Annotated in this window: 33 protein-coding genes (2 of these 33 running past the window's edge); 21 read left to right on the top strand and 12 right to left on the bottom strand. The window is 48.3% G+C overall.

Annotated elements, in window-relative coordinates; translation table 11 throughout:
• Both QGP82_RS34615 and QGP82_RS34610 read left to right on the top strand, forming a co-directional pair.
• On the top strand, positions 1 to 2,142 hold the 3' portion of the coding sequence (locus QGP82_RS34615; protein WP_499062323.1) for a cyclic nucleotide-binding domain-containing protein. The gene continues 1,107 nt to the left of window position 1, outside the view; only the last 2,142 of its 3,249 coding nucleotides appear in the window; its start codon lies beyond the left edge, outside the window; the stop codon is at positions 2,140 to 2,142.
• Between the two features lie 740 nt (positions 2,143 to 2,882).
• Positions 2,883 to 4,676: an asparagine synthetase B family protein gene (locus QGP82_RS34610; protein WP_163664879.1), complete on the top strand. Its 1,794-nt coding sequence runs from the start codon at positions 2,883 to 2,885 to the stop codon at positions 4,674 to 4,676.
• A gap of 81 nt (positions 4,677 to 4,757) precedes the next feature.
• Here QGP82_RS34610 and QGP82_RS34605 read toward each other — a convergent pair whose 3' ends face one another.
• Positions 4,758 to 6,917 (bottom strand): protein kinase domain-containing protein, encoded by a 2,160-nt coding sequence (locus QGP82_RS34605; protein WP_499062322.1) that lies wholly within the window; start codon positions 6,915 to 6,917, stop codon positions 4,758 to 4,760.
• 154 nt (positions 6,918 to 7,071) lie between these two features.
• Between QGP82_RS34605 and QGP82_RS34600 the strand changes: the two genes are divergently transcribed.
• The 7 genes from QGP82_RS34600 (at position 7,072) to QGP82_RS34570 (ending at position 21,780) form a co-directional block, all read left to right on the top strand.
• Entirely contained in the window at positions 7,072 to 8,523 is a 1,452-nt protein-coding gene (locus QGP82_RS34600) for an alpha-amylase family protein (RefSeq protein WP_163699240.1), read from the top strand.
• 26 nt (positions 8,524 to 8,549) lie between these two features.
• The gene (locus tag QGP82_RS34595; protein WP_499062321.1) at positions 8,550 to 8,924 is read left to right on the top strand and encodes a RidA family protein; all 375 of its coding nucleotides are present in this window, start codon (positions 8,550 to 8,552) and stop codon (positions 8,922 to 8,924) included.
• Positions 8,925 to 9,217: 293 nt separating this feature from the next.
• Positions 9,218 to 10,975 (top strand): ShlB/FhaC/HecB family hemolysin secretion/activation protein, encoded by a 1,758-nt coding sequence (locus tag QGP82_RS34590; RefSeq protein ID WP_499062320.1) that lies wholly within the window; start codon positions 9,218 to 9,220, stop codon positions 10,973 to 10,975.
• Positions 10,976 to 11,804: 829 nt separating this feature from the next.
• Positions 11,805 to 12,593, top strand: coding sequence for a PEP-CTERM sorting domain-containing protein (locus QGP82_RS34585; protein WP_499062319.1), 789 nt, complete (start codon positions 11,805 to 11,807; stop codon positions 12,591 to 12,593).
• A 224-nt stretch (positions 12,594 to 12,817) separates the two neighbouring features.
• Positions 12,818 to 15,514 carry a two-partner secretion domain-containing protein gene (locus tag QGP82_RS34580; RefSeq protein WP_499062318.1) on the top strand — a complete coding sequence of 899 codons (2,697 nt, stop codon included), beginning with the start codon at positions 12,818 to 12,820 and terminating at the stop codon, positions 15,512 to 15,514.
• A 212-nt stretch (positions 15,515 to 15,726) separates the two neighbouring features.
• Positions 15,727 to 19,023: a two-partner secretion domain-containing protein gene (locus tag QGP82_RS34575; protein WP_499062317.1), complete on the top strand. Its 3,297-nt coding sequence runs from the start codon at positions 15,727 to 15,729 to the stop codon at positions 19,021 to 19,023.
• A gap of 120 nt (positions 19,024 to 19,143) precedes the next feature.
• Positions 19,144 to 21,780, top strand: a complete 2,637-nt coding sequence (locus tag QGP82_RS34570; RefSeq protein ID WP_499062316.1) for a CHAT domain-containing protein — start codon at positions 19,144 to 19,146, stop codon at positions 21,778 to 21,780.
• Between the two features lie 64 nt (positions 21,781 to 21,844).
• Here the strand turns inward: QGP82_RS34570 and QGP82_RS34565 are convergent, their stop codons facing one another.
• The 7 genes from QGP82_RS34565 to QGP82_RS34535 form a co-directional block, all read right to left on the bottom strand.
• Positions 21,845 to 22,693: an XDD3 family exosortase-dependent surface protein gene (locus QGP82_RS34565; RefSeq protein ID WP_250564955.1), complete on the bottom strand. Its 849-nt coding sequence runs from the start codon at positions 22,691 to 22,693 to the stop codon at positions 21,845 to 21,847.
• 502 nt (positions 22,694 to 23,195) lie between these two features.
• Positions 23,196 to 25,004 (bottom strand): calcium-binding protein, encoded by a 1,809-nt coding sequence (locus QGP82_RS34560; protein WP_499062315.1) that lies wholly within the window; start codon positions 25,002 to 25,004, stop codon positions 23,196 to 23,198.
• Between the two features lie 792 nt (positions 25,005 to 25,796).
• A complete protein-coding gene (locus QGP82_RS34555; RefSeq protein WP_163663096.1) occupies positions 25,797 to 27,446 on the bottom strand; it encodes a mechanosensitive ion channel domain-containing protein in 1,650 nt (549 codons plus the stop codon).
• Between the two features lie 146 nt (positions 27,447 to 27,592).
• Positions 27,593 to 28,261 (bottom strand): TVP38/TMEM64 family protein, encoded by a 669-nt coding sequence (locus QGP82_RS34550; RefSeq protein ID WP_006514881.1) that lies wholly within the window; start codon positions 28,259 to 28,261, stop codon positions 27,593 to 27,595.
• Positions 28,262 to 28,424: 163 nt separating this feature from the next.
• The gene (locus tag QGP82_RS34545; RefSeq protein ID WP_163663093.1) at positions 28,425 to 29,198 is read right to left on the bottom strand and encodes a TVP38/TMEM64 family protein; all 774 of its coding nucleotides are present in this window, start codon (positions 29,196 to 29,198) and stop codon (positions 28,425 to 28,427) included.
• A 93-nt stretch (positions 29,199 to 29,291) separates the two neighbouring features.
• A complete protein-coding gene (gene arsS / locus QGP82_RS34540; protein WP_163663090.1) occupies positions 29,292 to 30,293 on the bottom strand; it encodes an arsenosugar biosynthesis radical SAM (seleno)protein ArsS in 1,002 nt (333 codons plus the stop codon).
• Positions 30,294 to 30,616: 323 nt separating this feature from the next.
• Positions 30,617 to 31,135 carry a hypothetical protein gene (locus QGP82_RS34535; RefSeq protein WP_163663087.1) on the bottom strand — a complete coding sequence of 173 codons (519 nt, stop codon included), beginning with the start codon at positions 31,133 to 31,135 and terminating at the stop codon, positions 30,617 to 30,619.
• Between the two features lie 872 nt (positions 31,136 to 32,007).
• Between QGP82_RS34535 and QGP82_RS34530 the strand changes: the two genes are divergently transcribed.
• Positions 32,008 to 33,600, top strand: coding sequence for a helix-turn-helix domain-containing protein (locus QGP82_RS34530; RefSeq protein ID WP_499062314.1), 1,593 nt, complete (start codon positions 32,008 to 32,010; stop codon positions 33,598 to 33,600).
• Between the two features lie 680 nt (positions 33,601 to 34,280).
• On the opposite strand, the gene QGP82_RS34525 is transcribed toward QGP82_RS34530, so the two are convergent.
• The gene (locus tag QGP82_RS34525; protein ID WP_499062313.1) at positions 34,281 to 35,816 is read right to left on the bottom strand and encodes a calcium-binding protein; all 1,536 of its coding nucleotides are present in this window, start codon (positions 35,814 to 35,816) and stop codon (positions 34,281 to 34,283) included.
• Between the two features lie 349 nt (positions 35,817 to 36,165).
• On the opposite strand from QGP82_RS34525, the gene QGP82_RS34520 reads away from it, so the two are divergent.
• The 8 genes from QGP82_RS34520 to QGP82_RS34485 all read left to right on the top strand — a co-directional run bounded on the left by QGP82_RS34520 (position 36,166) and on the right by QGP82_RS34485 (position 50,434).
• Positions 36,166 to 37,059: a hypothetical protein gene (locus QGP82_RS34520; RefSeq protein ID WP_499062312.1), complete on the top strand. Its 894-nt coding sequence runs from the start codon at positions 36,166 to 36,168 to the stop codon at positions 37,057 to 37,059.
• Between the two features lie 65 nt (positions 37,060 to 37,124).
• On the top strand, positions 37,125 to 38,063 hold the full coding sequence (locus QGP82_RS34515) for a DUF1822 family protein (RefSeq protein ID WP_499062311.1): 939 nt from the start codon (positions 37,125 to 37,127) through the stop codon (positions 38,061 to 38,063).
• Positions 38,064 to 38,361: 298 nt separating this feature from the next.
• Positions 38,362 to 40,740 (top strand): CHASE2 domain-containing protein, encoded by a 2,379-nt coding sequence (locus QGP82_RS34510; RefSeq protein WP_499062310.1) that lies wholly within the window; start codon positions 38,362 to 38,364, stop codon positions 40,738 to 40,740.
• Between the two features lie 30 nt (positions 40,741 to 40,770).
• Positions 40,771 to 41,568 carry a DUF928 domain-containing protein gene (locus QGP82_RS34505; RefSeq protein ID WP_499062309.1) on the top strand — a complete coding sequence of 266 codons (798 nt, stop codon included), beginning with the start codon at positions 40,771 to 40,773 and terminating at the stop codon, positions 41,566 to 41,568.
• A 217-nt stretch (positions 41,569 to 41,785) separates the two neighbouring features.
• Positions 41,786 to 47,335, top strand: coding sequence for a CHAT domain-containing protein (locus tag QGP82_RS34500; protein ID WP_499062308.1), 5,550 nt, complete (start codon positions 41,786 to 41,788; stop codon positions 47,333 to 47,335).
• A gap of 192 nt (positions 47,336 to 47,527) precedes the next feature.
• Complete coding sequence (locus QGP82_RS34495) at positions 47,528 to 48,925, top strand: HAMP domain-containing sensor histidine kinase (protein ID WP_499062307.1); 1,398 nt, start codon at positions 47,528 to 47,530, stop codon at positions 48,923 to 48,925.
• Positions 48,926 to 48,951: 26 nt separating this feature from the next.
• On the top strand, positions 48,952 to 49,635 hold the full coding sequence (locus QGP82_RS34490; RefSeq protein WP_006514894.1) for a response regulator transcription factor: 684 nt from the start codon (positions 48,952 to 48,954) through the stop codon (positions 49,633 to 49,635).
• A gap of 4 nt (positions 49,636 to 49,639) precedes the next feature.
• On the top strand, positions 49,640 to 50,434 hold the full coding sequence (locus QGP82_RS34485) for an ABC transporter permease (RefSeq protein ID WP_499062306.1): 795 nt from the start codon (positions 49,640 to 49,642) through the stop codon (positions 50,432 to 50,434).
• A 150-nt stretch (positions 50,435 to 50,584) separates the two neighbouring features.
• Here the strand turns inward: QGP82_RS34485 and QGP82_RS34480 are convergent, their stop codons facing one another.
• Positions 50,585 to 52,078: a CAP domain-containing protein gene (locus tag QGP82_RS34480; protein WP_499062305.1), complete on the bottom strand. Its 1,494-nt coding sequence runs from the start codon at positions 52,076 to 52,078 to the stop codon at positions 50,585 to 50,587.
• Between the two features lie 344 nt (positions 52,079 to 52,422).
• On the opposite strand from QGP82_RS34480, the gene QGP82_RS34475 reads away from it, so the two are divergent.
• The 3 genes from QGP82_RS34475 to QGP82_RS34465 all read left to right on the top strand — a co-directional run bounded on the left by QGP82_RS34475 (position 52,423) and on the right by QGP82_RS34465 (position 55,126).
• The gene (locus QGP82_RS34475) at positions 52,423 to 52,572 is read left to right on the top strand and encodes a hypothetical protein (RefSeq protein ID WP_163663051.1); all 150 of its coding nucleotides are present in this window, start codon (positions 52,423 to 52,425) and stop codon (positions 52,570 to 52,572) included.
• A gap of 25 nt (positions 52,573 to 52,597) precedes the next feature.
• Positions 52,598 to 53,941, top strand: coding sequence for a hypothetical protein (locus tag QGP82_RS34470; RefSeq protein ID WP_499062304.1), 1,344 nt, complete (start codon positions 52,598 to 52,600; stop codon positions 53,939 to 53,941).
• A gap of 75 nt (positions 53,942 to 54,016) precedes the next feature.
• Positions 54,017 to 55,126 carry a DUF1822 family protein gene (locus tag QGP82_RS34465; protein WP_163663044.1) on the top strand — a complete coding sequence of 370 codons (1,110 nt, stop codon included), beginning with the start codon at positions 54,017 to 54,019 and terminating at the stop codon, positions 55,124 to 55,126.
• Positions 55,127 to 55,259: 133 nt separating this feature from the next.
• Here the strand turns inward: QGP82_RS34465 and glmU are convergent, their stop codons facing one another.
• Both glmU and QGP82_RS34455 read right to left on the bottom strand, forming a co-directional pair.
• Positions 55,260 to 56,642, bottom strand: a complete 1,383-nt coding sequence (glmU, locus tag QGP82_RS34460; protein ID WP_499062302.1) for a bifunctional UDP-N-acetylglucosamine diphosphorylase/glucosamine-1-phosphate N-acetyltransferase GlmU — start codon at positions 56,640 to 56,642, stop codon at positions 55,260 to 55,262.
• 287 nt (positions 56,643 to 56,929) lie between these two features.
• Positions 56,930 to 57,671 carry the 3' portion of a tRNA (5-methylaminomethyl-2-thiouridine)(34)-methyltransferase MnmD gene (locus QGP82_RS34455; RefSeq protein WP_499062301.1) on the bottom strand. The gene runs 155 nt beyond the window's last position, so the window shows 742 of its 897 coding nt (coding positions 156-897); its start codon lies beyond the right edge, outside the window; the stop codon is at positions 56,930 to 56,932.

Below are 57,671 nucleotides of genomic sequence, written 5' to 3'. Positions count from 1 at the left end.
TGGCTGGGTGAACATACCCTCAGTCTGGAGCAAATCACCTGGCTAGTCTGCAGTCTGGTCATGCTATTTTTGCTAGTGCGGCTGCCCATGGGACGCTTTTATACCGCTGGGCTAGAGGATCTGATTCGCACAGATGCCATTGACCTCGATCAGCTGGCCAGCCGTCAGGCGGTATTACCCCTGAAGGCAACGATTCAGACCCTGCTACAGTCAGACGAGCGCTACGACCAGATTAAAGGTCTGGAATTAGCAACGCGGGTGGGAGAACCGGGGGAGTTTTTAGACGATGTGCTGACCCTGTTGCCAGGGGCAGATCGCCAGGTGCGATCGGCGGTGGTGTCGTTATTTAGCGAAGGAGTTTCAGAAGAAGGGGTAGGGCCAAACGCTGAGCTAGAGCCAGACGAGACAGGAGAAGCCGGACTCTGGTCTGTTTGGCAAGAGCAACTGACACCAGAGCAGCCGCTCGCCTGTCGGCTAACGGCGTTGGAAATTCTCATGGTGCAGCAACAGCCGATTGCGGATGAGATTTTGGATGAGCTGATTGCGCAGGCTGATATAAGTTTGAGATCCCTAGCCATGGTGGCCAGACTGCAGGGGACCGCGCTCACGGATACGGCATTTTCAGAGATTGAACAGTATGGGCTGGATGAAGGGGTGGCAAAGGCGGTCATCCGTGTAGTGGCACGCAGTGCCGATGAAACACTGCTGGAATTTTTGACCACACGCCTTTTGCCCCACGGCAGTGCTGACACGAAACAGCTAGGCCTAGAAACCCTGGCTAAGTTGGGTGAAACCATGCCCGATGCGGCCCGCCTCAAGACCCTGGCCCTGGCTCAGCAGCATTTTTCCCACGAGCAACCTGGGGTGAGAATTGCGGCCCTCACCCTATGGCAACAAAGCCATGGGAATCTGGTGCCCCTGGCCACTGCCTTAGGCGACGTTCACCCTCGGGTACGGGAACAGGCGGCTACTTTGCTGGCGGCTAAGGGAGGTCTGACTGAGGCTAAGGAACAGCTGGGGTCTGATAATCGACAGACAGTAAATAGTGCGATCGCAGCTATCGGTAAAATTCGCACCCGCCAGGCCAGCGACATTTTGTATGCCCACCTGGCAGATGATTTTCAGCAGGTGGGTCACACCCGCCGTTGGCAAACCCAGATTCCCCAGGATGACCCCAACTGGAAGCCCCTGGCCGTTGCCATTGAAGACTATCATCAGCGGCTGATTCAAAAGGTGCTCTATGTGCTGTCCAGCCTGGGCCATAGCCGCACTGTGAATACGGTGAACCAGATTTTTGCCACCACAGACAGTCGCGATCGCTCCAATGCAGTCGAGGTATTAGCATCCCTCAGCCACCGTCGGTTTATCTTGCCACTGTTACCATTACTAGAGCAAGATACCGACGGCGTGGGGACAGCCCAAGGGTCTCAACCCTCGCTTCACTGGCTACGGAATAAAGGTTATAAGATTCTGTTAGAAGCAATTGAATCTAAAGATCGCTGGTTGCGAGCCGGAGCGTTAATCGCTTTGGCCAAAATTCCTCGGGCATCGTTAAAAGATGTAGATCCTGTGGTTCAGTCCGTGGCCCGTGACTTGTTCCCCACGCCACCCCTGCTACAGGATGTCTACACAGCACTACAGCCATCTACACCCGACACACTTATGAATCGTCTGATTATTCTCAAAGATGTCGCCCTGTTTCAAAATCTCTCTTTAGATGAGCTACTACTAATTGATGAAGCTCTTGTGCCTCAGCAGTTTATGGCAAGTACAACTATCTTTGAAGAGGGTAGCTGGGGGTCTCATCTGTATATCATCGCGTCGGGAACAGTGCAGATTGTGAAGACTGTAGATGATGAACAAAAAGAGATTAAGCAGCTGATGACAGGTAATTATTTTGGTGAGATTGCCTTGTTTGACGATGCACCCCGTTGGAATGGGGCAATTGCGAAAGATGATTGCATGTTGCTGAAGTTGGAGAAACAGCGGTTTATTAGTTTAACGACGCAGCGCCCTCACATTTTGTTGGAGATTTGCCGATTTATGAGTCAGCAACTACGGGAGACAGACAAATTTCGATCAGCAAAGAAGTTTGTGGCGAGTGGTGCCCATGTGGAGGATGAGACACTACAAAATTGTTAGAGGCTTATAATTAGTAGCGACGATAAGGATATAAGTCGGTTGACCCAATTAGCTATCAGATACAGAGGCCCCCTCCCACCTCCCAATCCTAGGCTACGGTGTATACACAAGTCCTGGATACTAGCGTTCGCGGTTGTCTAACCCCCTCTAACTCCCCCTTGGTAAGGAGGAGGACCGGAGTTTCCCCCCTTACCAAGGGGGGATTAAGGGGGGTAATGCAGGAGTTTGAACCATCTTCCGAGATGTGTGTACACGGTAGCCGATCCTAGGGGAGGCCAGACTCAAAGCTCCCAGGATTGGGGAGGGCAAAATCCACAAAGTTAAACAGCTTGTTCACACCTTATAGAGGATTGAGTTCACCCGCTTATCCTGTCTAAACAAAAGATAACTATATATTAGGAATTATCAATAAATCATCTAATTTTCATCAGTAACCAGTTGAGCCTTACTCGCAATATGCAAGCATAGAATCATTTAACGGATACCACTTAAGCAGAACATCTTCCTCAGGAAAGGAATCTGAATTCAAGCTTTTTCGCCTTCTTAGGCTAATCAAGGTTTTTGGGCCTAAGTTGGTGCCCGTTTAGAGCTAATTTTGCTCGCATAAGCTAAGTTTTTCTCTTTTTTAGCTAGTTCATCAAACAAACAGTAAATGATGTTAATTCCATAGCACTCAATATCCTCTTAAAGACTCTATCTATTGATTTTTTAAACCCAACTTATTAATCCAGACACCATCAATGAATATTTTCTTAATCGGATTAAACTGTCAAGATTACCAAATACCAAAAATACTGTCAGAGCTACTACAGCTAAAAGAATTTTTCCCTGAACTTGATCCGAATACCCTTTGGTCATTTAAGCAGAATAACTATCTTTTTACAGCCAATATTCATACATCTAGACATCTGATTGAACCAAAAGTTTATGTCAAGGAGACTGAGCAGGAAATTCTTTTATTTGACGGATGTATGATCAATCCAAGGGGTGATTTTAATGTCTACAACCTTGAGGAGCTTAACCAACACTGGCATAGCTTGAAAGATATTTTGGAAGGACAGTTTGTCATTGCCCGTATTCACAAAAACCTAGAAAGTTCATTAGAGATTATCAATGATCCCTTAGGGATGTATCAGGTCTATTACTTGAAACAGGGAAATCAGTGGTTTATTAGTAATAGTGTTTACTTGCTAAAACGTATCGGTCAAGTCAGTAAATTTGATTCGCTAGGGATCAGCCTTTATTTAACCTGGGGCTGGGCGTCTAGTGACCGCACGTTGAGAGAAGGCATTCAAGTATTGCCTCCTGGTCAACATTGGCAATGGCAAAAAGGTCACATAGAACCCCAAAAACACAAATATTTTCAGCGTGCTCGGCTTTCCCAACTACCTCAAACACACCTAACATCACAGCAACAAATACAAAGCCTTACCCACGATCTAGAGCAAATGATGAAAGCGCTAACGTATTCTTTTGGCGCTTCTGTATACTGCCCTTTAACCGCAGGTCGTGATTCTCGACTCCTGGCTTCTTTGCTTATTAAAAATAATATAGATGCAGAATTCTTTTCTCTAGTTACGTCAGAGGCAATTGATGTAGAAATCGCTAGCAAAATTGCTAAACAGTTCAAATTGAAATGGACTGTAATACAGGAAAAAAAGGAGCAAAATCTTCAAAGTTGGCTCGAAAGTGCTCAAAGGTGGATTACCAAGAGAGATGGCTTAATTTCCATCAGACAATTTCGCCCCAATGACCAGGCAGTGGACAATCAGCTAGGAGTTGTCTTAAATGGTGGCGGTGGCGAGATTGCTAGAGCGTATTACAGTAATGCAAAATTTTTCCTTCATCAAAAGAATTTTGACTATGTTTACAGGTATCTAAACGATGCCAAGCTTACTTGGCGGCGACACGATTTGCTACAGGATGAAATAGTACAAACTGCTGCTAAATATTTAAAGTGTTTTATCGAAACATCACTAGAAGAAGGCTTTAAATTAGTCGATATCCCCTGCGTTTTGTATACATATGAACGCGTTAGACGCTGGGCTGGCAGTAATTGCTCGTTGCACCCAGGTCATATCTCCTTTGCTCCCCTCTGTACTCGGCCTTTTATAAAAGCCGCTTACTCAATTCCGGCAAAACAGCGATATACAGAACCCCTACATTATCGAATCCTGAGTCTCTCACCCGAATTATGTAACATCCCTTTTGAGACTACATGGAAGATTCAACAATCAACTGTAAATTGTTGGTATGAAATCATTAGAAATTCTCTAGACTACAGATTAGTGAGAAAGATACGCCCCCGAAATAAAACAATACACAGGGCAGATTCAGAAACAGCTCAACTGATAGAAAACAAAAGGATTTACTTAAGAGACTATTGTCTAGACCACATTAATTCTCCCATTTGGGATTTTGTCAAACGTTCCGCTTTTGAGAAAATTATACCTAAACAGATAACTACACCAACACAGCGTCAGTTTACCGGCATGCTTTGGGACATCGCAACGCTGTTTCTACTATCAGAATAAATGTGCAAAATCATGGGCACTTCGACGTTGCATATGGCCCGAATCGCGCACCCCAGAGGTTAGCCCCAAAGAAGCGGGGGTCTATTTATTCCTGAGCCAAACTTTGATAGCGGGGGTTGTTCGACTAGCTGTAATAATTTGGTCGGACGACAACACCACCAAATGATCGATCAGCATGTTAAATCCAGTTAAGACCTGTTCTGCTGCACCAGTCTCTACATTCCAGATGCGTACGGTTTTGTCTGCGCTCCCCGTACTTAGAGTTCGACCATCTCGGCTAAAGACCATATCGTTAATAAAGCTGGTGTGGCCTGACAAAATGTGCAAGGGTTCACCAGTTTTGATCTGCCATTGCCGGATGGTGCCATCGGCACTGGCACTAAATAAAAATCGACCATCGGGACTAATGGCCAGGGCGTTAATAAAACTCTCATGCCCTTCCAGGGTGCGCTCCAGTTCACTGGTAGAAATGCGCCAAAGCTTAATGGTGCGATCGCTACCACCGCTAATGATGTATTGACCGTCCGATGTCACCACAAGACTATTGATGGTGCCCTGCTCAGTGGTTAGCGATTGCACCAAGTTTCCCGTGCTGGCCTGCCAAAGGTGAATCATGCCATCGGCCCCACCGCTGATCAGCAGCTGACCATCGGGCGTACGGGCAATGATATTGATGGGACCACTGTGGGCGTCAGATTCTTGCCAAAGGGGGTTGCCACTGGCAATGGTCCATACCTGGAGTGCGCCATCGGCATTACCGCTATAAAGCTGAGTTTCATCGGGGCTGAGCAGTACCGTATTGACGAAGCCCGTTTGATCGCCGAAAGTTTGCAGCACTTGTCCAGAGGTTAAATCCCACAGACGGATAGTCTTATCGGCACTGGCACTGACCATCCGTAGACCATCGGCAAACATGAGCAAGTCGTTGATGGTACCGGTGTGGGCGGATAGGGTGCGCTGGAGTTGTACCTGAAGCTGTGTAGGGTCTGGTAGCTGGACTGGGATGGGTTCAGGTTTTAGGTAATGGCGGAGTGCGATCGCACTGCCACCGACTGCTAGTAACCCCATTAAAGCGACAATGATCCAAGGCCATCGACGTTTTTGCTCCACTGGCAGCATCGTCTGCGGCAGTGTTTGCCACGATGGCGTGGTAATGCCCATTTGCAAGGCTGTCGCCTCTTTAGGGGGACGTGCACCGTTAGGCAGCGTGGTGGCGGGTAGCACTGGTGGGCCTGAGTTTGGTGGAGCAGCCCCCCGATCAGTCAACGGCTCTAGCCGCCTCAGAATATCTTGGGCCGTGGTCGGGCGATCCACCACCCGTGGAGCAATCATGCTATCGAGTAAATCCGCTAACCCAGCTGAGATTTGGGATGCATAGGAGCGCCACTCAAACCGATTGTGTAAGGGATCGTAAAGGGCCGAATCTGTCGGTACTTTGGCGGTTAATAAATAAATCAGGGTGCGACCCAAAGCATAAAAGTCAGACTGGGGTACCGCCTGACCCTGTTCCTGTTCGGGCGGCGTATACCCAGCCGAGCTAATGGCTGTGACGAGGCCACCTTTGCTCACCTGATTTAAGTAAGTTTGGGTCATTTCCCGAGCGGCCCCAAAATCCACCAAGGCCAGCTGACCGCTTGTACGAATCATGACATTGTCAGGCTTGATGTCTCGGTGGAAGTAATTTTTCTGGTGAATCTGCTCCAGAATTTCCACTAGCTGGGTCAGCCACTGTAGCGCCTGCTGTTCACGGATGGGATGATTCCCCTGCTGTATCATCCACTGGGTCAGGTTGATACCGTCAATCTTTTCCATGACGATGCAGTGCAGCGGTTCAGTCATGGTGGTGGGTGTCAGTGTGAAGTAGCCATCCTCAGTCATAAAAGGCACACCCGGATGTTTCAGCTGGATCAGTGTAGCGGCCTCCTGCTGAAACATGGACACAATTTTCGGGGTTTGGCTATGCTCAAGCCGCAGTATTTTTAGAATTTTAGGCAGGTCCCGCTCGTAGGCTTCGTAGACCATGCCAAAGCCGGTTTGGCTGCTCAGCAAGCGCATGACACGATAGCGCCCTTGTAAAAGGAGGGTTGTCCCACAAGCTTGACAGCTATTTACCTCACTATTGCCTGGGTGATCAGGCCGGGGACAATCGGGATTAATGCATAAACTCATCAGCCACCCTGAAAAACGACCTTGGTTATCCAGCCATTCCAGAACCACAAGGACGTAAATAAACTTGCCCATCCTCAGAAAGGATGCGCGGTCCTAGATAATGTACCATCCGCTACTCGGGAACCTGGTAGAAACCCTTGAATTTGAAGAGTTTATTCACCATGTCAAACGTAAAAGTAGCGGTGCTATAGCATTGTTCTGATTATCGTTGCTAACTCATGTCGCCATGTTTCGAAAATTGGCTACCTTTTGTCTGACTGCCGTCACGGTGGCAGTAACCGTCTTGTTATCGGCCAACCAGCCAGCCCAGGCTAATGTCATCCTGCATGCGTTTGATTGGAGCTATGCTACTGTGACGGAACGAGCCCCAGCGATCGCAGCTGCAGGCTATGGGGCTGTATTGGTCACGCCCCCTCTCAAATCACCGATCACACAGGAATGTCGATGGTATCAGCGCTATCAACCCCAAGATTTTAGGGTGATCAGTAACTGTGATGGGGATAAAGAGAGTTTTGTTGCCATGATTAATGCCTTATCGAAAGTGGGGGTGCTCACCTACGCCGATGTGGTGGTGAATCATATGGCGAATGAGCGCAATGGGTCGACCACCTTTCCTGGGATGGATGTATTAGATGAGTACGCTGAAGATCCTGACTATTGGGAAAGACAGCGACTATACGGCGACTTAGACGGTGGTTTGTTTAACTCCCAAGATTTTCATGCGCCCAAATGCATTCGCAACTATGGCAACCGCGATGAGGTCGTTAAGGGACGTATTTGTGGTGCAGGAGATGATCCCGGTTTACCCGATTTAAGAGATACCGTATCGGGAGATAACTGGGTGTTGGAGCAACGGAAACACTATGTTCAAACACTTTATGATCTGGGTGTACGTGGGTTTCGGGTAGATGCTGCCAAACATATGCCCAACGCAGCGATTCGATATTTTATCCCCGATGAGATTGCCAATAATACTCAAATTTTTGCAGAGATCATTACCACAGGGGGGGTGGGAGACCATGAATATAATTTGTTTCTGGAGCCCTATTTGAGAGAATTACCGGCTAGCTTTGCAGCCTATGATTTTCCGTTGTTGAATGCGATCAAACAAGCCTTTAGCGTTGGCAGGCCCCTATCGGAGATTGCACAGCCCTATGATACCGGTAATGCTCTAGAAAATAGCCGAGCTGTGACTGTGGTGACCACCCACGATATTCCCTATAACGATCCGTTTCGTTATTTGATATTAGACCCTGTAGATGAAGATCTGGCCTACGCCTACATTATGGGACGGGATGGTGGAACGCCCATGGTGTTTGATGATGGGACGACGGCTGCTCCCCCATTTGGGCAGACGGATGGGGGTCGTTGGCAAGGGGTTTGGAATCGCGATCGCATGGTCCGCATGATCACGTTCCACAATCGTATGCAAGGCATCAGCATGGAGGTACTACACGCCGATGACTGCACCCTCCTATGGCGACGCGAGGAAGAAGGTATTGTTGCTATCAACAAATGTGAAGAGCCTCGAAAGATTACCGTAGATACGCAGTTTAAGTTTAAGTGGTTTCATCCTTATCAAGATAGTCTGACAGAGGACCCGCCGATTGAGATTACGGAGTCTTCATTTACATTTGAAGTACCTGCACGCAGGGCTCGTATGTGGTTTGCGATTTGATTAAAACTGATTTTGGGATAAGTTAGATGGCAATTGAACGGAAAAACTATGACCATTTAGGTCCGGTTGTAGGACCTTATTCCCATGCGGTAAAGCATAATGGGACACTTTATGTGTCTGGGACAACGGCATTTGGCTCACCCGCTCAGGGACAGTCCATTGATCAGCAGGCGGAGTTTATTTTCTCTCAGTTGGGAAAGTTGGCCGAAGTTGAGAATACGAGTTTGGCATCGTTGTTGAAAGTGACAATTTTTGTGACTGAGCTAGAAGGGATTGATGGATTACGACAGGTGTTGTTTCGTCATTATGGCGAGCATTTACCTGCTAGTTCTTTGGTACAGGTGAAGAGTTTGTTTTCACCGGAGGTATCGATCGAAATTGAGGCAGTGTTTGCTATCTAGAGTGCTCACCAACATGCTACAGATTCTCCGTTAGTTTTTAGCACCCAAAGCGATTTTCCTAGAAAACTCTAACATTCTGACAGCAAATCCCCAGTTCCAAAACTATCGATTTTGCCCAATTGTGACGTGCGAAGTCGGTCGCATCGTTTCCTCCAGCTTAGTAGTACTGCGCAATAACCAGCGATGCCAAGTGCTGGGACGGATATAAAGCTTTATCAACCAATGCTGGCTTACTCTAGTGTATAGGCCTAAAACTATGTATTCTTTGAATACAAGAAATCTGTGTGCCCCCTATGACCTCTGCCTCTCCAGTGCACTGGCTGCAGCATGCATTAGCACGTTTTATTTTGCCAATAACGACGTGTTTAGCATTAGTGGGTTGTACTACAGCGGCGATGGCACAGTCGCTTCCTCCTTCTGGCGATTTGCCCTCCCCAGTTGAGCCAACGGTGCCGCCGCCTGAGCCATTAGAGCCCGAACCGCTGCCCTCCGAAGTGCCGTTAGATTTAGCTCCGACGGAACCGTTTGATAGTACAGATTTAACGGTGTGTCCGCCTCTGACTCCGACGGAAGAACCTGCATTTTTGGTGAGCGATATCGAAGTGTTGGGTAGTACGATACTGTCTGACCAGATTGCCGCTCAGATAGATTGTTATATCAATCAACAACTAACTCTGACAGATTTATTGACATTGCGATCGCGCATTACTCAAGTTTATGTGCAGGCTGGCTACATCACCTCAGGAGCATTTTTACCCAATAATCAAGACCTCAGCGATGGTAGCGTCACAATTCAAATGATTGAGGGGCAAATTGAAGATATTCAGGTCAATGGTTTAACCCGGCTGCGGCAAGGGTATGTTCGCGATCGTATTGCCCGTGCTACTGAAACCCCGATCAACCAATCCGAGTTAGAAGCCGGTCTTCAGCTGTTACAGCTAGACCCTCTCCTCGATCAGGTTAATGCTGAGCTTACCTCAGGCAGTTCACCTGGCCTCAGCCTATTGATTTTAGATATACAAGAAGCTGATCCCTTTACAATTTCCTTTACCGCCGACAACTATCGTGCCCCCAGCATCGGTTCAGAGCAGGGCACAATCGCTGCCAACTACACCAATATTTTGGGTCTTGGCGACCGACTTTCAGGCTCCTTTAGCCTTAGTGAAGGATTAGACCTGTACGATGTGAGCTATGAGGTGCCGATTAATGCCAGTAACGGTACCGTCAGGGCTCGATTTAGCAATAGCGATAGCCGCATTGTTGAAGATCCCTTTGATGATATCGACATTCGCAGCGATGCAAGAACGGTATCTTTAGGTGTACGTCAGCCCCTATGGCAAAGCCCAGAAGAAGAGTTTGCCCTGGGGTTAGATTTTGACTGGCGGCGAAGTCGAAGCTTTATTTTGGATGATATTCCCTTTTCATTTTCAATTGGGCCAGAAGATGGCAAATCACAGGTGAGTGTACTACGGTTTTATCAGGACTGGGTGAAACGGGATGATAAACGGGTATTGGCGGCCAGGTCACAGTTTAGTCTAGGTCTAGATTTATTTGATGCCACAGTGAACGATAGCGGCACTGATGGTCGCTTTTTTGCATGGCAGGGTCAGTTTCAGTGGGTGGAGCAGCTATCGCCTCGGTTGCTGATGTTAGGTAGGGTAAACGGTCAGCTAACGCCAGATTCGTTGTTACCGATTGAGCGATTTAGTGTGGGCGGCATTGGTACGGTGCGGGGCTATACGCAAAATAAGGTAGTAGCTGATAATGCTCTGACGGGATCGCTGGAGTTGCGGGTGCCGATTTCGGGTTCTCCCAATGTTTTACAACTGACTCCGTTTATTGAAGCGGGTACAGGATGGAATAATCGGACAGCAGACCCGGACCCGTCATTTTTACTGGGGACAGGCTTGGGTCTGCGATGGCAGATTTCACCAGAGTTGTTTGTCCGGTTAGATTATGGGATTCCGTTAGTGAATGATGACAATTCAAATGATTCTCTACAAGAAAGTGGATTTTATTTTCTCTTCAGCTTTCAACCCGACTATCTTTAGAGGTTCAAGCTCTTTAAAAATCAAGCTTAAACTAGAGAGAACTGGCTTACAAGGCTTGTTCAGGCGTCAGTTTTCTGTTGTTTTCTGAAAGTACAGTAATGATAAGACATGCACCTTTGCGCATCGGATTTGCTAACAGAGAAACCAATATAGGTGCAAAAGTGAATGAAATTGATAGGTTCAAGAGCCTATGACTTTAACAGTTGAGTTGGCAGTAGCATTTCTCATGAAGCGATCCCCCAGATTCAGCCAGTCAGCGTTTTGATGGAAATTCAGATAATTCATTGCAAGAAAATGAAGTTTATTTTCTCTTTAATTTTCAAACTGAATGTTTCTAGAATTTTCATACTACGTGGGAGTCATCAATGTTGCTGAAAGTCTTCTGGAATCAGTGAAAAGTAGGTGATTTTTTGAGGAAAAATCTCAATTTTGAGGTGATTTAGTGAAAAATAGGTCGTAATAGTGTAAAAAATAGCTTTAAATAAAGTTATTTGAGGCTATTGTTTGCTTGCTGCCTGTTAGTCTTTCTTACTCCAGATGCTAGTAAGCATCGGGTACACAAAGTTTACTTGTTTCTTACACTAATGAAATGTCCTTTACTAAGGAAACATCAATCTGGGATGTGGTATCTAGTATTTTGTACATAGATGAAAGTAACTTGGTCAGCAACTGAGTTTTAGTGTGGTTGCGATTTTTAAAGTTCAAAGCTTGATGCATAGCTTCGAACTTTAAATCTAAGTTACTAATGCCGGGGACAGTTTGAGACACTGAAGGAAGTTCTCAAATCAGTTTTTAGTAAATGTGATGTTGACTGGCTAGAAGAAAACAAATGAAATTTGCAAAATTGATGGCTTTGACTGCCCTATCTTCTGTAGGTATAGGGATGATTGCAGTACAACCAGCAGATGCTTTTCTGTTTGGTGGAAGCTTTGGCAATGGCACCAGTATGAATGGAGACGATTTTTTGGTAAGCCTGGAGATATCTGACCTTAAATCTGACAATGGCGCTGCTAATGGTAATCAGGTCCCAATTATCGATACTACGATTGACCCTGTAAGCAATACAGATACTAATCTGTCCAAAGGGCTATTTGAGGGAGCTATTGAAAACTTTGTTATAGAAGGCCCAAGTCCAGATGCAAATATGGGGCCGATTGTTTATCGTTTTGCTCCGCAATCTGAACTGAATCTGGAAGCAATCCTCAAGGAAAATGGTGATATTGAATATTACTTTCTCTTACCTGATGGCACCAATATTTTTGACAAAGCTGCTGCTGATGCTGCTAGAGCTGCCGATAGTGACACAACAGATGCTGTAGAAAACGCCGAAGGAGCTTTCTTCAAACTTGAGGCTGCTGATATTGCAGCTAGTAGCATTGATTCTAATTTAGCTGTCAATGATTTAACATACATACTGACTAATGAAATTCCAAGTGTCTCTACAGGTGCTCTTATACCTGAAGACTCATTTGTTCCTACTACTGATGAAGTAGTTGATGTAGAGTATACTAGCCGTCCTACTGACAACGTTGCTGTACCTGAACCTGGAACAGTAGCAGGTCTATTCGTATTTGGTATGGTTAGTGTAGCCGCAGCAATCAATAAGAAGAAAAAGTAATTCCTGGGATAAACCAACTGTATCAAACGATAATTACGAGCTTGAACATAATGATTTAATTCAAGCTTGTTCTGTACTAAATGCTTTAGAAATGTTCATCTTGTTCATGTAGATGACTAATCTATAGTCTAGGTAATAACATGGGTCAGATAAGCCACTTGGGTTGATCTGACCTAATTTTTGATATATCTTATTGCAAGGTAGCATACTCTCTAGAATGCATTATGAATAGGCAATGGTGGTTTCTTGGCTATTTTTTGAGCTTAGGTTCTTTAACCTTTCCTGGAGCTAGTACTGCCCAGCAAGTTGTGCCAGATACAACATTGCCAATTAATACCATTGTTGACATTCCAGGATGTTTACCTGCTTGCACAATCACTGGTGGAACTCCTCAAGGAACCAATCTCTTTCATAGTTTTTCTGAGTTTTCAATACCTAATGGGGGAGCAGCTACTTTTAATGAGGCAGCAGTCATTGAGAATATTTTTAGCCGAGTTACAGGAAGTCTAGCATCAGATATTAATGGTTCGATTAGTAATAATGACGCAAATCTGTTATTGATTAATCCGAATGGTATTGTTTTTCAACAAAATGCTTCTCTAAATATTCAGGGCTCTTTCTTAGCGACAACAGCAGAGATTATTAATTTTACTGATGACACCCAATTTAGTGCTATTCCAACCCAGACTCCTTCTTTATTAACTGTTACGACACCTATTGGCCTAGGATTTGGGGCTGTTCCAGGGGATATTATCAACCGTTCATTTGTTATCGATAATGTATTGCTTGGAACAGTCCCAGTAGGTTTACGAGTTCCAACAGGTGAAACAGTTGCGTTGCTAGGTGGCTCTGTATCATTGGAATTGGGTGCAATAACTGCAGAGGGTGGGCGTGTTGAGTTGGGTGGTGTGGATGGTAACAGTACTGTTCAAATATCACCTCTAACCCAGGGCTTTGAGTTCAATTATGACAATGTTGCAGATTTCCAAGATATTAATGCAACTGCTAGTCTGATTAACTCTTCGGGAATTTCAGGTGGCAATATACAAATCCAAGGTCAAAACATTGCTTTGAATCAAGGTACCCAAGTTTTTAATGCTACTCTTGGAGGCCCTCCTGGCAGCGTGGTTTTAACTGCCTCTGAGTCTGTTGCTCTGGATGGCACTGCACCATCTGGGCCTACGGCAGTTGTAAACCTTGTGTTTGGGCCTTTCTCGAATGAGGAAGCTTCATTGACAATTGATACTCAGCGATTATCCATTACTAATGGTGCTCAAGCAGCTACTGATACTTCTGGACCAGGACGAGGGGTAGATTTAAAGGTCAATGCAATAGAGTCAGTCAGTTTGACGGGTAGTGGCCCCTTCGGTCAAAGTGGTTTATTCGCTCAAGTGAATCCTGGTGCAACGGGTGATGGTGGAGTATTGACTTTGATAACGAGAACTCTTTCTGTGCAAGATGGTGCTCAGATTTCAACGACTACAGCTGGTCAAGGAACTGCTGGTGATTTGTTTGTCCAAGCTTCAGATATTGAACTGATAGGTACCATACCTGGGAGTAATATTCCTAGTGGGTTATTTGCTCAAGTATCCTCTGGTGCGACAGGTGATGGAGGTAAACTTACTCTAACTGCTGATCAATTAACTGTCTTAGACGGTGCTCAAATTGCTACTACAGCCCGTAGTGATGGTCAAGGTGGTATCGCAACCATCAACGTTTCAGATACTATTCGCCTAAATGGTGCTGCCGAGACAGCTAGTTTAAACCTTGGCAGAAGTGGTATTTTTGTCGGAGCTGACTTAGGTGCGACTCAGCCAGGGGGAGATCTAAATCTTACAGCCGATACGTTAATTGTTGAGAATGGTGCCAACATTTCAGCAGACAACATTGGTACAGCTGATACAGGTGCAAATATCGAGTTAACTATCAGAGAATTAATTGTCCAGAGCGGTGGCCGTATTGGTGCTGGTTCCACACTGGGTACACCCCCTAAGGGCGGTCAAGGCCCAGGTGGCACATTAACAGTCAACGCCTCTGAATCAGTTACTGTAACCGGCACTGGTACCGTGGGCACTGAGCCTGTTCAAAGCACAATCACGACGGTTGCCGAAGGTGACGGCGACGGTGGCACACTCCAAATTACAACCCCCAGATTGAATATTGAAAATGGTGGAGAAGTCAGTGCCCGTGCATTGAGCCAGGGTACAGCCGGTAACATCATCTTGATAATTCCCAACGACCTGCTTGTCACTAATGGTGACATCCGTACCGATTCCGCCGAATCTGCTGGAGGAACCATCACCATTGATGCAGGTAATATTCTCCTCTCTGGTGATGGTGATATTCGTACCAATGTTGCCAGCGGTGCAGGCAGTGGCGGCACAATTTTTATCGCAGCAGATACCTTGATCGCCTTAGACGACAGTGACATTCTTGCCTTTGCTGAAGACGGGGCAGGTGGCGACATTACACTGCCTGCTTTCTTTGGTGAAGATTTTGAACCTGCTCCCCCAGGCACCGACCCTGATACCCTGGATCTCAATGGCGATGTCGATGTTAACGCCACAGGTCAGTTAGCCTCAGGTGCGATCACTTTTCCCGAAATTAGCTTTATCGAAAATAGCCTTACTGAACTTCCAGAAAATCTCATTGATGCCACTGCGCTGGTTGCCAATAGCTGTATTGCTCCAGTTGCCCAAAGTAGTGGTCGCCTGACGATTACAGGGGCTGATAGTATTCCCCAGCATCCTAGCAATGCAAGTGTTGCCAACATTCCTACTGGCACTGTCCGCGCATTACCTCGTGAGACTGCCGCAGTTGAAACAGATACAGGTTGGAAGTTTGGCGATCCAATATCAGAACCCCAGAGTCTTTATCAATTGCCTGATGGTCGCATTGTCTTGAGTAGACAATGCCCATAGGGGTTGTGCTGTAGAGATAACTTGCATTTACTGTTCTATCTTAAACTCTAGAAAATAGTAAAAAAGCTTAGGAATTAGAGCTTTTATGGTGCGAATCACCAGTTATCTACATAGGAATTGTTAATAGTGTAAATTAGGCCTCTATTCTTTCAAATAAGTCACTGGTATGCTGCTTGTATAGACATACATATCCTGGGTGAGGAGTGTGGTGCATGTTTCCTAACTGGCAGGGCTGGAAAAAGAGTGCTGGCCTCATAAGCGCAACCCTAGTGACGCATATCGTTTGTCAGATTGCACTGCCAAACACTGTAGTGGCTCAGATTATTCCTGATCCTAGTCTTGGATCTGATAGCTCAGAATTTAATGCCAACCGAAACCGCATTCAAGGTGGGGCCGTTCGTAACGATACGTTACTGTTCCATAGCTTTCAAGAATTTAATGTTCCGGAGAACGAACGCATCCAGTTCTCTGTGGAAGATGATATTGAATCCATTTTTACCCGAGTTACTGGTAGTAATCGCTCTGAAATTCTTGGCGAAATTCGGATTCGTAATGATGGTGATGCAAACCTATTTCTCCTTAATCCCAACGGAGTTTTTATTGGCCCTGACGCAGAGTTAGATATTGAAGGCTCATTTGTGGCCACCACTGCTGATGGTATCGAATTTGGAGACTTTACCTTTAGCGCCGCAGACGGCGGTAATGCACTTCCCGATGGCAATCTACTCGTTATACGGCCATCAGCATTACTCTTTAATGCACTACCCGAACCGATCACTGTTCAATCTGACCTGAAGCTTAAAAATGAAATGCAGCTTCAACTGGTGGGTGGCGACATTACCCTTGAAAGGCTTGGCAGGGGAGATATAGAACTTCGCACTCGCGGCGGTATTATCGAAGTTCTGGCACTTGATGCCCCTGGGCGTGTCAGTTTTGTTGACGGTAGATTGGACGTTCCTGATAACATTAGTCGGGCTGATATCACCCTGGATGATGCTGAAATTAATGTTGAAGGTAGGGGTGATGGTGATATTAATCTCTACGGAGATAGGATCACTTTACAGGATAGTACCCTCAAGGCTGGACTCCGGGGCAATCGTGGTACCGTAGATCGCCAAGTAGGAGATATTGTTGTGGATGCTACAGAGAGTATTGTTGCAACTGAATCAACGATACGCAGCAATATCGATAGTGGTACCGAAGGTGTTCGTGGCAATATTAGACTCCACTCTGACGGTGATATTCGACTCTTGTTGACCGAAATTAATACTGAGGTAAAGGGGACAGAGATCACTCTTCCTGACGAATCGGCTGATGTGGGGAGTATTACGCTAACAGCTCTAGGAGACTTAATTGTAGATACGTCAAGAATTGGTAGCTCTATTAATAAAGTCGGCAGCAGTACCCGTGAAGGAGAGAACCCATCGGGTAGTGTGACGGTGAATGCAGCTTCTTTACTGATGAGAACGGCTGAAGGCACATCTACGTCTGATCAAGCGCGTATCTCTACGAGTACCAATGGAAATGGGGATGGTGGCGTTGTCACCATTAATGTGGGTCGCCTGACCATGATTGGTCCTGGTAGGTCCGGATCTAGTGGGATTTCTTCTAGCTCTAGCAGTCGAGCGACTGGTGATGCTGGCTCTGTTTTGATTACGGTTACAGGCCCCATGCTGATGACTCAGCGTGGCAAGATTGAAACCGTGATTCAAGGCAGGTCCTTACTTCCCCGCCGTGGTGGCAATGTTGTGATTCGTGCTGAATCCTTACGTGTGCTAGATAACAGTGCTATTTCTGCGCGTAATACAACCGTGGGTGAAGCTGGCAACATTGTTATCACGCTCGATCAGGCGTTAGAGGTAAGTGGCAGCAGCTCCATTAACGCGTTTACTCGTAGGTTTCGAGATCCGGATGCTGCGCCTGACGATATAGGGGGCAGCATCGAGATCAACGCTGATACCGTTTCGTTATCTCAACAGGGCAAGATTGAGGTTTCAACAGAGGGTGAAAATACTGCGGGGCGCATTGATATTACAGCGAATACCGTTAATATCAGCGACCAGTATATTTTAGGAGAAACCCGTACTCCCTCCAGCGGCTTGTTTAGCCGCAGTTTGCCCACAGCTACAGGGGCTGGGGGAGATATTATTGTCACGGCTGATCTGCTGCGGGTGCAGGGCAATGCAGTTATTAATACGAGTACCGAAAGTGACTTACGCGGTGGCGATATTGATATCACGGCTAATCGGGTGCAGTTGCTGGATGGTGGGCAGCTAGTGGCCTCTACCTTTGATGATGGTGAGGCTGGAAGTATTGAAGTGACTGGCTTAGAACAGATTTTAATTGCAGGCGAAGATCCTAGTTTTGGTCAACAGGTTGATAATGCAGAACGTCTCTTCGGAGAAAGTGATATTGACAATATAAGGGATGCGATTAATCGTGAAGGGGCTAATGGTTTGGCGCTGAATAATTCTGACAATCCAGCGCCAAGTGGGATTTTTACGGTTACTGAAGGATCGGGTAACGCTGGTAGTGTAATTCTTAGGGAAGCCTCTGATCGTACCCTGAATATCTTAATGCGAGATCGAGCTGCCATCAGTGCTCGGGCGCTAAACCAGGGAGATGCTGGAGACATTACTGTGGATATTTCTGGAGACCTGAGCGTTGCCAATAGCGATATTCGTACCGATGCGGTTGAATCTGCTGGTGGATTTATTGATATTGGTGCTGGCAGATTGTTGATCATGGATGGTGCAACTATTGGTGCCCAAACCTCAGGACCAGGGGATGCTGGGGGTATTATTATTGATATCGTGGGGCCATTAGAAATTTCTGACAGTGATATTCGTACCGATGCTGCTGAAGCCGCTGGAGGCAGCATTAATATTGGTGCTGGCACAGTTTTAATGACGGGGGATGGTGATATTCGCACCAATGTTGCTAGCGGTGCTGGTAATGGTGGCAACATTGTTGTTGTTGCCGAAGTTTTAATTGCTCTGGATGACAGTGATATTCTTGCCTTTGCTCAAGATGGTGCGGGAGGAAATATTACCTTGCCTATCTTCTTTGGCCAGAACTTTGTGCCGTCATCATCTGGCGATGGTCCTAATAACCTGGATCTCAATGGTCGTGTGGATGTTAATGCTAGTGGCCAGCTTTCTTCTGGTGTCATTACTTTTCCCGACGTTAGCTTTATCGAAAATAGCCTGACAGAACTACCTGACACCTTGATTGATACTGAATCTTTGGTGGCCACTAGCTGTATTGCTCAGGTGGCGCAAAGCGGCGGCAGTCTTGTGGTAACGGGTGCTGATGGTATTCCGCTACAGCCTGGCAATAGAGGCATTGCCACTATTCAGACAAATACTGTGCGGACGCTATCGAATAGTTCTATGGCAGCTTCAGCAGAGGCTGAAAGCCAGATGTTGGGTGCTCCCATTGCGGAACCTCAGGCTGTTTATCAATTGTCTGATGGTCGTTTGGTGTTGAGTAAAGATTGCGAGGGGTAGTTTTATGGCGTTGCTTATTCCGCTTTAAACCCACCCGCTTTAAACATATTATGTAGCACTGCGAATTGGATCCAGATACTCTCCCATAAAATCTAGATGCGACTTCTGCCAATCTGTACTATGTTCCCCAACTTACGTAAACCGAAGCTGCGAAAAATCCTTGTAGCACTCTGTATTGTTAGCTTTACGGTGTGTATTTGGTTCAATGGCTTATGGGTGCCACAGCGGGTGGCCCAGGCGATTGATATTCCTGGACTGGTGCAAAGTGGTGTCGATGACTATAGGGCAGGGGAGTATAGCCGAGCGATCGCAACCTGGCAACAAGCCTTAGATGCTGTTGATCCTGATAATCTCACACACCAGAGTATTCTGCTAGAAAACCTGGCCCGTGCCCATCGCCAAATTGGACAATTTTCCCAGGAGATCACCTATTGGGAACAGGCCATTGAGCGCTACGAACAACTGGGAGATTTGCAAGCATTGGGCCGTTCTCTAACCGAGCAAGCCCAGGCCTATAATCAGCTGGGACAGCATCGCCGGGCGCTAGCGCTATTATGTGGAGAAACCATTACCGATTGTAACCAGGGGAGTGCTCTCCAGATTTCCCAGGCACTTACCGATGCAGGGGGAGAAGCTGCTGCCCTGGGCAGTCTTGGAGAAACCTATCGCCTGACTGGTAACTATGAACAGGCGATTGTTGCCCTTAACCAAAGCCTCACGGTGATTGATGTGGTGGGCACAGATCGTTTCAATGCCAGGGCTGCGGTGCTTAACAGTTTGGGAAATACCTATGCCGCCCAAGCCCAGGTAATCCGTCGCCGTGCCGAATCCGCTGATACTCAAGGAGACCTGCGGGCTGCTGGGGAACTGACCGCACGGTCCAATACCCAAACTCAGCAGGCGGTTAAATTTTTGCGGCAGAGCTACAATGCTGCCAAAAACACCAGTGGCGTCGCTGCCCAGGTGCGATCGCTACTTAATCTGATTCCCCTTTACCAATCACTCAACCAGGCAAACGACGTATCTCAGGCTCAACAAACGACCCGCAGTTTGATTGCCAATCTGCCAGACTCCCAAGAAAAAGTGTTTGCCATCTTAACCCTGGCGGGTTATTTGGAGCCTCAGTCAACACGGCAATGCCCTAGTGCGACGGTTGTTGCTCAGCAAACTGAGCTGTTGGAGAATGGGATCGCAATTTCTAGAACCATCCAAAGTGCTCGGGCTGAATCCTTTGCCCTGGGGCAGCTTGGCAACCTATATGAACGTTGTGGAGACGACACAAAAGCTCTGAAATTCACCCGGCAAGCACGTTTGGTGGCAGACCAGGACCGGTCTTCTCAAGATAGTTTATACCTGTGGGCCTGGCAGCAGGGTCGAATTCTTGAAGCCCAGGGTAATTCAGAGGCCGCTAAAGTAGCTTACACGCAAGCCCTGGAGATTCTCGATGCTATCCGCAGCGATATTCTCAATTCTAATCAGGAGTTACAGTTTGACTTTCGCGATCGCGTAGAGCCCATTTACCGAGAATTTGCCTCCCTCAAGCTTCAGGAGTTACCCACCTCCGTACCCATCTCCAAAGATGTGGAATCTAAGAGTGTGGATAGTGTTCTAGCCACCTTAGATTCTCTCAAACTAGCAGAACTGCAAAACTATTTTGCCAATGATTGTGTCATTGTCCCCAATGCCACACGGGTGGATACGGTGGGTGAAAAGTTGGCCACGGCGGTAATTAGCACTGCAATTTTACCTAACCGCACGGCGATTATTGCCAGCTTTCCCAACGGTCAACAACAGATCGAATGGATCAACATCAAACAAGAGGACCTGGTTGAGGAAATCAATGGACTACGGTTTGCCCTAGAAGATAGCAGGCGATTCACTCGCGCCAATGCCTATAAAGCTCCATCTCAAAAGCTGTATGACCAATTGGTTCGTCCCTTTGAAGCGATGCTAAATCAGCTACAGGTCAATGAGCTTGTGTTCATTAACGATGGTATTTTGCGCAGTATTCCCATGGCCGCTCTCTTTGATGGGCAACAGTTTTTAATTGAGAAATTTGCGATCGCAACCACACCAAGTTTGACGCTAACAGATCCCAATATGTTGAACCGCAATAATCTCAATGCGCTTATTCTGGGATTGAGCGAAGAATCCTATGTCAATGATCAATACTTTCAGCCCCTTAGTGAAGTGGATGATGAAGTGGCCACAGTTAACGCTCAATTTCCTGGCAGTAAAGTATTGCGCAATAAAGAATTTTCAGAAACTAACCTGCGTAAAGCATTACAAGATAAAAGTTACCGGATTTTGCACATTGCCACCCACGGTAGTTTTGGAGCCGAGCCCAAAGACAACTTTATTGTCACTGGGCAAAAGATTGACGAGAGAAACCATAAGGCTCTAACCATTAGTGAACTGGATGCTCTGATTCGTAGTGTTTCGTCCATCGATAGCGAGCCCATTGACCTGCTGACGTTGACGGCCTGTGAAACCGCTATTGGTGATGGTCGGGCTACTTTAGGACTGGCCGGTGTGGCTGTGCGGGCGGGGGTGAGAAGTGCGATCGCGTCCCTATGGGCGGTTAATGATGCGGCTACAGCTGAACTGATTACTCGCTTTTATAACCATCTCCTGGATCCCAATCTCAGTAAAGCAGAAGCTCTCCGTACCGCTCAACTGGAGATTATTCAAGCGGGTGAATATTCTAAAAGTCCCTATTATTGGGCTCCCTTTATTTTGATTGGTAATTGGCTGTAGGAAAGATGGCCGTGGAGCCGATTGTTTATAGGGGAGTAGAGAATGCTTCGTATCACTTTTTGATTTAAGAGTGTGACTCAGACCTGCGAAGCCTAAGACTTGCTAAGAACCCAACAGCAGCGAAACTAAGAACCGCAGAAGGCTCAGGAACATCTTGAGTAGTATGCTCAGGATTTAGGTTGCCCATTAGGGCAATACCGTCGTTTGCACATTCCATTAGTAATGTTGCAATAAACTCTCCCCCTGGCAATAGAGAACGGTTAAATCGGAAGGTGTGGGTATCGCTACCAACGGCATCAAAATGCCCAAAATTTAGCCCTGCTGCTGCTGCATCCTGGTCTGATAAAAAGTCAATGCTGCCCAATAACGTTCCATCTGCAATGGATGTTAGTACAGCGTCAGTTTCACCCATATAGTCATAGGCTTGTTGTTTAGTGGTCAGGTCACCCATGGTATTTTGGCGTTCCCAACCGTATTGGTAATATTGCTTCAAGTGCTGATATCCTGCATTGCTTTGGGTAACCGATTGAGCGGTTACATTACCAAAAACACCCACTTGATCAACACCGGAATCATTGGTGCCAGCAAAGCGTACGCCGAATAGAGAACCGTTAGCAGTATTAATATCGTCACCAGTGACATTGAAGAGCAGATCTCCCCACCCCACGTTGCCATCAGCTGCACCATGATAACTGTTGCCAGTCAGAGGGCTCCCACCACTCACTGACACATAAACATGGTCTTGAGTCTCTTTGATGGCCAGGCCTCGAATTTCATAGGGATTGCCGCCAGAGCCATCGGTAAATGCATCGATACTATAGTTCCAACCTTGGTGGAATGTACTGGCATGGGCTGCATGGGGAACGGTGAGGCTGAGTAACGCCGAACCAATCAGTAAAGCTAAGCCTTTCATAGGAGTGCAGTTTCAGTATCTAGCGAAGAGTATTGTGATAAAAGTCACACTATAGGTATAACTCCGTCACCTAGGTGTCGCCTTCCGCCATACGGCCTTACTGTTACTTAGGTGTCAGAGTCACGTCTTTCGTAAAATCACTGACTTAATGGTTAAAAAAATAACCAAATTGAAAAGGCTAATTAAAGCCACATAAAGCAATTATTGAATAGACTATTCAAGCGGACATTAACACCCTTAAACACCCCTAGGGAGAAGGCGTAGGTATCTGTAGTGTCAGCATTACTTACGCCACGGCGTGAATTAGCGATTTGAACATCACTGGCGTCAAATACCCCGTTATCATTACCATCAAGGAAGCATCACTCAAATGTGTGCCAAATGTCATACCAGCATATGAGATCCCGCAGAGTCAAAAACCTGGCATATTCATGCCAGGTTTTTGAACTTCGAGCTTTTAAGTCAATAGACTAATCAGATTGAATGTGGGTTTTGACAAAGATTACACATAGACAATGTTGTCTTTTAATTCAGCATATGTAACGTTTTCAACGACCGCTGCCCAGTCATTTGTGCCCCGATATTTAATAATGACATCTCCATTTTGTTGATGGAATGAGTAGCGATCGCTCTTGCCTAATTGAATCGTATCTAACTCATGGCCAACAATATGAAAATGATCATTCACATGGCCAAAGAAGTCTTTAATAGTAGCGTAACCGCTGCCCTTATATTCACTTCCAATGACAAACTTGTCACGATCGGTGTTACTACCTTTACCACCGTAGAGGATATCATAGCCACCCCCACCAACTAGGACGTCACTACCTTTGCCCCCTATGATGGTATCGTTGCCAGCTCCGCCATACATGGAATCGTTACCGTGTCCACCACTAATGTAGTCATTGCCGTACCCACCATACATAGAGTCATTACCGTAGCCACCATACATGGAGTCGTGACCACTATAACCATACATGGAGTCGTGGCCATTTAGGCCAGACAGTACATTGTTGTAGTTGTTGCCTTTTAATACGTTGCTGTAGCTGTTGCCAGTTCCTCGGTAGGCACTGCCCGTCAGTGTTAAGTTCTCTACATAGTTTCCAAGGGTGTAGCTAACGGACGATTTAACAGTGTCAACACCCTGGCCAAAATATTCAACAACTTTATCAAGGGTACTGTTAACAACATAGGTGTCGTTGCCGTACCCACCGTACATGGAATCGTTACCATATCCACCATCCAGGTAGTCATGGCCTCCATAGGCATAGATAGTGTCATTGCCACTATAGCCGTACAGTGCGTTGTTGTAGTTGTTGCCTCTCAACACGTTGCTGTAGCTGTTGCCAGTTCCTCGGTAGGCACTGCCCGTCAGTGTTAAGTTCTCTACATAGTTTCCAAGGGTGTAGCTAACGGACGATTTAACAGTGTCAATACCCTGGCCAAAATATTCAACAACTTTGTCAAAGCTGCTGTTAACAACATAGGTGTCATTGCCGTACCCGCCGTACATGGAATCGTTGCCGTACCCACCATCCAGGTAGTCATGGCCTCCATAGGCATAGATAGTGTCGTTGCCACTATAGCCGTACAGTGCATTGTTGTAGTTGTTGCCTCTCAACACGTTGCTGTAGCTGTTGCCAGTTCCTCGGTAGGCACTGCCCGTCAATGTTAGGTTCTCTACATAGTTTCCAAGGGTGTAGCTAACGGATGATTTTACAGTGTCAACACCCTGGCCAAAATATTCAACAACTTTATCAAGGGTACTGTTAACAACATAGGTGTCATTGCCGTACCCACCATACATAGAGTCATTACCGTAGCCACCATCCAGGTAGTCATGGCCTCCATAGGCATAGATAGTGTCGTTGCCACTATAGCCGTACAGTGCATTGTTGTAGTTGTTGCCTCTCAACACGTTGCCGTAGCTGTTTCCGTTTCCTCGGTAGGCACTGCCCGTCAGTGTTAAGTTCTCTACATAGTTTCCAAGGGTGTAGCTAACGGATGATTTTACAGTGTCAATACCCTGGCCAAAATACTCAACAACTTTGTCAAAGCTGCTGTTAACAACATAGGTGTCATTGCCATACCCGCCGTACATGGAATCGTTGCCGTACCCGCCATCTAGGTAGTCGTTGCCATACCCACCATTGAGGTAATCGTTTCCAGCATAGCCGTACATAGTGTCATTACCATTGAACCCATAGATGTTGTCATTAAAAATAGTTCCATAAAGACTGGAGCGGAAAATGAAGGGAAAACCATTAAAAGTGCCGTTGTCATTGTAGTTAGTGCCGTAGATATTAGCCATGTTTTCCTCAAAATGAATGAATGGAATTAGATGCTTTACTCACACGACCCAGGGAACCTGAAGAGATTAAAGAGAAAATTCTTTTACTGTATCAAATATCTCTTCTTGTCTTTGGGGTGGCTCTCAACTGAACCATCTAAAGAATAGGGTGAGAAAAACTTTCAATCACCGGGTTTTCCTATAAGCTTCAACGACAAATCATGAGAGGCTCCTTGACGAAAAGTGCAAGAGTCCTTTCCAGTTTTAAAATAAGCGAATTTCTTCCTAGATCTTCAAAGTAAAAACGTCTGGAACGTGTATCGCCCAGACGTCAATTTCGAATATTAAATTGGTTGAATTAACAGTCGTTTACCTACTCTGACCAGTCAACAATCGTTTCCCAATCATCGATCCCCACAGCTGAACAGATTCCAATAAAGCTATCTACACAAATACGATTTTTACGCCAGAATCGTTTCAGTGTAGATTCACTGATAAAGGCTAAGTGGTACCAAACCTTAGAATTTTTGGCCCAGCCTTTTCGTTTACGTGCTTGATCAATTGTACGTAACCCGTCTTGCGAAGCTCTGACTCTGGCTGAACTCCTATGGATGCGGAACTGTTTCACGTCTTGTTAGATGTATTTCAAAACAACAGCCTATGGGTTCTATGACAACTGAACCATTTAAAGACTAGGTGATGAAATAGGGGGCGTCATCGGGTTTTTCTATAAGCCTGAATGACAAAATCTAAGAAGTCACCTTGCAGAAATCTGCAAGGCTGCTCTTCAACTGTTCTATAAGCTGTTTCTGACTAGGTTTTGTTATTATCCCAACGCTGATGCTTGTCGAGTTTATTCAGACTATCTTCGGATAGGGTAACTGGCAGCGGTCCTTTGGGGAGATGGATATCTCGCTGGGGAAATGGAATTTCGATGCCAACTTTGCGGAAAGCGGTTGCGATCGCAAAGTTTAAATCACTTTTCACCTGGGGATATAGCTGAGGTTTGCGAATCCATACCAGCAGCTCAAAATTAAAGGAACTTTCGCCAAAGTCATTCAAGAATACTTCAGGGGCAGGGGCTGCCATCACCTGGGAATGTTGCCGTCCCACCTCCAGTAAAATTGCCTTAACGGTCTCTGGGTTGCTGTTGTAGGAAACCCCCACCGGAATATGAATGCGCGATAGGGGATTACGGTGACTCCAGTTGATCACATCCTGCTCTAAAAATCGTGAGTTAGGCACAATAATCGACACCTGATCAAGGGTGCGAATATCCGTACTGCGGGGGCCAATGCGATCCACCCGACCCATTTTCCCCTCCAGTTCAATAAAATCGCCCACCTGGATCGGGCGCTCAAAAACCAGCACTAAGCCACTGCTAATGTCTTTGGCAATATTTTGCAGGCCTAAACCAAGTCCCACACCCAGGGCACTGGCAAGCAACGTCAGAGAGCTGAGATCGATGCCCCACAGCTGTAATACTGCAATGATGCCGACAAATAAGATGAAGTAACGGATCAAGATAGCAATGGCCGCCTGCATGCCCAGGCTGAGACCTGAAGCTTGTAAAAGTCGCGATCGCAACACATTTGTTGCAATTTTAGCCACCAGGACTAAAATTCCCAGCCACCCAAACAAAGCCAGAATATCGGCAATGGAGAGGCTCGTTTCTCCTAACGGCAGTGCTTGATCAATAAAAAACTCCGCCAGTCCATCCTGTATACGATGGGTCCAAGCCCTGGTGAATCGAAACTGCCTGACCACGAAGAGTACTGCCGATAGCCAGAGAGCCACCCGCAACACCAACAGTAATAGTTGAAGACTAAAGCGTGCCAGTGAAAACTCAGTGCGACCAATGCCAGTTGTCCCCGGTAGCGGTTGAGCAACACTTATGGGAAAGAGGGGCAATACATAACGACGACAGAGATACCCCAGGAAATAATGCAGTCCTGCGGCTCCTAACAAGACAGCAAGGGATGTGAGCGTAGCCCGCAGCAAATAATCCCCACTGCGTTCCAACCGTGCTTGCTTCAACCCTTCCTCAATATTCTCAGCCCAAATTCGAGCCTGGCGATCCAGGGTATCTTCTTTAACATTCACAGGTGGGTTCATGGCCCGCAGGTCATTGGCCGTCACCGATAACAACCGACGGCCTGTCCTCGCCGATGAACCATTGTAGATAATGGGCGTATATCTAGAAATATCTACCCTAACCGACAGAGGTTCACTGGATTTCATAAGCTCTGCCAGTTCCCAGTTGATGCCCTGGGCTCTTCGGGTTTCTGTCAGTTCTTTAGTTTCTGCCACTTGGAATAGACGTTGACCATCCACCACAATCCACTCGGTGGAAATCTCCTCTTCCTGGACAGTACTTTCCTGGTTTTTAATCCCCTGGGCAAAGGACTCAGGCGAAGCAAAGATAGTAAAGCCTAAGGCCACACTCAGCAGAAGGCCAATCACAAATCTGCTCGTGAGTCGCCAGTACTGCTGACGTTTTCTAACGTGCTGATCAAAAAATTGACTTAACACTGTCCGCTATCCCATCGATCTGGGCCTATCCTACAGTCTTTTAAAGAGACCTGGCTGTCCAGGCACTGGTTCAATGTCTACCGCAGTTCACTCCGGCGATATTTCTGAGCCAAGATCGGCATTAAGGATAGCAATGCCAATAAGCTTAAACAAATAACAACGGGCCACCAGTCACCATTGCGCAGAGCATCAACCCCTGTAACCCCTAACCAGGTATAGGCCATGGTGCCAGGGATAATGCCAATCAAAGTACCCAGGGCATAGGGCGTCACTGCAATATTGGTTAAACCGAAGAGGAAGTTCACCACGTTAAAGGGGGAAATGGGGGCAAACCTGACCGCCAGCACACAGGGTAAGGCCTGATGTTCCATGGTTTTGTCTAACCGTAAAAATATCCCCTTAAACCGAGGGTGTCGACAAAACCGTCGCTCAAACCAACCATGGAACAGATATCGCGCTAGCCAGAAGGCCATCAATGCGCCTGCGGTTGCCCCCAGGATGGACCACAGTGTGCCCCAAAGTAAGCCAAATAGGGCCCCCCCTATAACCACCAGCACTGTTCCAGGAATCCCCACGGCAGCGGCTATGGTATGGGCACCAATAAAAACAGCAACTCTCCAATTACCTGAGTTTTCGATGAGCTCGGTCAGTGCCTGATGGTCCAATAGGATATGTACTAATCGCCAACCCCAAAGGGCCACTGTAGCCACAATCAACAGACCCCAGATATGTTTTTTTCGGACCATGGCGATACGAGTGTCATTGTGAGTATGATACCAAGTTCCCTCGCTCCTCCCAGAATAAGCGGAGGATGCGTCGAGGGAAATTCAGGGTGCAGAGTGATGAATGTTACTGAGCTCCTGAGTGTTTCTGAGTAATCCGTAAGACTCAGCGTCTAAGACTCAGCGTCTAAGACTCGGCTTCAATAGGTTGATTAGTCTCAGGAAGAGATTCTTGTAGAGACTTGCGAGCAACCTTAGTCACAATAAAGACAACAGCAAATGTGGCCACCAAACCCACAAGTAAAAACGCCCATTCTGCAGGACTTCTCTCTTGTCCAGTGGCAGCACTACCGACGACACCACCGAGGTAGACATATAAAATAGTGCCTGGCAAAATGCCCACCGTGCCCAACACATAGTCAGTTAAAGACACATTGGTCAGTCCCAGAGCATAGTTCAACAAGTTAAATGGAAAGGCTGGAGAAAGACGTACCAAAAAGATGATTTTGCGGCCTTCTTTCTCAATAGCGTCATAGATGGCCTTAAAGATGCGATTACCCGATACCTTATTGGATACCCAGTCACGGGCCAGATAGCGCCCAATTAGAAATGCTGCCGTAGCGCCCAGCATTGCACCGATAAACACAAGAATGGTGCCTTTGACAATGCCAAATACGGCCCCTGCGCCCAAAGTCACCACCGATGCAGGTAAGAACGATACGGTGATAACGATATACATAAGGATAAAGACAATGGGGGCCACCGGTCCCAAGCCTTCAACCCAGTTGAGAGCGTTTTGAAGCGTGCCCTGGATACCACCGCTGGCGTCCTGAGCCATAGCTGGAGCCGCTGCCAGCAACACCATCCCGATAAAAGCAAATGACATAAATTTAGTCAGTACTTTAGCCAGTTTCGACTGATTACTTGGCAAAGGGCCAAGCATGTTTTTTGAGCCTGTCATTAGAAATACTCCTGTGTAAGTTTATCTTGAAAAGACGGTGTTCCCTATCCCCTCTGGAAAGTCTAGGCCCAGACTTTCCAGAGAGCTTGGTCTCTAAACTAGAGAACCTCCACAGCTAGACCCACTGCCGGCGGTACAACCAAAACAGTAGGGACGGGTTTGCACCTGTTCGACCACGTCTAATGTGCCACGCTCAAGCAAGGACTTGATGGTGACGGGTTGCCCTTGGGCATCCAGGGCTGGCACCCCCTCCATTTGGTGAAAATCACAGTCATAGACCTGACCTAAGTAATCCACCGATAGCTCACTGCGGCACATTAGATGGGCTACCGTGCCAGCATTATGATGCTGGGCTAAAAACGTCAGATAGGGATCATGGAGCTGACGATGTTTCAGATGAAATTTAGTACGGCCAATCGGTAGATTGGTGATGGTGAATAAGCTATTGAACTGAATATCAAAATGTTCGCTGAGGTAAGCCTTATAATCCTTTTCTAATCCGGTCTGTCCCGGCGTTAGGGAAAAGTTTTCAGAGGTGGGCACGGGCGGATTGTAGACTAAATCAATCACCAGATTTGGATCGTTGCCATATCCCTGTTGATTCAATAGCTGTAGTGCCTGAATCGAGTCATGGTAGACGCCCTGTCCCCGCATTTTGTCCACATTATCTTCTAGATAGCAGGGCAGTGACGCCACTACTCGCAATTGGTTTTTGGCAAAATAATCAGGTAGATCTTCGTAGCCAGGTTCAAAAAAGATTGTCAGGTTTGAACGGACAATCACTTCTTTCCCTTGGGCACGGGCAGCTTCCACGATGGGACGGAACCCATAGTTCATCTCCGGCGCACCACCGGTTAAATCTACGGTCTGGATTTGTGGAAACTGATGAATCATTTCCACTAGCTGATTGCACACGTCAGGGGATAATTCCTCAGTGCGATGGGGGCCAGCCTCCACATGGCAGTGACTACAGCTGAGGTTGCACTTGCGGCCTAAATTGATTTGTAAAACGCTGATGGGCGTTTTGGTCAATGGTTGACCTAGAGCAGCCTCGAAACTGGGCAATGTCTGTGGAGCAGGAATTGACTGGACCATATCTAAATAAACGGGTAGTTGACGGCTTGCAGCCAGGAAGCTTGACTTCCACGACTGTCATTGAACGATACCTTGCTGAATTTTCCCTGAAAACAAAACACTAAATTGCTTAATGCCCTACAATCTCGCTCAGTCAATGACTTTAATAGGGATAGATGGATTGATCATGGGGGCTTATATTCGGATTTATTAATCCAAGTTTTAAGCATGCCAAGGCCAGGCCACTAGCTAATATAGACAGCTATCAAAAAACTGCTAACTGAAGCAAAAATTTTTTGATAGTAGAAAAGATCAAGGCATCACTAGTGAGATGGAAGCTCATATCAGGAAACCAGTGTAAAGCGCTTATCCGTAAACATTGAGAGGGGGCGCAACCAGTACTTATCGCTATTGTCTTGGGTGCTTTTGTAGCAAACATGTGGCTCACTTAATTCAGGAAATGCCCAGTGCTTATTACCAGTATGCTTTGTAGTAGAGTTTTCTGTTGCGGGAAGAATGTCATGATAGCTCCCTGACTCTGTATGAATCGCTGTGAAGTAAGCGGGTGAAGCATGAAACCCTTGCCCAGCTTCAACGATGACAACCACCTCATATTCATGCCACTTGCCCGCTGCTGGATTATGTTTGTAGTGGCGATAGATTTGACCAGGGGACGGGTTCAGCACCTTCTGATTATCAATGAAATCATCTCCTGTTAACGGCTTCTCTGGCAGCCTGTTCTCATGTCCACACCACGGGCACCACAGCATAGCCTGACTACCCCAAGGGAAATCGCCAATAGCCCACCATTTCTGGCAGCGATCGCAACTGAAGTGATAGAGATGTTCTATGGATACTTTCATGGCATACCTCGACAACAGCCCCAATAATCGCAGCTATCGCACTGCCTAGCCATACTACATCATTCAATTTCTATATCATCCTGCGCCAGCATCCGTCTCACTCATCTTCTCTGACTCCGAGAGCAAGAACAACGATTCTGGATCACCTAGCTCTGTTGCAACGCTTCTCTTTTTGCTAGGTTCCATCTTTCACTCAAGTCTCCATCGATTACTGAGTTGTCATTCGCCAGCTAGGGGAGTCATCGCCGTTGTTCTACGTCGGATAGGGTGTCAAGAAAATAAATTTTCATTAACGCTCAGGTATAACGAACTGACTGGGGGTTGGCATATAAGAATATCTATACCTATAAAAAGAACAATATAACCGATTAATTTATGCAGGAAACCCCTGGAATATTTCCAGCCAAAGTCCATATCCTAAATCCCAGAAGACTTCCCTTAAGAGCAGTGTCAGTCAAAGTTAGGCCTTACAGAAGAATGTATTTTGAAGACTCAAATCTGATAGTTCGTTTCATCGAACCATGGGCGTAGTATCCATGATTTTTATGGGTTATTCTTGTCTAGAAACAGTGATTTAAGTAACATTTTTTTAGCGGCAAAGGTCCGCCCTAAACATCTTCTCAATAGTTGCTAAAAAAATTGTTAAATCGCATCCAGGTCACATAGAAACCAAGGTATCAGTTAAGCTGTTATATCTAGTGATGTGAGTGAGAAACAATAGAGCCGCGCCTCGTAACAACTTCCTATTTTTTGAGCCCTCTACCCATAAGGTTTTGTTGACAAGGATTGTTGCACTCAAGCCTCAGTAATAAAGATCAAAATCTATAGGACGCCACCAATCTAATGGGTTGATCAGTGGATGCATTTTGTTTATGGTCTACACTGTCAAAGACAATTGTATTGCGTGTAATATTTGCCAGCCGCAGTGCCCCCATGGAGCAATTAAGTCTACAGATGACGGCGAAAGCTATTGGATTGATCCCACCCGCTGCGATGGTTGCCCAGATGTAGACATTCCACGCTGTGTAGAAGCCTGTGACGTTGATGCACTGGCTCCACTGCGCCCCAAAAAAGGGCGCTACAAAAGTAGCTTATTGCCACCAGCAATTCCTGACATCTTTCTCAATGGCAAAACCACACCGTTTGCTTCTTCCATGGTGATTTGGGAGGCCTGCAACATTTTAGCGCAGCGCCAGCATCTGTCGTGGCAAACTGATGCGGATGGCCAACTCTGCTATCGCCGTCCAGTGCACCGCGATCGAGGAGAAATGCGATTTCGACTGACCATAAACCCCGAAAGTCATTCTCCTGTTCCCATGTCTGAGTATGAGGCAACAGCTGCCATCACTCAATTCGATATTCGTGCCACCTGTCTCCATTTAATTTTTGCTGCCTATGCGGTCACGGTTGATTGTCCCTGGGAAACTTCCTTCGTATTGAACAACCAACACATTGAGCAATATTTGGGGCTTGATAAGCGTAAAGATCTGACCAAATTGGATAAGCTTACTCTAATCAAACAGTTGGTGTATCAAGCTTGTCAACTGCTCGTCGCAGTCGACTGGCCTCGCCAGGGCAAAGTCCATGCCTTCTCCCTGGATGAACACCCCATATGGCATCTGCTTGACACCGAATATTATTTTGAAGCAGATGCCCAGGGAGATCGCCATCTGATTGGTCTGAGTTTTACTGTGCGAGCCGGTATTTGGGCTAAACACTTTCTCAATAAGCGAGACTATCGTAACCAAACGGCTTTTTACCAGTACGGCAACTTACCCAAATCTTTGCTTACAGAAGTCCTCAGTAATTGGCAACAGCATGAAGGAGCCGTCCGTTTGCTTCTATGGCTATTGTTTAAGTTGCGGCTGGGGAGTGATCATCGGCTGACCGTTCGCACCCTGCTGCGCATTGCCTATGGCACAGATCGATTAGTGGCAGCAACCACTGTACGGGGTGCCCATAAGCGTCTGCTTAAAACCTTTGAAAGCGATCTGGAAGCCATTTACTATTATGGGCTCACCCCCCTGTTTGATCCAGAGACTTATTCTTTTGATATTCAGCCGTTATGGGCCAAAGCGGTTGACATTCCTGATGATGTTGACGATGCTCTTGAGTTTTGGGTGAATGATGCTAACCAGATCCGGAGCTTAACGGACACGGCTCCCCGAGATAAGTGGCAGCGGCTGATCAATGCACGACTTGCAGGGTTTGAGCTATCAGAAGACTGGCAACAAACAGTACATCGCCGTGCCCCTAAACGTCGTCGCAGGAAGTCTCAATCAGACCCGTTAGGGACGCTTTCCGGTCATGCCATCAAAGCAGCCCGCCAACGCCAAAACTTTTCTCAGCGTGCTCTGGCCGAGCGCCTTGGCAAGAGTCAGAGTTGGGTGCGCGATGTCGAAAAAGGGCGATTTAACATTAGTTCTGTAGACCACGTCCGTTTGCAACAAGCCCTGGGTTTCTAGGGAGATTCTCAGGCTCACAATCGCACTAACATGGGTAAAGTGAGTTCAACACAAGTATGGCTGTGGAGCAGAGCGCAATTTTAAATCACATGAAAAAGCCCCTGATAAACCAAAGCGAGAGGGTCAGGGGCGTTATGGAAACTAAGTGGTTTCTAAGATGCGATCGCACCTGGTAGAAACTGGCTACAGACAATTGCCAAGCGCCAGTCACTTACTGGGGTGTAGGGACTGGCGGGTTAGGGGGGGATGAAACAGATAGTAATTGATTGGTTTGGGGTTTTTCGGGCTCTAAAACTTCTAGGTAGTCGGCCAATTTATTCCACTCTTGTGCCGCTCGGGCATTGCCTATGTCAGCTGCAAACCTAAGTGCATCAATGATTTTCCTTTTTTGGCTTTCATTTATGATGTAGTTCATTCTTTTTGACTCCCTGTATTGAGTGTTTTAGCCCCAACTTCCTAGCTTTAGTCCTAGCTTTAGAAATATGCTCTTTACTGATTCACCTTCTATGGGTTCTTATACGACTGAAGCGTGAGAAAATCTGTAGCCAGCCGCACACAGCACCGAGAAATCGCCTAGAGAGATGCCTAGCTTGACACAAAAAAAGCCGATCGGAGCTACCGATCGGCTGTTACAGTCAACGCTTATGGGTTGAACTCGTCACACACCAGTCAAGGAGAACTTAGACATAGGTGAATTGGTTAGTGTTAGCTAGGTTGAGACTAGCGGCATTGACACCTTGGACAATGCCAATTAGGTCGCCACCAAAGCTAATTCCAGCACCGGCTACGCCATTCACTGAGACGTTAGATAGGGAGTAAGAGGCTGCACTACCAACTAGCTGAATTCTGTCAGCAATATCTCCAACAAAGTTGTAGGCATCAAAGTCACGCAGAACGGCATGGTCAGTATTGCCCTGGTCGTTATAGAAGACGCGACCATTTTGACCTAGAACAAAGACGTCAGTGTCATTGGTGCTGCCGCTAAACAGGATATCGCGTTCACCAGTACCTTCGGCAGCAAGACTTGTGCCATTCAAGCGGTCATTGCCAAGACCACCGACTAGGATGTCGTTACCACGATCACCCAACAGGGAGTCGTTGCCAGCTTCGCCGCGTAGCACATCATTGCCAAGGCCACCAACCACAGTATCGTTGCCTGCGCCCGCAAAGACGCTATCGTTGCCGGCTCCTGTGTGGATGAAGTTAGCTCCAGCAGTACCGGTGATAATGTCGTTACCTGCCCCTGTATAGACCCGCTCAAAGTTAGTGGCAGTCTCACCGGCATAGTTCGTCACCCCTGTAATCATGTTGAGGTTATAGGCCCCATTCCAGAAGCGCACATCCAGGGTGTCAATGCCAGCGCCGCCATCCATGCGGTCAAGGCCTAGGCCACCGTCAATCCAGTCGTTACCAGCTTGGCCAAAGATGCGGTCATTGCCATTTTCACCTCGGAGCACATCGTTGCCAGGGCCACCGTAGATCGTGTCATTGCCTGCACCTGCAAATACACGGTCGTTGCCTGCGCCAGTGCTGATGACGTTGTTGCCAGCAGTACCGGTGATGGTGTCGTTACCTGCCCCTGTGAAAACATTCTCGAAGTTGGTGGCGGTTTCTCCAGCGTAGTTGGTCACCCCTGTGTTCATGTTAAGCACATAGGCCCCGTTCCAGAAGCGCACATCTAAGCTGTCAATGCCAGCACCGCCGTCCATGCGGTCAACACCAAAACCACCGTCAATCCAGTCATTACCCGCTTGTCCGAAGATGCGGTCATTGCCGTGCCCACCCCGGAGCACATCGTTGCCAGGGCCGCCGTAGATCGTGTCATTGCCTGCGCCTGCAAATACACGGTCGTTACCTGCGCCAGTGCTGATGACGTTGTTGCCAGCAGTACCGGTGATGGTGTCGTTGCCTGCCCCTGTGTAGACATTTTCAAAGTTGGTGGCGGTTTCTCCAGCGTAGTTGGTCACCCCTGTGTTCATATTGAATACATAGGCTCCGTTCCAGAAGCGCACATCTAGGGTGTCAATGCCAGCACCGCCGTCCATACGGTCAAGGCCTAGGCCACCGTCGATCCAGTCATTGCCTAAGCCACCAAAGATAATGTCGTTACCTGCGAGACCACGAATTCTGTCGTTGCCTGCGAGACCGTTGATGATGTCGTTTAGATTTGTGCCAACTAAATTGTCATTAAAAGGGGTGCCGTTAATTAAAGCCATGGAAGGGTTCTCCTGAATGGTGAAGACTTACAAGATTTTGGAAAGAAGTTGACAGGTTTGTTTTGGTGCTGTTTTCTTTCCGTTCAGTAGTCACTCGTGGCGTTGCAATGGGTTTTATGCAAAAAAATTAGTTTTTTTGAAATTAGTTTTTTCTTGATCGCCATTTCCTTTGCTATGCAAGGCTTTGATGGATTTCAGAAAATATTTTTCGATGGGTAAGGGTGGCAATCATCGAAAAATATTGCATTTTGCATAAAAAATGATCGAATTTAACGAGTTATGGAGAAACGAGTCGATAATCTTGAGGAGGTTACATGAACCCTCGAATTACATTTCACCAAGATCGTCTATGGAATCGCATTTTAAGCAACTTATCTTGGTTCTCCAGGGGCAAGCACCAGGGGAGGCTGAACGCGCATTCTCTGATTTGGTTGAAACGATGATGCGATCGCGAAAAATAGGACGCCCCCCCCGAGGTCAGCCCCTGACCGGTATCTATAAGGAAATTTGCGATCGCATTCACCAACAGCTCACCCAGGCTTTACAGGATTGCCTCGACCAGAGCCTTCTAGACACTGACCCCAACTGGGGCTATCAATTGCGGGCCCAGGCGACTAAAGATGCCCTAACTGACCCCTTACTCAAAGGTCTGGCCCTAGAAGCCCAAGGCCAGCCCAATCCTAGCCCTCTACGGCAGCATGCCCTCCTCCAGCTAGTGGAGGCTATTCGGGCCAGTGGTAGGCTGGCCCATCCCCACCGGGCCAAGTTTTCGTCTTCTTTCTATGACTTGCTCTATGAAGAAGCCGTCAACCGCACCCTGGTGTATGTGTGCCAAAAAATTGACACCTACGACCCGGAGCGGGGTCAGGCGCAAAAGTTTATGAACTGGGTGAATTTCCGGCTAGACCGCATGGTGATCGAATGCCGACGGCAATTTAGCGATCGCCACACCCAGGAATTGCCTAATCTTAACGACCTGGAGCGGCTCTCTCAGCCAGAACCAACATCCACCCTGGCGAAGGATGTCCAAGACTATATCGCGACCGACCGCGATGACGTATTCAAATCCACACACATTCGTAAGCGACCGGATGCTAGCTTTCAAGCCATTGCCCTAGCTCGGTTCGCTGACCAAAGCTGGGAAGAGATTTCGACCCAGTTTGATATCAAAATCCCCACCCTTAGCAGTTTCTTTCAGCGCTGCTGTGACAAGTTTTCGGATCAATTCCGGGAGCTGCTTTAGGCCCAATCTACCAGACTTATTTCAACAACTCGCTTAAACGCTTGCCCACTTGTGAGACACACGCCATGAACACCTCCCCTCCTCCTTCGGACTTTACAGTCCCCCTCTCCTTAGAACCTCATCACCAGGCCGAACAATTCCGCAAAAATCAGTCAAATCCGCAGAAAGGCAAGCAAATTTATCTCAATACGCTGGCTATTTATGCCACTCGTTTTTACTTGGAATGTCTGGGGTTCGAGCCCGATCTAGACGCTAGCGATGGTCTTAACCCGGTGCAGCAAATGTTATTGGGAACAGCGGGGTTAGCGGTGGCCGACCAAGGGCAGCTGGAATGTTGCCCGGTGCTACCGGGTGAAACTGAATTGACCATTGCCCCTGAGGTCAGTTGCGATCGCATTGGCTATGTCGCTGTACAACTCGACAACAATTTACGCTTGGCCACCCTGCTTGGATTTGTTAGCGAAGCCACTGAGCCAGTTCCCCTAGCGCAGCTGCAGCCCATGGAAGATCTCTCGCAGTTGCTCACACCGTCTATGGCTCAACAGAGGATGCAGCAAGCGACCCAACAGGCCAGCGAACAAATTACCCAGCTCAGCCAGTGGTTACAAAACCTGGCCGATGACAGTTGGCAAGCATTAGACAGCTTTGTTAACCCAGCCAGCCTAGCCTTCAGAAACCAAACAACAGGTTTGGGAGAAGGCATAATTGGCCGTTGCAAACGCATTAGTCTCAATGACCAAGATGTCACCCTTGCCCTGGGTATTTTGCCCTTATCCGAATCTTCAACAGAGATTCAGGTGCAGGTTTACTGTACGCAAGAACAAACTTACCTGCCTCCCCAGCTACAACTTAGTGTTCTAGATGCTGACAACCAAGACGTGATGCAGGCCGAAGCCAGGGCCACGGAAGCAATTCAGCTCAAATTTACCGGCAGCCCCGGCGAACAATTTAGCCTTAGAGTCGCATTGCAAAACGCCAGCTTTGCTGAAACCTTTATTATTTAGAAAGTCTTGAGTTTTGTAGAGCTTTGCTCTTCTAAGCTTGCTGAGCATTTTGAATTTTGAATTCGAGCTGTTTACTTAGATCGCATCTACCAAATAGTTATTAGCTCAAAATTAAGTAGGCTAGCTCAATCCTTTATAAGATATGAACCAACCGTTTAACGTCTTGGAAACGGAAGGGGGCCTGGATATCTGATAGCTAATTGGGAGTACCTACCAAACAGCTAAGAACTAAGAACCCAAAACTCCCCCTCTCCTGTGTTCCCTTCGCTAGAATCCTGCCCATCCCTCTCCCAGACCCATGACCGAAAAACTGGTAACTCTAAAACTTGAGGGTGATATTGCCACCACTGGATTTCACGTGCTTCTAGAGATTGGCGAAGAAGGTGCTCGGCCAGATATCGAAGCCATTGGCTCTCTGCCTGCCAATCCCCAGCTGTTGCAACAGCTGCAAAAGTGGCAAGATAGCTATCGTCTCCTAGATACACCCTCGCGCATCCAGCCAGTAGAAATCACCTATGTGGGGTCTCTGCATACGGTTGATGCCTGTCAGCAGGAGGCTAAACATCTGGATCAGCAGTTTAAAACCTGGTTACAATCATCCACGTTTGCCTCGATTGATCAACCGCTGCGAGAAGAGCTGAGCCCAACGGATACGGTGCGGATGGTAATGCGTACAACCAATGGCCATTTGCACCATCTACCCTGGCACTTGTGGGATTTAGTGGATCGCTATCCGAAGGTGGAGATGGCCCTGGGCACGCCCACGATTAAACGATGCGAAGACCGTGAAACCCCACAGGGGATCGTTAAAATTTTAGCCATTCTCGGTGATAGCAGTGGCATTGATGTAGACGCAGATCGTCAGCTATTGGAGACGATTCCTGGGGCGGAGGTGACTTTTTTAGTGGAACCCCAGCGACAACAGATTACCGATCAGCTGTGGGAACAACCCTGGGACTTACTTTTTTTTGCCGGTCATGGTCGCACTGAGTCGGGGGCAGGCACGATTTATATTAACCCTCAAGAAAGTCTCACATTAGATGAGCTGAAGTATGGGTTACGCCAGGCGATTAAACAGGGACTACAGCTAGCGATTTTTAACGCTTGCGATGGGTTAGGTCTGGCGTCAGCCCTGGCTCCCCTCGGTTTGCCACAAATGATTCTGATGCGTGAACCTGTACCTGATCGGGTTGCTCAGACATTTTTGAAATACTTTTTAGATGCTTTTGTGGCGGGTGAATCCCTTTACCTGGCGGCTCGTCAGGCAAGGGAAAGACTCCAGGGGCTGGAAGATCGGTTTCCCTGTGCTAGCTGGTTACCGATTATCTTTCAGATCAATCCAACTCTGCCCAAACGCTGGTCGCAGCTGGCCAAGGCAGATGCTGCGCCTGTTCAGCCCCATCGGTTTAGGACTATCCCTAAAGTAGGTGGTTTGCCGATTAAAACTCTGTTGACCATCAGTGCCGTAGTCACCGCTGCCGTTGGCCTACTGCGTTGGACAGGTGGGTTACAACGGGCAGAGCTGCTGGCCTACGATCGGTTCATGCGACAGCAGCCGACCCAAACCATTGATGACTCGCGGTTGCTTGTTGTCGAGGTTACAGAAGCTGATGTCAATACCTATGGGTACCCCATTCCCGATGATGTGTTGGCGCAGGTGATTGATCGGTTGCTGCCGTATCAACCGCACGTTATCGGTTTTGATATTGCGCGTAACCGGGTAACCCCGGAATCAGGGCCCTTAGGACAGCATTTTCAGCAACAGGATAATCTGGTGGCTGTTTGTAGTTTTGGCCAGGCCGGTGACGCCAATAAATCTGGCATAGGCCCCCCATCTAGTATGCCGGAAAACCGAGTAGGCTTTGGGAATGTGGTGCCTGATCCGGATGGTATTTTGAGGCGGCAGCTGCTGTTTGCCCAGCCAGATACCACCAGCCTCTGCACGAGTCGGATGTCTTTGGCCATGCTCACAGCGTTACATTATTTAGATGCTTTGGGGATTCAGCCGGAAAATCTGGATCGTGATCGGCTACAGCTGGGTGCGGCTATTTTTACGCCCCTAGAAGATCGTAGCGGTGGCTATCAAGGCATTGATAGTCGTGGTTTTCAAACGCTGTTAAAGTACTCACCTAATTCTGATATTGCCCAGCGGATAACCCTGACGGAAGTACTCTCGGATGAGATTTCGTTAGAAAGTTTAGAGACTCGTGCTGTATTACTCGGTATGAGTGCGCCGACGTCCAATCCGACGGAGTATTTTCTGACCCCGATTGGAGCAGGAAAATGGCCCCAAGAAACTCTACCCGGCATCGATATTCATGCCCAGATCTTTAACTATGTGACAGCGGCAGCACTAGATGACTTGTCGGTGTTGCAAACGTTGCCCGCATGGAGTGACGGACTGTGGATCACGGTGTGGACGCTTGCAGGCATAGGGCTAACCGTTAAACCGCGAGTCTGGCCAGTTTGGTTACTCAGTCTGGGCGGGGCCGTAATTGTGCTCTATGGCACGAGCTGGGGCCTGTTTGCCATGGGGCTGTGGGTGCCGTTAGTGCCAGCGGCCCTAGGGTTAGTGGGGACAAATGTGGGTGCGATCGCCCTAGCCCATGGGTCCAAAACAGCAAGCCATAACAACGATACTTTAAACAACTCCGGAAAAGCACCCAAACCATCGTAGTTAAAACGTATACAGAGAGAGAATCTACCCATGGCCAAACAACAGTATTCAACTCGTTTAATCAGTTTGTTTGCTGCGCCTGTGGCGGCACTGAGTCTGTTTACTCCAGCCATGGGTCAGTCTGTGCTTCAGCCTGAGCTTACCGCTGTTAATTATAATCCTCCCAACCGTGGTGCACCGTCACACACGCGTAATGCCTTGAGCCGGGCTGGACTCTGTGGGGATCTGACTGCGGTACAACCCACCCAGACTAACTGGGGAGAAACGTTAGCGGCGCGTCCCACCTTTGGCATTTACGTAAATGCCCCCGCCACCCATTTAACGTTTGAACTTAAAGACGAGAGTTCTGGTGAGATTCTTCATCAGGCCACATTTGAACAGATTGCAGGGCCAGGAATTAGTCTCTACACGCTGCCAGATACGGCACCAGCTCTGGAAGTCAATCGTCCCTATCGCTGGCAGGTGAGCCTGGAATGTGAGCAGTTTAGTACGGTGCAAGTTCCACAGCGGGGGACGAGAACCTCGGATGGTATGATTGTGCGTCGTGCCCCTGGTGACGAACTACAAACAGCCCTAGCTGCTACATCAAATAACGAAAAGCCATCACTGTTGGCGGCCAATGGTCTCTGGTATGACACGGTTGATGCTCTACTCACCTGGCGTTTGACATTTCCTGAAACAGACACCTGGACGGCTCAGTGGCAGAGTTTATTAACCCATCCTATGGTGCAGCTCGATCATCTGATGGAGGCGGCTCCGATCGATTGTTGTTTAGCTGCCGATTGCCCCCATACGGATGCAGAACTAGACTTATCCACATCTCTGTAGAGAAAGACCCGCTGCTTTCTCTCTGTTTATCTACTCATTTATTCCCACTGAGACTGTATCCATCACTCACACCCTAACGACTCTTTCAAGGAAACAACATTCATCAGATTCCATGCTTAGATATACAGGCATTGCATGCAACGTCTCTCCAATATCTACTTTCGGATTTGATCAATAGCTTCCCCTAAGACTCTCTTCATAACTGGAGATTTCTCCCATGTTGCCAGTTGTTCTACTGCCAGGTAACATTCCGCACCCCCCACTTCTGTTCGAATTGGGACAGTCTGCCCTATCTGATGTCAAACTGAGCAATGCAGAAACGTCTTCCACATCCCCCGTATTTAGCAATGGGGTAAGGACAGACACACTGCTAGCTCAGGCAATTACGCCTGGGTCTGCCGATGTGGGCACTGTTGTCAATCCTGGTGCCACCCAGATCGACATTACCGGTGGTCAGGTGTCCGGCGATGGTGCCAACCTATTCCATAGTTTCCAAGAATTTGGCCTCACGGAAGGCCAGATCGCCAACTTTATTGCTAGTCCAGAGATTCAAAATATCCTGGGCAATGTGAGCGGTGGTAATGTCTCCTTGATTGATGGTGTACTACAGATCAGTGGCAGCGATGCGAACCTCTATTTGATCAATCCGGCAGGGATTGTTTTTGGAGCTAATGCAGCGCTAAATCTCAATGGTGATTTTACGGCCACTACAGCGGATCGCCTTGGGTTTGGGGATGAGTGGCTGGATGCGCTTTCTACCGGGGATTACCCGCTGCTGGTGGGTGCGCCCAACCAGTTTGGGTTTAGTGCTGAGCAACCGGGCAGCGTTGTGAATTTGGGCACGTTATCGGTTACACCCGGGCAAAATATAACGCTCATGGGGGGGACGGTGGTCAATGGAGGAGAATTGTCGGCAGCCGATGGCACCCTTACTTTGCTGGCTGTGCCGGGAGAAAAGCTGGTCCGCATTAATCAAGCAGATACATTGCTGGGTTTAGAGGTTTCTGCTTTGCCCACGGCAGATGCTTCACAATCTTTAAACCCACTGAGTTTGCCAGAATTATTGACCGGTGGTTCTTTGGGAGCAGCCGATTTGGCATTAGTGACAGATACCGACGGTACGGTCAAGATTCAAACGACATCTAGCACAGTTCCCTTGCTTTCGGGAAGTACTGTAGTGTCAGGGCAGGTGAGCACCGCTGGTGAACAGGGCGGACACATTGCGCTGCTGGGTGAGCGTGTGTCTCTTCTGGGTGCTGATGTCGATGCCTCCGGTAGTGTTGGAGGAAATGTGCGGGTTGGAGGTGGATTCCAGGGGCAGGGTAATGTACCCAATGCATCTCGTACCCTTGTTGATGGCAGTTCTCAACTCCAGGCTGATGGTATCGGTGATGCTGGCGAAATTATTGTGTGGGCCGATGACCATACTCATTTCTCAGGTGAGGCCAGGGTTGCCAGTGCCACAGGTGATGGCGGTCTTGTTGAGATTTCTGGCCGTAATTCGCTGGTATTTGTGGGACAGGTAGACGCCTCAGCACCCAACGGCGCTACAGGAACACTCTTGCTGGACCCCACCAATATCGAAGTGGTGGCGGCTGGAAGTGACACCAATAATCTGGGGGATGTGGATGACGTTAGCGACCCTGACTTGGGGGCAGGTAATACCACCCGGATCGATGTTGCTGCTTTAGACAATGCCAATGCCAATATTGAGCTCCAGGCGAGTAACGACATCACGTTTAGTACTGATGTCAACACTAATGTGGGGTTAAGTGCGATCGCAAATAATGACATCAACATTAACGGCAACATTGTCACTGACAGTGACTTAAATTTTCAGGCTGGAGACAACATCAATATCAATAGCAATGTCACCGCTGACGGTAGCCTTACCCTTGGGGCTGACACTGATGGTGATGGCACCGGCTCAGTGGTTACCAATCCGGGGGCTCAGCTGCAAAATTTTGGTGGAGATGCCAACATTTCTGGCGAAGCGGTCCAAGTAGGCACTATTGACACCAATGGTGGAGACCTGATTGTGACGGCAGATGTCAATGGTGACGGTACCGGTGGCATCACCGCCATCGTCGGGACTCAATTGATCACCAATGGAGGGACTGCTAATGTCACCGGGGCTGAGGTGCAATTGGCCAATATCGATACTACAGCTGCCTTTGCAGACGGTGGAGATGTGAATGTAACGTCTGCAGGTGACATCTCCTTTGAAGCCATTAATGCCAGTAGTACCGGGACGAGTGTTGGGGCTGGTGGGGATGTGACGCTGACGGCCAACGGTACGGTGCAAGGAACAGGCGAAGTCACCCCTGGCACGACAATTCAAACCACGGGGCTAACGGGGAACGGCACCGTACAAATTCAACACGATGGCGGCCCTGACAATGTGCCCTTTACCATGGGAGATGCCTCTGAAAATGGCACTGCGGGCAATATTATTGCCGATGGTGTTCTCAGTGGAGTCTCTTCCCCGGTTTTACCCAATGGGGGTAACGATACCAATATTGATCCAGCCACAGGGGTAACGGTCACGTCGGTGAATGCTCCACCCACCCTGAGTGCTGATAGTCAGCTGCCAGATACGCCTGCTAATCAAGCATTAACATTCACGCTAGCTGACATCACCCCAGCAGTGACCGACAGCAACAGCGACAATATCACTTTCGAAATAGCGTCGATTGCAGCGGGGACATTGTTGTTGAACGGGATGGCAGTGCAACCAGGGGATGCGATCGCACTCACCGATACCTTAGAATTTATTCCCCCCACTGATGCCACCGGACAAATTACGGCCTTTACCCTGCGTGCCAGTGATGGCGTCTCTCAGTCAGCCGCAGTGCCAGTTTCTGTCGCTTTAACAGATATTCCTCCAACCATCGACCTTCCCCTTGATCCCACCTTAGGAGTGGCTCAAGCCCCCTCACTACCCGCCTTAGCACCTGAAGAACAAACCTTTGTGCTGGGCATGCCGCTGGCCCAATCGCCTCTTTTGGAAGAGTTGACTATTTTAGGAGCCGTTCTGCCAGAAGCTTCCTTGTTGATTGTCGGAAATTTGTCGATTTTACCTGAGAACAGGGTACCCACGTCCGGCACCATTAATCCTGGCTTTTTGCCCAACCTAGGGTTGCAATTTACGCCGGGGGGCAATGATCCGCTTCCCAGTCTCCCCGGTGACCCAGGCACGACAACCGATATTTTTCCAATTATTCTGCCAAATCCAGAGCTTACCGATGTGCCTGCCGATCCAGGCGGACCTGAACCCTCTGCCCCCGGTCAACCGGGTACGTCCCCCGACCCTGGGGTGCCTGGGTCGGAAACCCTTGCCAGAGGACCAGACAACAATACGCCAGAGGGCACTCATCTCAATACAAATACTGTTGTGGGTCCTCCCCAAGGATTAGAAAGCTGTCAGGCCCAGGCGCAAGAGATTGCCATGACTACAGCCCGTACCCAGACGGTTTACGAAGGGCTGATCAACTGCCATGGGCAAAACCTGGCCAAAGCGGTTGAGTTAGATAATTCCGCCTGGGTTGTCTATTCCCTCAACAATTTAGCCATTACCCATTTTGTGGTGGGGGACTATTTAACCGCCCTGGATTTTCATGAACAACAGCTAGAAAAAGCCATCAAGTTGGATGATGCAACTCAGCAAGGCATTGCCTTGGGGGGAATTGGTGCCGTCTATGGAGCCCTTGGTGACTATGCCACTGCCATTGACTACTACCAGCGCAGCCTGGATAAAATGCCCATTGAAACAGCCCCCCAGTGGAAAGCGTTGATCTACCGTAATTTAGGCAATGCTTACTTTGCTGAAAAAGAGTATAACCGGGCTGCTGACTATCAACAGACCAGTCTGGATATTTCTCGCGGCATCAAGGATACCTATGGTGAAATGCAGGCCTATGGCAACCTTGGCCATACCTATGCGATCCAAGGAGATTTTGCCGGTTCGATTGCTGCCTATGAGCAGGGTCTAGCCCTGGCCGATGACTTAAACAATCACCTGGAGACAGCTCAAATGTTGTTGGGGTTGAGTACGACCTATGCCTATCAGCAAGGCTATGATCAATCCTATGACTATGCGCAACAGAGTCTGACCATTGCCCAAGGGCTGGGGGCACGGTTGGGTGAAGGCATTGCCCTGACCAATATGGGAAATGCGTTGCTATATCTCAACCGGTTGCCAGAGGCAGAAGACGTGCTGCACAACGCCATCACGATTTGGGAATCTCTGCGGGCCGGTCTGGGCACCCATGATGCCTTTAAGGTGGCAATTTTTGAAACCCAGGTGGCGGCCTATCGCAATTTAGAAGAGGTTTTGGTGACCCAAAACAAACTAGAGCCGGCCCTGGAAATTTCTGAGCGGGGTCGCGCCCGAGCCTTTGTTGAGCTGATTGCCAGGGGTAAGGTAAATCCCAACCAGGCCGGGCCGATCACACCGCCGTCCATTGAGCAGATGAAGCAAATCGCCAGGGCTCAAAACTCCACCCTGGTGGCATACACCATTATTCGGGACCAGGTGGCAGATACGCCCCATGGGGCATCGGTGCAAACCAGGGTGGAACCGGAGGATGTGCAGCTCTATATCTGGGTGGTGCAGCCCACAGGAGACATGCATCTGCGACAGGTGGACCTGGAGGCGTCATTACAGACCCAGGGGACATCCTTGGTGAAGCTGGTGGAGACCAGTCGCGATCGCAGCGGCATCCGTGGTGGTTTTGAACCCAGTCGCTCTTTGGCGATTCGCCCTGGCGATCAGGTGCGCCGTGAAGGCGATCCCCAAGATTGGGCTCCCTATGGGGTTGTTACCATCGATCCTCGTGCCCGCACGGTCACCCTCAATCACCCAGACTTTGCCCTGCCTAACCCGGTTGTGCCCTTAAGCGAAGTTTATAAAGTTAATAGCTCAGCCTTTGCAACTGTTTTGACCCAGCGTCAGCATTGGCAAGATCTATACCAGCTATTAATTGAGCCCATGGCAGATTTGCTGCCCAGCGACCCCAATGCCCGAGTTGTTTTTGTTCCCCAAGAGCAGCTTTTCCTGGTGCCCTTTCCAGCCCTTCAGGCAAAAGATGGCAGCGACCTAATTGAACACCACACCATTCTCACAGCTCCAGCCATCCAGGTTCTAGGGTTAACCAGTGACAGCGATAACGAGGCGGTTGCTAGTCAACCCCTGGTGGTGGGCAATCCTAGCCCCATGCCCCAACAGTTACAGCCCTTGCCCCACGCCGGTATCGAAGCCAATGGCATTGCTGATCTGTTGTCTACATCGGCACTGATCGGTGAGGCAGCGACAGAAACGGCAATTAAACAACAGTTATCCACCGCATCGCTGATTCACCTGGCCACCCACGGTTTCTTTAATGAATCCAATCCTTTGCAAGGCTCGCTGGCCTTTGCCCCCACGGCTAACCAGGACGGCTTCCTCACCGCCGAAGAAATACTCGGGCAATCGCTACAGGCTGACTTGGTGGTGCTCAGTGCCTGTGATACTGGACGTGGGCAAATTACCGGCGATGGCGTAATTGGTCTATCTCGGTCATTTTTAGCAGCTGGAGCCAATAATGTCATGGTTTCCCTATGGCAGGTGCCCGATGATGCCACTGCCCAGCTGATGATTGAGTTTTACCGACAGCGCCAGGCGTTAGACAACGCCCAAGCCCTGCGACAGGCAATGCTGGCAACCCGTGAACAGTATAAAGATCCGGCTGCCTGGGCTGCTTTTACCCTGATTGGTGCCATAGAGTAATGAGATATTAATTGTTTTTCTCCTGTCTCCTGGCCCAACTTAGTTTTTCCCGCTTAAGTCGATACCCATTTTTCAGCCATTTCTATTAGCGTCATCTGGGGGATTTATCAGGATTATCTCAGCTTGCCTAGATACAGTCATGACAGTTAAAAAAGTTCTAATCTGTGCTGTCACCCTCTGTGCGTTGTTCTAATGAAATTTGATCCAGGTTGCATTCAATTTCGCCTCACTGCTGGCATGGTATTGGCATCTATCCTTGGCTTTGGTGGTATGACCGCCTGGAGCAATTTTAGAATGCAGCAAATTCTGATTAAGGGGCATAAGGAAAATGCCCTGGAGATTGCCGAGCGCTTTGGCCAGGATGTTGCTTGGATGGACGAAACAATGCCATCCACCATGGCCCTGGAAAAGGTGCTCAACTACCGCTCAACTGCGGATACAGCCATTTGGATTCGTTCCCCAGAAGGAGAGCTCGTTGCCCAGTCCGATACCCTCGAAATGGGGTCTTGGAAGAAAGATGGCCTGGCAGAAGATGTGTTAGATCTGCCTCCCCAAAGTCGACTGGAAAGTGTCAATATTCAGGGCCGACAGCTAATTGTTTGCATTAGTCCCCTGGAGGTGAGGGGGAATCTCGTCGGCGATCTGTTTGTAATTGATGACATTACCCAAAACCAGCGCAGTTTTGCGGCGGTTAATCGTGATTTGACCCTGGCTAGCATTTTGGTCATTGGTCTATCTGCCATTGTGATTGCCATTTATGTGCGCCAGTCCATCAAGCCGATTTGTAAGATGAATGAGCTGGCGGCCAATGTGTCCCCTGACAATCTGGCAGATACACATCTGGAATTTGACCGGGCTCCAACCGAAGTGCGGGATCTGGCCCAGGCATTCAACATGATGCTGGGCAGACTGTCAGCAGCCTGGGATCAGCAGCGTCGTTTTGTCAGCGATGTGTCCCATGAGCTGCGCACTCCCTTAACTCTGGTCCATGGCTATTTGCAAAGTACCTTACGTCGTTGCAATACCCTGACTGAACCCCAGCGAGAGGGGCTGGAAATTGCAGCGGCTGAAGCGGACCGGACAATTCGTCTACTGCAGGATTTGCTGGATTTGGCGCGGGCCGATGGTGGCCATATGCGGTTCCACATTGAACGGTTGCCGCTAAAGGACATGGTTTTGAACACCATTGAAATGTGCGGTTATTCTAGCGATCGGGTCAAGGCGGATATTCAAAGCTCAGGTATCGATGCCAGGGCCGATCGCAATCGCTTGAAGCAGGTGTTAATCAATTTGATTAGTAATGCCGTCAAATACTCTGAAACCAGTACGGTGGTTACCGTACGATTAAGGCAGGAAGACGAATGGGCAGTGATTCAGATTTGCGATCGCGGTCGCGGTATTCCCATGGCTGACCTCAGTCAAATTTTTGAGCCCTTTTACCGAGTGGATGAAGACCGTTCACGGGCCACCGGAGGCACCGGTCTTGGATTATCCATCGTTAAAACATTAGTTGAAGGCATGCGAGGAAAAATTAAGGTACAGTCCAAGCCAGGTGAAGGTAGTATATTCACCGTCAGCCTACCTTCGTAGTCAGGTTATCCCTGGAGTCAATCATCATGACAGAACCTTCAGCCAAAATATTAGTCATAGAGGATGAGACCCAACTTGCCAAGTTTGTGCAAATGGAACTCTCTTACGAAGGCTATGATGTGGCCGTAGCTAACGATGGCCTGTCCGGTCTCATGGCCGCCCGCGACAACATGCCAGATTTGATTTTGCTCGACTGGATGATGCCAGGATTGGCTGGCGTAGAGGTTTGTCGCCGTCTGCGCAGCACTGGCGCACAGATGCCGATCATTTTCTTGACAGCGAAAGATGACGTGGCCGATCGAGTGGCTGGGCTAGATGCTGGAGCGGATGATTACGTCGTTAAACCTTTTAGCATTGAAGAATTGCTGGCCCGTGTCCGCGCCCACCTGCGCCGCAACGATCCCCAAGAAGCAGAATCGTTACAGTTTGAAACCCTCACCCTCAACCGCAAAACTCGCGAAGTGTTTCGAGGTAACCGTGGCATTGAGCTAACGGCAAAAGAATTTGACTTATTAGATTACCTGATTGCTCATCCTCGGCAGGTACTGACCCGCGACCAGATTTTAGAAAAAGTCTGGGGCTATGATTTCATGGGGGATTCCAACATCATTGAGGTCTACATTCGCTACCTGCGGTTGAAGCTAGAGGCAGAGGGCGAAAAGCGTTTGATCCAGACTGTGCGCGGTGTGGGTTACGTTTTGCGGGAGTGATTCGTTGAACCCAACCACCATTGAACTTGACCTGATCCGCATTGCCTGGGCCTTGGGGTTAGCCGCTGTCGCCATTGGATTATCCCTTTGGCAACAGCTGGGCCTGGCTGGCACCCTGGCCCTGGCCACCCTGCGCACCGTGGTGCAGCTGTTTGCGGTTGGAATTTTTCTATCCATTGTGTTTACCCTCCGCAGTCCGGGTCTGATTATCCTGGTACTGCTGGTGATGACAACGGTTGCCGCGCTGACTGCCCGCAACCGCATTGGGAAAGACATTCCTCGGCTGATGCTATGGCTGTGGGGGGCCATTTTAACCAGCACGGCCCTGACGATTACCTATACCATGACGGTCGTGGTGCGTCCTGAGCTCTGGTATGAACCCCGCTATCTTATTCCCCTAACCGGTATGGTGCTGGGTAATGCCCTAACAGCGGCGTCTTTGACAGGTGAGCGTTTAGTCAGTGCCCTCCGTAACCATCGTGGTGAGATTGAAACCCACCTGAGTTTGGGGGCAACCCCAAGTCAAGCGATCGCAACCTATCGCAGGGAGGCCATTAAAGCCGGTCTGATTCCCACAGTTAATTCCATGATGGTTGTTGGTCTGGTCACCCTACCCGGCATGATTACGGGCCAAATTTTAGGGGGAGCTGACCCCCTGAATGCCGCGCTTTACCAGATGTTGATTATGTTTATGTTGGCCTTTGCAACACTCACCACTGCCATCTTGGTTGCCTATGCCATCAAGCGACAGTTTTTTAATCAAGCCATGCAACTCATTGATCCTAAAAAACAGAAGTAGAGTTGGAAAAGTCTGTTGAGATGGCTGATGCCATCCAGGGTAGGGGCATTCCCTTGTGGATGCCCTGCGGTACCGGGCGCGATCAGTCAGGATTTTGTATTAGAGGTCAGGGGTCAGTGAGGTCCTGGATTCTGACATCGGAATGTGCACTTAAACCAAAACAAACATCTCACTCGTCATATCAGTGACAACCACGTTATTTACCTGAGCCAGGGTCTCTCCATCTACAGAGATCACTGTGGCATCACCGCTCTGCCCTAAGGAAAGATCAGCATAGGTTAGTCCATCGGCTAAACCAATCAAGTCAATCCCGACTTCAAAATCTCGAATAATATCTCTGCCTTCTCCAGCAGCCAGGATAAACCTATCCGCACCGCTACCTCCAGAAAAATTATCTCCAGTGAGAATATCGTTGCCTAAGCCACCCCGTAACAGATCATCGCCATCATCACCCCAGATAACATCATCACCTGCGCCACCAAAGAGAGTATCATTGCCCCCTTTGCCCCCGATGCGATCGTTACCAAGACGGCCCCAGATAACATCATCGCCACCAACCCGACCACCCGGATCTCTCCGATTATGATCGCCGCGCAATATGTCATCACCATCACTACCTAAAATCTGATCATCACCTAAACCACCCGCAGTGGGTTGAGTATTATCACGAACTTCAATACTGTCATTACCAGGAGTTCCTATACCTAAAGTGTTGTTGTCAGGGTTGTTTATGGGTGGCTGCGGCTCTGGCTTAGGAGTGGGCTCTTGAGGCTGAGGTGTTGGTGTAGGAGAAGGTGTTGGTGTAGGAGAAGGTGCGGGTATAGGCGGTGATGGCAGGTCTAGCTGCGGTAAGTCGGGTTGAGGGGCTGGCGTAGGAACAGGGGGCTCCGGAATAGGCGTAGGTGTGGGAGCAGGGGGTAGCGGAACAGGGGGCTCCGGAATAGGCGTAGGTGTGGGAGCAGGGGGTGTAGGTGTAGGTGTAGGGGGCTCCGGAATAGGGGGTGTAGGTGTAGGGGGTGTAGGTGTGGGAACAGGTGCTGGCGTAGGGTTAGGAGAAGTTGGAGGCGGTGTTGGCACAGGTGCTGGAGTCGGCACTGGCACAGGTGCTGGAGTCGGCGCTGGCGCAGGTGCTGGAGTCGGCGCTGGCACAGGTGCGGGTGCTGGCGCTGGCGCAGGGGGTGTGGGTCTTGGTGTCGGACGCCTTGGTGGTGTTGGAGGAGCCGGTTCAGTACCTGGAATTCTGGTGCCTAAGACAATTGTCCAATAATCAAAATAATTATGGTTACCAGTATCGTTGGCTAAAAAGACATGGCCTGCCCCTAGCTGCCGTACATTGGGATTTAAAATATTAGCGCGATGGCCTGGACTGCTCATCCAGTCATCAAACACTTCTCTCACTGTGTAGTGCCCCGCACCAATATTTTCAACAACTGTTCGAGATTGGTAACCAGCAACTCTCGCTCTTTGGGTTGGGTTTGAACCATTAGAACCCCTATGGCCAACAACTAAATCATTATGAGCAATATCAGAAGTATGCCGCTGAGCAGCATGATTGAGTTGTTGATCGATGGTGAGTCGAGACAAGCCTGCCCTAACGCGCACACCATTAACGAGCGCGAGAAACTGCTGAACAAATGTAGCCATTTTTATACGTATTTCGGATCGGTGCGTGCCGTACTGTTCTTTTTTATCCCTTGGCCCATGGCCATCCCCATGGTGCTAACACCCAACTTCATACATCTTTTTTGAAGAAGTTGGGGATTAGTCGTAGATCCACCGAGCAAACTATGACTAGGATTGTTACCGTAGAACACAAAAACTGTTCTACTTGATAAAACACGTCAGTGCATTTACCCATGGTGATCAGAGGTCGTCCGTCTCAGATTTTTCTTGAGCTATTGTGCGCTTAGATACACCCAAGACAACCTTGAATAAGTCAAGGCTATGAAGCAATAAGTTCTCACAGAACATTGAGGAGGCCTTGCTCCATGAGTAAACTACTTCATGCCATATCCTTACTGTTGGCCATTATCCTTTACCGTATGTTGGCTCCAACCCCCATACCCGGTGGATCGACTGGCAATTATTCAATAAATTCTCAAATTTATCTGACTACTGCAACGACCGTTCTAGACTGATTTCAGGTAATTGTTTGCATTCACCATGGTTAACACATCGCGTTATTGGCAAATGATGGTTTTAACGGCTGCAGGGCGACTACAGCGACAGAAATTCCCCGATGCCCAACGCTGGTTTCAGCCCCAATTTGGCCAGCGTTTAGAAGCTGAAATCCTGTCCGAACGCGATTGTCAGTTAGCTTTGTGGGAGTTAACCCAAACCGATGCAGAGAATGCAGCCATAGCTCAACTGTGTTTGCGCTGTTGGTTGTCCCACCAGATTGAAGCTGCCTGTACCCAGTTAGTTCGTCAATTTGGTGAGACCTATAACTTTACAGGCGCAGATCTATGGCCCCTGATTTTGGATGACGATGGTCAGGTTCCTGCAACCTACCCTGCTGTGGCGATGCAAATTCTAGCTAAATACGATCCCAGGCAGTCGGCCTTGAGTACCTGGACCAGTCGACTGACTAAAAGTCATCCGAATCTCAACCGTTTCTTTATGGAACAAGGGTTATATCGCATTAGCCCATGGGCAATTCTCAACGATACCCGCATATCGCAGTTGCCCAGAGCGTTGCCCCACCTCAGTCAAAGTGAGTTGACTGCAGCTAGCCAATTACTCAGTGCCTATCATCGGGTGTATCGTAATGACCGATTAAAACAGCGCCAGGGTCGTGCCCGTCGCTGTGTTGACCCCACCGATGAACAGCTCCAAAAGATTGTACCCAATGAGGCTCCTAACCTGGTATTTGCCCAGTTACATGAGCTGGCAGATCAGTTGCGACAATATCGGATTGCAGTGCGTCGACGTACCCCATTGACCCAATCTTTAGATAACACTGAGACAGGTCTTTCCAATCTCTCGGCACCGACTTCTGATAACGCAGAGAAAGCTCAAGATGACTTTTTAAAGCGTTATCGGACTCACTTTATTACGACTCTCGACCAGGCAATTCACCATATTGTGCAAAGCTATAGCACCCACTATAAAAGGAGGAAACCACCCCAGGATAGCGTTTATCGAAAGGCCCTAATACTATTTCACTGTCAGGGATTATCCATGGGAGTGATTGCGAAACAGTTAGAGTTAACTAATCAGGTAAAGGTAACCCGTTTGTTGCAGCTTAAGCAATTTCGAGCCAAGGTTTGTATCTACTGGTTAAATCAACTTAAAGAGCAAGTCCAGGCGGATGCGTTACAGCATGTTTCTGCTGACCGGCTAACCAAAATTGCCCAGCAACTGGATTACATTTTGACTGAAGAAACAGAAACAGTGATGGCAGAAGCTGCCTCAGAGGCACAAATTCCTAAGAATCGTACGGCAAATAGCATATTTTCCCGTCGTCTGTGTGAAACAGTTTTATCTTCTACGCCTCCTGATGAATAGCCCCTCTATAAAAATACTCCCTGTAAGCTGATCTCATTCTAGTTAACCCACACTGTCACAGCGCTTTTTCACGCCATGAATACTTCATCCCTCGATCCTCAACAATTTGATATAATTCCCCTCTCAACAGAAACAGTTATGCTATCTACCACCTCTACACAATGGGCTACAGACATTTGTCAAGATATTTCGGATGATGATAGCCAATGGCAAACTTTTTTGAGAGCATTGGCTATGGCAGGGGTAAAACAATGGCTTGAAGATACTGGTTTACTTCCTGCTGACTTACAAGAGACAACGTTCACCCAATCGTCTAATTTGAATGTCGGAGACTATCGTCTATGGGTGTTGCCCATGGGCTCAGTAGTTGATGATGCCGTGAGCATCCCAACAGTCGCTGTAACAGGGGATCAGGCAGCCCATTTATATGTCCTGGCGGAAGTGCAAGAAGAAGTGAACCAGGTGCGTGTAGTGACAGGTTTACGCCATGATCAGCTACAGCAATATGTGCAACAACATACCCCTACAGATACTCAGGCTTATACGGTTCCCCTTGATCGGTTTGTGGTCACTCCAGAACAACTTTTGTTATATCTCAATTGTCTAGAGCCAGAGACAATTATTCAGACTGCTCCGTCTAGTCAGCTGAGTGCGATCGCTGAGACTATAACCACAGGTGTGGTTAATGTGGGGAGATGGCTACAGGGTGAGCTAGATGCCATGGCTGAGCAGCTTGCCTGGGAGTTACTGCCACCCTTGACGCCAGCCCATGGCTTGCGACCTGTTAAAGAAGAAATAGAAAATATTGTAGAAGAACTCACATCTCAGGGCATTGAAATCCCTATACGGGCAAGGGGTGCTTGTAAAAAGATTAATTTAGCGGGCTTTCCTTGCCGTCTTTATGCGTGGGTTTGGCCATTGATGGTGGATGATGTGCCTGAGTGGAGCCTGTTTTTAATTTTAGGACCGACACCAGGAGAAACCTTACCGGTTGGCATTGAGCTGATGGTGAGTGATCAGCAGGAGATATTGTCGCGTTCTACACTTACCCAAGAGACGTCAGTTACCTATCTGTACACTCAAGTCATTGGTTACTGGCAAGAGCAGTTCATAGTGGATATCGGGTTACCTAATGGTCCCACCATGACATTGCCGCCGTTTGGCTTTGAGATTAGCCAGGGATAGACGTTGCTGTTTGAGACACCCCATAGACTAAATTGAGAGCTACTGGTTAGACCTGCGTCTTACGTTGCCATTTAACTGTTTAGCCTACAGGAGTATCCATTTTTAATCGGGTTTAATGAATTCGGATTGGGGCTTATTTCTCAGTAGTATCCTTGTTCATAAACTTGGGTTTCCAGTTTTTAAGCACACGCCGCTCACCACGGGTGACGATCAGACAGTTATCATCCACGTCTTTTGTGACCACTGCGCCTGCACCCACCGTCACATTCTTACCCAATGTGACAGGGGCCACTAAAACACTGTTGGAGCCTGTTTTAGTATTGTCTTTAATTACCGTGGGATGTTTTTTATAGCCATCGTAGTTGGCCGTGATAGTGCCTGCACCAATGTTGACTTTGTCACCTAAGGTGGCATTACCCAGATAAGACAAATGGGCAGCATTAGTGTTGTTGCCAATGGTGGTTTTTTTGACTTCAACAAAGTTGCCAACGCGGCAGCCTTCACCAATTATCACTTCACCACGCAGATGGGTGTAGGGACCAATTTGGCCTGCACCTTCAATTTTACTGTCATTGATGACTGAATACTTGATCGTAGTGTTTGCCCCGATGGTGCTATTGTCAATCAGAGTGCCGGGACCAATGTGGCAACCGGCGGCAATGGTGGTGTTACCACGCAGGTGGGTTTCCGGTTCAATTACCACATCGGGCTCCACCTTGACGGTGGCATCAATGGTGATGCTGTCAGGATTGATCATGGTAATCCCAGAAAGCATCAGTTCATCCTTGATGCGGCATTGCAGAATCGTGGCTGCGTCTGATAACTGCTTACGGTTGTTGATACCAGAAATCTCTTCGATATCGTCTACATCTAAGGCCATTACCGGTGAAAGGTCTTTGACCACATCGGTTAGATAGTATTCATTCTGATCGTTATCTGACCTCAGGTGGGGTAGCACCGTCATTAGCTTTTGCCAGTTAAAGCAGTAAATGCCGGAGTTAATGCGTCTGTTACCACGCTGTTCAGGGGTGCAGTCGCGGTGTTCAATAATCTCAGAGACAATATAATTCTCATCGCAGAAGACTCGGCCATAGCTGGTCGGATCCTCAAACTGGGCCGTGAGAATGGTGGCAGCATTCTTGTTCTCAACATGGGTCTGCACCATTTTGGCAATGGTCTCGGGGCGCAGTAGGGGCACATCCCCATTCAGCACCAGCAGGTTACCTTCAAACCCTTCTAATGCAGGAATTACCTGCTGCACGGCATGGCCGGTGCCTAGCTGTTCAGTTTGCTCAACGAATTCCAATCCAGATACGTGGGCCAATGCAGTCTGTACGTCATCGGCCAGATACCCCACAATGGCAATTTGGCGTTCGGGTTGTACGTGTTCCAAGCTAGCCAGCACATTTTCCACCAGGGTGCGACCCCCTAGAGGATGAAGCACCTTAGGCAGACGCGATCGCATCCGAGTTCCTTTACCTGCTGCCAATACTGCCACTGCCAATGGGTTAGTCATAGGAATTACGAGAGTAAACGTTAGCGTAAGAACATCAAAAAATTACGGGAGGAGTATACCGCGCAGCGGTTGGACTTCCCAAGTATGATGGCTACTTAGGGTAAAGGGTATGCCAGGAAAGCCAAAGGGTAGATAGACGTTTAAGTTCTTAGTTCTTGGTTCTTAGTCCTTGGTTCTTAGTTCTTGGTTCTTAGTCCTTGGTTCTTGGTTCTTGGTTCTTGGTCTCTGGTTTTATCCAGGTCAACCAAGTCACTAATTCAAAACTCAAAACTCAAAATCAAGCATTTTTAGCCCCTCTGCCTCGTTAACCAACGTCGTCGCCAGGCACTCGTTGGTTCCAGTTTAGATTCCTGCTGTTCCTGCTGACGCTGGGCCACAATTGCTTCAGCCGTTGCTGCCAGCGTTGGGTCACGATAGGGAATTGCCGCCCGTGTTTGCAGATGCTCTTGTTCCTGTGGCGACAGGTCTGGTAAAGGGCGCTGAGCTTTGGTCGCCACGGTGCAGGGCCAATGGCGACCGGTTCCTGGCAATGAGCCCATGGTTAAGCCAGCTAATCCCATGGCTGACCGAACAGCAGCGGCGCAGGAATAGGTGGCCAGGATGCCGCTCTCAGCCAGGCATTGAGCCGTAAGTTTAAAGAATTCCACCGTCCAAAGCTGGGGGCAGCGTGGGGGGGAAAACGGGTCAAATAGAATGGCATCAGCCTGCCAACCCTTGGCGGCCAGGGGTTGCAACGTTTGCCGGGCGTCGCCAAGAATCAGCTGGATATCCAGTGTGGGGCTTTTGTAAGATTGCTCGGTGGCCAGGGTCTTCAGGATTTGCTGGGTGTGCGGTGTCCAGTGGTGGATGAGGTTATTTGCGATCGCATCCCGAACCACCGTTACATTGATTTCCAAGGCCCGAATCGTCACCTGACAGTCAGGATTGACCTGCTGAATCGTATCCAGGGCCGCTGCTGTGTTGTATCCCAGCCCATAGCAAACATCCAAAATAGATAGCCGTTCCGCTTTGGCCAGCTCCGGAATATTG

Origin of the sequence: Leptothoe sp. LEGE 181152 (assembly GCF_032906605.1) — a bacterium.
Lineage (GTDB): Bacteria > Cyanobacteriota > Cyanobacteriia > Phormidesmidales > Phormidesmidaceae > Leptothoe > Leptothoe turfae.
This window is presented reverse-complemented; position numbering and strand designations above follow the sequence as displayed.

Bases quoted from the DNA above. Each gene is read 5' to 3' on its own strand.
- QGP82_RS34525 (WP_499062313.1), bottom strand. From the start codon at position 35,816: ATGGCTTTAATTAACGGCACCCCTTTTAATGACAATTTAGTTGGCACA.
- QGP82_RS34610 (WP_163664879.1), top strand. From the start codon at position 2,883: ATGAATATTTTCTTAATCGGATTAAACTGTCAAGATTACCAAATACCA.
- QGP82_RS34595 (WP_499062321.1), top strand. From the start codon at position 8,550: ATGGCAATTGAACGGAAAAACTATGACCATTTAGGTCCGGTTGTAGGA.
- QGP82_RS34490 (WP_006514894.1), top strand. From the start codon at position 48,952: ATGACAGAACCTTCAGCCAAAATATTAGTCATAGAGGATGAGACCCAA.
- QGP82_RS34565 (WP_250564955.1), bottom strand. From the start codon at position 22,693: ATGAAAGGCTTAGCTTTACTGATTGGTTCGGCGTTACTCAGCCTCACC.
- QGP82_RS34515 (WP_499062311.1), top strand. From the start codon at position 37,125: ATGAACACCTCCCCTCCTCCTTCGGACTTTACAGTCCCCCTCTCCTTA.
- QGP82_RS34500 (WP_499062308.1), top strand. From the start codon at position 41,786: ATGTTGCCAGTTGTTCTACTGCCAGGTAACATTCCGCACCCCCCACTT.
- QGP82_RS34580 (WP_499062318.1), top strand. From the start codon at position 12,818: ATGAATAGGCAATGGTGGTTTCTTGGCTATTTTTTGAGCTTAGGTTCT.
- QGP82_RS34585 (WP_499062319.1), top strand. From the start codon at position 11,805: ATGAAATTTGCAAAATTGATGGCTTTGACTGCCCTATCTTCTGTAGGT.
- QGP82_RS34560 (WP_499062315.1), bottom strand. From the start codon at position 25,004: ATGGCTAATATCTACGGCACTAACTACAATGACAACGGCACTTTTAAT.
- QGP82_RS34530 (WP_499062314.1), top strand. From the start codon at position 32,008: ATGGTCTACACTGTCAAAGACAATTGTATTGCGTGTAATATTTGCCAG.
- QGP82_RS34535 (WP_163663087.1), bottom strand. From the start codon at position 31,135: ATGAAAGTATCCATAGAACATCTCTATCACTTCAGTTGCGATCGCTGC.
- QGP82_RS34480 (WP_499062305.1), bottom strand. From the start codon at position 52,078: ATGGCTACATTTGTTCAGCAGTTTCTCGCGCTCGTTAATGGTGTGCGC.
- QGP82_RS34505 (WP_499062309.1), top strand. From the start codon at position 40,771: ATGGCCAAACAACAGTATTCAACTCGTTTAATCAGTTTGTTTGCTGCG.
- QGP82_RS34600 (WP_163699240.1), top strand. From the start codon at position 7,072: ATGTTTCGAAAATTGGCTACCTTTTGTCTGACTGCCGTCACGGTGGCA.
- arsS (WP_163663090.1), bottom strand. From the start codon at position 30,293: ATGGTCCAGTCAATTCCTGCTCCACAGACATTGCCCAGTTTCGAGGCT.
- QGP82_RS34475 (WP_163663051.1), top strand. From the start codon at position 52,423: ATGAGTAAACTACTTCATGCCATATCCTTACTGTTGGCCATTATCCTT.
- QGP82_RS34545 (WP_163663093.1), bottom strand. From the start codon at position 29,198: ATGACAGGCTCAAAAAACATGCTTGGCCCTTTGCCAAGTAATCAGTCG.
- QGP82_RS34495 (WP_499062307.1), top strand. From the start codon at position 47,528: ATGAAATTTGATCCAGGTTGCATTCAATTTCGCCTCACTGCTGGCATG.
- QGP82_RS34575 (WP_499062317.1), top strand. From the start codon at position 15,727: ATGTTTCCTAACTGGCAGGGCTGGAAAAAGAGTGCTGGCCTCATAAGC.
- QGP82_RS34570 (WP_499062316.1), top strand. From the start codon at position 19,144: ATGTTCCCCAACTTACGTAAACCGAAGCTGCGAAAAATCCTTGTAGCA.
- QGP82_RS34550 (WP_006514881.1), bottom strand. From the start codon at position 28,261: ATGGTCCGAAAAAAACATATCTGGGGTCTGTTGATTGTGGCTACAGTG.
- glmU (WP_499062302.1), bottom strand. From the start codon at position 56,642: ATGACTAACCCATTGGCAGTGGCAGTATTGGCAGCAGGTAAAGGAACT.
- QGP82_RS34590 (WP_499062320.1), top strand. From the start codon at position 9,218: ATGACCTCTGCCTCTCCAGTGCACTGGCTGCAGCATGCATTAGCACGT.
- QGP82_RS34510 (WP_499062310.1), top strand. From the start codon at position 38,362: ATGACCGAAAAACTGGTAACTCTAAAACTTGAGGGTGATATTGCCACC.
- QGP82_RS34465 (WP_163663044.1), top strand. From the start codon at position 54,017: ATGAATACTTCATCCCTCGATCCTCAACAATTTGATATAATTCCCCTC.
- QGP82_RS34520 (WP_499062312.1), top strand. From the start codon at position 36,166: ATGGAATCGCATTTTAAGCAACTTATCTTGGTTCTCCAGGGGCAAGCA.
- QGP82_RS34470 (WP_499062304.1), top strand. From the start codon at position 52,598: ATGGTTAACACATCGCGTTATTGGCAAATGATGGTTTTAACGGCTGCA.
- QGP82_RS34605 (WP_499062322.1), bottom strand. From the start codon at position 6,917: ATGGGCAAGTTTATTTACGTCCTTGTGGTTCTGGAATGGCTGGATAAC.